Source organism: Rhizobium changzhiense (assembly GCF_013087625.1).
GTDB classification, from domain to species: domain Bacteria; phylum Pseudomonadota; class Alphaproteobacteria; order Rhizobiales; family Rhizobiaceae; genus Rhizobium; species Rhizobium sophorae.
On sequence record NZ_JABFCQ010000009.1, the window covers coordinates 1 to 56,613 of the forward strand.

Annotated in this window: 53 protein-coding genes (1 of these 53 only partly in view); 27 read left to right on the top strand and 26 right to left on the bottom strand. The window is 61.4% G+C overall.

Annotated elements, in window-relative coordinates:
* Window positions 1-169 precede the first annotated feature (169 nt).
* Both G9X68_RS29715 and G9X68_RS29720 read left to right on the top strand, forming a co-directional pair.
* On the top strand, window positions 170-838 hold the full coding sequence (locus G9X68_RS29715; protein WP_171605441.1) for a DUF1345 domain-containing protein: 669 nt from the start codon (window positions 170-172) through the stop codon (window positions 836-838).
* A gap of 82 nt (window positions 839-920) precedes the next feature.
* Complete coding sequence (locus G9X68_RS29720) at window positions 921-1,370, top strand: DoxX family protein (protein ID WP_171605442.1); 450 nt, start codon at window positions 921-923, stop codon at window positions 1,368-1,370.
* Window positions 1,371-1,545: 175 nt separating this feature from the next.
* Here G9X68_RS29720 and G9X68_RS29725 read toward each other — a convergent pair whose 3' ends face one another.
* The gene (locus G9X68_RS29725) at window positions 1,546-1,719 is read right to left on the bottom strand and encodes a DUF1328 domain-containing protein (RefSeq protein ID WP_003552965.1); all 174 of its coding nucleotides are present in this window, start codon (window positions 1,717-1,719) and stop codon (window positions 1,546-1,548) included.
* Between the two features lie 167 nt (window positions 1,720-1,886).
* Between G9X68_RS29725 and G9X68_RS29730 the strand changes: the two genes are divergently transcribed.
* A complete protein-coding gene (locus tag G9X68_RS29730) occupies window positions 1,887-2,168 on the top strand; it encodes a TerC family protein (RefSeq protein ID WP_171605443.1) in 282 nt (93 codons plus the stop codon).
* 76 nt (window positions 2,169-2,244) lie between these two features.
* On the opposite strand, the gene G9X68_RS29735 is transcribed toward G9X68_RS29730, so the two are convergent.
* From G9X68_RS29735 to G9X68_RS29765, 7 genes are all read right to left on the bottom strand, one after another.
* Window positions 2,245-3,351 (bottom strand): helix-turn-helix transcriptional regulator, encoded by a 1,107-nt coding sequence (locus tag G9X68_RS29735; protein ID WP_171605444.1) that lies wholly within the window; start codon window positions 3,349-3,351, stop codon window positions 2,245-2,247.
* 199 nt (window positions 3,352-3,550) lie between these two features.
* Complete coding sequence (locus G9X68_RS29740; RefSeq protein ID WP_171605445.1) at window positions 3,551-4,978, bottom strand: gamma-aminobutyraldehyde dehydrogenase; 1,428 nt, start codon at window positions 4,976-4,978, stop codon at window positions 3,551-3,553.
* Between the two features lie 12 nt (window positions 4,979-4,990).
* Window positions 4,991-5,803: an ABC transporter permease gene (locus G9X68_RS29745; protein WP_171605446.1), complete on the bottom strand. Its 813-nt coding sequence runs from the start codon at window positions 5,801-5,803 to the stop codon at window positions 4,991-4,993.
* Window positions 5,793-6,755 (bottom strand): ABC transporter permease, encoded by a 963-nt coding sequence (locus G9X68_RS29750; protein WP_171605447.1) that lies wholly within the window; start codon window positions 6,753-6,755, stop codon window positions 5,793-5,795. Before G9X68_RS29750 ends, G9X68_RS29745 begins: the two co-directional genes overlap by 11 nt.
* Window positions 6,752-7,738 carry an ABC transporter ATP-binding protein gene (locus G9X68_RS29755; RefSeq protein WP_171605448.1) on the bottom strand — a complete coding sequence of 329 codons (987 nt, stop codon included), beginning with the start codon at window positions 7,736-7,738 and terminating at the stop codon, window positions 6,752-6,754. Before G9X68_RS29755 ends, G9X68_RS29750 begins: the two co-directional genes overlap by 4 nt.
* Window positions 7,739-7,920: 182 nt before the next feature.
* The gene (locus tag G9X68_RS29760; protein WP_171605449.1) at window positions 7,921-9,081 is read right to left on the bottom strand and encodes an ABC transporter substrate-binding protein; all 1,161 of its coding nucleotides are present in this window, start codon (window positions 9,079-9,081) and stop codon (window positions 7,921-7,923) included.
* 116 nt (window positions 9,082-9,197) lie between these two features.
* Window positions 9,198-10,106, bottom strand: coding sequence for a LysR family transcriptional regulator (locus G9X68_RS29765; protein WP_003566676.1), 909 nt, complete (start codon window positions 10,104-10,106; stop codon window positions 9,198-9,200).
* A gap of 179 nt (window positions 10,107-10,285) precedes the next feature.
* On the opposite strand from G9X68_RS29765, the gene G9X68_RS29770 reads away from it, so the two are divergent.
* Window positions 10,286-11,032 (top strand): hypothetical protein, encoded by a 747-nt coding sequence (locus G9X68_RS29770; RefSeq protein ID WP_171605450.1) that lies wholly within the window; start codon window positions 10,286-10,288, stop codon window positions 11,030-11,032.
* A gap of 165 nt (window positions 11,033-11,197) precedes the next feature.
* Here G9X68_RS29770 and lysS read toward each other — a convergent pair whose 3' ends face one another.
* The 5 genes from lysS to G9X68_RS29795 all read right to left on the bottom strand — a co-directional run bounded on the left by lysS (window position 11,198) and on the right by G9X68_RS29795 (window position 17,079).
* Entirely contained in the window at window positions 11,198-12,694 is a 1,497-nt protein-coding gene (lysS, locus tag G9X68_RS29775; protein ID WP_171605451.1) for a lysine--tRNA ligase, read from the bottom strand.
* A 22-nt stretch (window positions 12,695-12,716) separates the two neighbouring features.
* On the bottom strand, window positions 12,717-14,183 hold the full coding sequence (gltX, locus tag G9X68_RS29780) for a glutamate--tRNA ligase (protein WP_171605452.1): 1,467 nt from the start codon (window positions 14,181-14,183) through the stop codon (window positions 12,717-12,719).
* Window positions 14,184-14,428: 245 nt separating this feature from the next.
* Window positions 14,429-15,184, bottom strand: coding sequence for a TerC family protein (locus G9X68_RS29785; RefSeq protein WP_171605453.1), 756 nt, complete (start codon window positions 15,182-15,184; stop codon window positions 14,429-14,431).
* Between the two features lie 212 nt (window positions 15,185-15,396).
* Complete coding sequence (locus G9X68_RS29790; RefSeq protein ID WP_171605454.1) at window positions 15,397-16,236, bottom strand: AraC family transcriptional regulator; 840 nt, start codon at window positions 16,234-16,236, stop codon at window positions 15,397-15,399.
* Between the two features lie 147 nt (window positions 16,237-16,383).
* Entirely contained in the window at window positions 16,384-17,079 is a 696-nt protein-coding gene (locus G9X68_RS29795; RefSeq protein ID WP_171605455.1) for a TetR/AcrR family transcriptional regulator, read from the bottom strand.
* 150 nt (window positions 17,080-17,229) lie between these two features.
* Between G9X68_RS29795 and G9X68_RS29800 the strand changes: the two genes are divergently transcribed.
* From G9X68_RS29800 to xylA, 5 genes are all read left to right on the top strand, one after another.
* Window positions 17,230-18,444, top strand: a complete 1,215-nt coding sequence (locus G9X68_RS29800) for an HlyD family secretion protein (protein ID WP_171605456.1) — start codon at window positions 17,230-17,232, stop codon at window positions 18,442-18,444.
* 128 nt (window positions 18,445-18,572) lie between these two features.
* Complete coding sequence (locus tag G9X68_RS29805) at window positions 18,573-20,171, top strand: DHA2 family efflux MFS transporter permease subunit (protein WP_171605457.1); 1,599 nt, start codon at window positions 18,573-18,575, stop codon at window positions 20,169-20,171.
* A gap of 205 nt (window positions 20,172-20,376) precedes the next feature.
* Window positions 20,377-21,402, top strand: a complete 1,026-nt coding sequence (locus G9X68_RS29810; protein WP_171605458.1) for a LacI family DNA-binding transcriptional regulator — start codon at window positions 20,377-20,379, stop codon at window positions 21,400-21,402.
* Between the two features lie 21 nt (window positions 21,403-21,423).
* The gene (gene xylB / locus G9X68_RS29815; protein WP_171605459.1) at window positions 21,424-22,878 is read left to right on the top strand and encodes a xylulokinase; all 1,455 of its coding nucleotides are present in this window, start codon (window positions 21,424-21,426) and stop codon (window positions 22,876-22,878) included.
* 189 nt (window positions 22,879-23,067) lie between these two features.
* Window positions 23,068-24,378 (top strand): xylose isomerase, encoded by a 1,311-nt coding sequence (gene xylA, locus G9X68_RS29820; RefSeq protein WP_138390603.1) that lies wholly within the window; start codon window positions 23,068-23,070, stop codon window positions 24,376-24,378.
* Window positions 24,379-24,459: 81 nt separating this feature from the next.
* Here xylA and G9X68_RS29825 read toward each other — a convergent pair whose 3' ends face one another.
* Window positions 24,460-25,491 carry a LacI family DNA-binding transcriptional regulator gene (locus G9X68_RS29825; protein WP_138333254.1) on the bottom strand — a complete coding sequence of 344 codons (1,032 nt, stop codon included), beginning with the start codon at window positions 25,489-25,491 and terminating at the stop codon, window positions 24,460-24,462.
* A gap of 170 nt (window positions 25,492-25,661) precedes the next feature.
* Here G9X68_RS29825 and G9X68_RS29830 point away from each other — a divergent pair, with 170 nt between their 5' ends.
* The 5 genes from G9X68_RS29830 to G9X68_RS29850 all read left to right on the top strand — a co-directional run bounded on the left by G9X68_RS29830 (window position 25,662) and on the right by G9X68_RS29850 (window position 32,027).
* Window positions 25,662-27,188 (top strand): sugar ABC transporter ATP-binding protein, encoded by a 1,527-nt coding sequence (locus G9X68_RS29830; protein ID WP_171605460.1) that lies wholly within the window; start codon window positions 25,662-25,664, stop codon window positions 27,186-27,188.
* A 75-nt stretch (window positions 27,189-27,263) separates the two neighbouring features.
* Window positions 27,264-28,268: an ABC transporter permease gene (locus G9X68_RS29835; protein WP_171605461.1), complete on the top strand. Its 1,005-nt coding sequence runs from the start codon at window positions 27,264-27,266 to the stop codon at window positions 28,266-28,268.
* Window positions 28,269-28,383: 115 nt separating this feature from the next.
* Window positions 28,384-29,331 carry a substrate-binding domain-containing protein gene (locus G9X68_RS29840; protein WP_171605462.1) on the top strand — a complete coding sequence of 316 codons (948 nt, stop codon included), beginning with the start codon at window positions 28,384-28,386 and terminating at the stop codon, window positions 29,329-29,331.
* A 251-nt stretch (window positions 29,332-29,582) separates the two neighbouring features.
* The gene (locus tag G9X68_RS29845; protein ID WP_029871833.1) at window positions 29,583-30,638 is read left to right on the top strand and encodes a sugar phosphate isomerase/epimerase family protein; all 1,056 of its coding nucleotides are present in this window, start codon (window positions 29,583-29,585) and stop codon (window positions 30,636-30,638) included.
* A gap of 201 nt (window positions 30,639-30,839) precedes the next feature.
* The gene (locus G9X68_RS29850) at window positions 30,840-32,027 is read left to right on the top strand and encodes a Gfo/Idh/MocA family protein (protein ID WP_171605463.1); all 1,188 of its coding nucleotides are present in this window, start codon (window positions 30,840-30,842) and stop codon (window positions 32,025-32,027) included.
* Window positions 32,028-32,118: 91 nt separating this feature from the next.
* On the opposite strand, the gene G9X68_RS29855 is transcribed toward G9X68_RS29850, so the two are convergent.
* A complete protein-coding gene (locus G9X68_RS29855) occupies window positions 32,119-32,523 on the bottom strand; it encodes a DoxX family protein (protein WP_171605464.1) in 405 nt (134 codons plus the stop codon).
* 318 nt (window positions 32,524-32,841) lie between these two features.
* On the opposite strand from G9X68_RS29855, the gene G9X68_RS29860 reads away from it, so the two are divergent.
* Both G9X68_RS29860 and G9X68_RS29865 read left to right on the top strand, forming a co-directional pair.
* The gene (locus G9X68_RS29860) at window positions 32,842-34,215 is read left to right on the top strand and encodes a GH1 family beta-glucosidase (protein WP_171605465.1); all 1,374 of its coding nucleotides are present in this window, start codon (window positions 32,842-32,844) and stop codon (window positions 34,213-34,215) included.
* Window positions 34,216-34,432: 217 nt separating this feature from the next.
* The gene (locus G9X68_RS29865) at window positions 34,433-36,646 is read left to right on the top strand and encodes a putative bifunctional diguanylate cyclase/phosphodiesterase (RefSeq protein WP_171605466.1); all 2,214 of its coding nucleotides are present in this window, start codon (window positions 34,433-34,435) and stop codon (window positions 36,644-36,646) included.
* Between the two features lie 18 nt (window positions 36,647-36,664).
* On the opposite strand, the gene trhO is transcribed toward G9X68_RS29865, so the two are convergent.
* The 3 genes from trhO to G9X68_RS29880 all read right to left on the bottom strand — a co-directional run bounded on the left by trhO (window position 36,665) and on the right by G9X68_RS29880 (window position 39,030).
* Window positions 36,665-37,594 carry an oxygen-dependent tRNA uridine(34) hydroxylase TrhO gene (gene trhO, locus G9X68_RS29870; protein WP_171605467.1) on the bottom strand — a complete coding sequence of 310 codons (930 nt, stop codon included), beginning with the start codon at window positions 37,592-37,594 and terminating at the stop codon, window positions 36,665-36,667.
* A 61-nt stretch (window positions 37,595-37,655) separates the two neighbouring features.
* A complete protein-coding gene (locus G9X68_RS29875; RefSeq protein WP_171605468.1) occupies window positions 37,656-38,564 on the bottom strand; it encodes a CHAD domain-containing protein in 909 nt (302 codons plus the stop codon).
* Window positions 38,542-39,030 carry a CYTH domain-containing protein gene (locus tag G9X68_RS29880; RefSeq protein ID WP_003543008.1) on the bottom strand — a complete coding sequence of 163 codons (489 nt, stop codon included), beginning with the start codon at window positions 39,028-39,030 and terminating at the stop codon, window positions 38,542-38,544. Before G9X68_RS29880 ends, G9X68_RS29875 begins: the two co-directional genes overlap by 23 nt.
* Window positions 39,031-39,184: 154 nt before the next feature.
* Between G9X68_RS29880 and G9X68_RS29885 the strand changes: the two genes are divergently transcribed.
* The 4 genes from G9X68_RS29885 to G9X68_RS29900 all read left to right on the top strand — a co-directional run bounded on the left by G9X68_RS29885 (window position 39,185) and on the right by G9X68_RS29900 (window position 41,617).
* Window positions 39,185-39,823, top strand: coding sequence for a 2-dehydro-3-deoxy-phosphogluconate aldolase (locus tag G9X68_RS29885; protein WP_171605469.1), 639 nt, complete (start codon window positions 39,185-39,187; stop codon window positions 39,821-39,823).
* A gap of 111 nt (window positions 39,824-39,934) precedes the next feature.
* Complete coding sequence (locus G9X68_RS29890) at window positions 39,935-40,654, top strand: tellurite resistance TerB family protein (protein WP_171377087.1); 720 nt, start codon at window positions 39,935-39,937, stop codon at window positions 40,652-40,654.
* 64 nt (window positions 40,655-40,718) lie between these two features.
* Window positions 40,719-41,414, top strand: a complete 696-nt coding sequence (locus G9X68_RS29895; RefSeq protein ID WP_171605470.1) for a GNAT family N-acetyltransferase — start codon at window positions 40,719-40,721, stop codon at window positions 41,412-41,414.
* On the top strand, window positions 41,411-41,617 hold the full coding sequence (locus tag G9X68_RS29900) for a hypothetical protein (RefSeq protein ID WP_017962148.1): 207 nt from the start codon (window positions 41,411-41,413) through the stop codon (window positions 41,615-41,617). Before G9X68_RS29895 ends, G9X68_RS29900 begins: the two co-directional genes overlap by 4 nt.
* Window positions 41,618-41,619: 2 nt before the next feature.
* On the opposite strand, the gene G9X68_RS29905 is transcribed toward G9X68_RS29900, so the two are convergent.
* The 3 genes from G9X68_RS29905 to G9X68_RS29915 form a co-directional block, all read right to left on the bottom strand.
* On the bottom strand, window positions 41,620-42,696 hold the full coding sequence (locus G9X68_RS29905; RefSeq protein WP_171605471.1) for a nickel/cobalt transporter: 1,077 nt from the start codon (window positions 42,694-42,696) through the stop codon (window positions 41,620-41,622).
* A complete protein-coding gene (locus tag G9X68_RS29910; protein WP_171605472.1) occupies window positions 42,690-43,331 on the bottom strand; it encodes a DUF1007 family protein in 642 nt (213 codons plus the stop codon). Before G9X68_RS29910 ends, G9X68_RS29905 begins: the two co-directional genes overlap by 7 nt.
* Before the next feature lie 240 nt (window positions 43,332-43,571).
* A complete protein-coding gene (locus G9X68_RS29915; protein WP_171605473.1) occupies window positions 43,572-44,465 on the bottom strand; it encodes a LysR family transcriptional regulator in 894 nt (297 codons plus the stop codon).
* Between the two features lie 528 nt (window positions 44,466-44,993).
* Between G9X68_RS29915 and odc2 the strand changes: the two genes are divergently transcribed.
* The 4 genes from odc2 (at window position 44,994) to G9X68_RS29935 (ending at window position 49,409) form a co-directional block, all read left to right on the top strand.
* Window positions 44,994-46,127, top strand: coding sequence for an ornithine/lysine decarboxylase (odc2, locus tag G9X68_RS29920; protein WP_025396064.1), 1,134 nt, complete (start codon window positions 44,994-44,996; stop codon window positions 46,125-46,127).
* A gap of 94 nt (window positions 46,128-46,221) precedes the next feature.
* Window positions 46,222-46,812, top strand: coding sequence for a GNAT family N-acetyltransferase (locus tag G9X68_RS29925; RefSeq protein WP_171605474.1), 591 nt, complete (start codon window positions 46,222-46,224; stop codon window positions 46,810-46,812).
* 256 nt (window positions 46,813-47,068) lie between these two features.
* A complete protein-coding gene (locus tag G9X68_RS29930) occupies window positions 47,069-48,097 on the top strand; it encodes a serine hydrolase domain-containing protein (RefSeq protein ID WP_171605533.1) in 1,029 nt (342 codons plus the stop codon).
* Between the two features lie 154 nt (window positions 48,098-48,251).
* Window positions 48,252-49,409, top strand: coding sequence for a GGDEF domain-containing protein (locus G9X68_RS29935; protein ID WP_171605475.1), 1,158 nt, complete (start codon window positions 48,252-48,254; stop codon window positions 49,407-49,409).
* A 33-nt stretch (window positions 49,410-49,442) separates the two neighbouring features.
* Here G9X68_RS29935 and cysE read toward each other — a convergent pair whose 3' ends face one another.
* The 5 genes from cysE to G9X68_RS29960 form a co-directional block, all read right to left on the bottom strand.
* On the bottom strand, window positions 49,443-50,261 hold the full coding sequence (cysE, locus tag G9X68_RS29940) for a serine O-acetyltransferase (RefSeq protein WP_171605476.1): 819 nt from the start codon (window positions 50,259-50,261) through the stop codon (window positions 49,443-49,445).
* A gap of 96 nt (window positions 50,262-50,357) precedes the next feature.
* Entirely contained in the window at window positions 50,358-50,855 is a 498-nt protein-coding gene (locus G9X68_RS29945; protein WP_171605477.1) for a GNAT family N-acetyltransferase, read from the bottom strand.
* 15 nt (window positions 50,856-50,870) lie between these two features.
* Window positions 50,871-51,860, bottom strand: a complete 990-nt coding sequence (locus G9X68_RS29950) for a WD40 repeat domain-containing protein (protein WP_171605478.1) — start codon at window positions 51,858-51,860, stop codon at window positions 50,871-50,873.
* On the bottom strand, window positions 51,860-52,951 hold the full coding sequence (locus G9X68_RS29955) for a CobW family GTP-binding protein (RefSeq protein ID WP_171605479.1): 1,092 nt from the start codon (window positions 52,949-52,951) through the stop codon (window positions 51,860-51,862). The genes G9X68_RS29950 and G9X68_RS29955 overlap by 1 nt, the downstream gene beginning before the upstream one ends.
* 148 nt (window positions 52,952-53,099) lie before the next feature.
* Window positions 53,100-53,888: a creatininase family protein gene (locus G9X68_RS29960; protein WP_171605480.1), complete on the bottom strand. Its 789-nt coding sequence runs from the start codon at window positions 53,886-53,888 to the stop codon at window positions 53,100-53,102.
* A gap of 85 nt (window positions 53,889-53,973) precedes the next feature.
* Here G9X68_RS29960 and G9X68_RS29965 point away from each other — a divergent pair, with 85 nt between their 5' ends.
* The 3 genes from G9X68_RS29965 to G9X68_RS29975 form a co-directional block, all read left to right on the top strand.
* Window positions 53,974-54,486 (top strand): MarR family winged helix-turn-helix transcriptional regulator, encoded by a 513-nt coding sequence (locus tag G9X68_RS29965; RefSeq protein ID WP_025396056.1) that lies wholly within the window; start codon window positions 53,974-53,976, stop codon window positions 54,484-54,486.
* Window positions 54,487-54,605: 119 nt separating this feature from the next.
* Window positions 54,606-55,628, top strand: coding sequence for a LacI family DNA-binding transcriptional regulator (locus G9X68_RS29970; RefSeq protein ID WP_129418993.1), 1,023 nt, complete (start codon window positions 54,606-54,608; stop codon window positions 55,626-55,628).
* 29 nt (window positions 55,629-55,657) lie between these two features.
* Window positions 55,658-56,613 carry the 5' portion of a 2-hydroxyacid dehydrogenase gene (locus G9X68_RS29975; RefSeq protein ID WP_171605481.1) on the top strand. Its footprint extends 1 nt past the window's final position, so the window shows 956 of its 957 coding nt (coding positions 1-956); it begins with the start codon at window positions 55,658-55,660; the stop codon is cut by the window's right edge — 2 of its three bases fall inside, at window positions 56,612-56,613.

The window sequence follows — 56,613 nt, forward strand, 5'->3', positions numbered from 1 at the left end:
TCGGACGTACCTTGTGGTATGCCCTTCGCCAATCGCCTTTGCCCTGACGAAAACCTGCTCCGGCAGAATGCTGCAATCTAACCCGGAAAGGCTCTAAAGGCGCGGCTGCCGGCTGGCAGGCGCGCCTTTTTCATGCTGTTATCAAGGGCATATGCTGTCGGAGACCGATATGGCGGGTGAGGAACGGGCAAATTCGCTTGCGGCATTTGCCTACAAGCATGCGAGCTTCATCATCGCCGTTGTTGCCGGACTGGTAGTCTTCTTGGCTCTCACCTCCCGCGAAGTCAGCGCCGGCAATATCTTGTTCGGCTGGAATGTCAGCGCCGGCGTTTTTGTCGCGCTCAGTTGGCGCAAAATGCTGCGGGCGACGGTTGAAAGCATCCGGAAACGCTCGGCGGATCTCGACTTCTCCGACACCGTCCTGCTGGCTCTGTCGATCGGTGCCGCACTTGCCAGCATTGCCGGTATCGGCCTCGAGCTTCATTCGATCAAGGAGGCCGCACCTGACGTCGCGCTGGCGCGGGCAGGTGTTGCGGTTCTGACGATCCTGATCTCCTGGATCTTCCTGCATACGCTCTTCACCATCCACTATGCCCATTATTTCTATGGCGGGGCGGACGAGGAGGGCGGGCTGAAGTTTCCCGACGGGATCGAAGAGCCCGGCTACTGGGATTTCCTCTATTTCTCCTTCACCATCGGTGTTGCCGCACAGACGGCGGATGTCGCGGTCAGTTCGACCAGCATGCGCAAGCTGACGCTGTTGCATGCCGTGCTGTCGTTCCTGTTCAATACGACGATCCTGGCGCTTGCGATCAATGTCGGGGCGAGCCTGCTATAATATGCGGTGCTCGCGGAGCTGCGAGGATCTGAGGAGCTGATTGCATGAGCGGGCCGAACCGCCTGCTCTTCAAACGGAGGGTATGATGGTAAGCGCCTCTAGCCGGCCCCGACTGGCCGATCTCGTTCTTCTCCTCGGCAGGCTTCTGCTGTCGCTGATCTTCCTGCACGAAGCTTGGACGCTCGCGGTAGATATCCCGGCGACCATCGACATTTTCGCAAAACTGGGGCTGTCGGCGCCGATGGCACTTGCCACCATCGCCCTACAGATCGGCGCCGGCCTTTCCGTCGCGGCAGGTTTCTTCACCCGGCTTGGCGCATTGGCACTGGCACTCTTCTGCCTGGCGACCGCCTTGCTCTTTCACACGAATTTTGCAAGCCAGAACGAACTGCTGCATTTCGAGAAGGACCTGGCGATTGCCGGCGGCATGTTCGTCCTGGCGGCTTCGGGTGCGGGATCGATATCGATCGACAAGCTGCTGAGAAAGCGAACAAACAGAATGCATCCCTGGCTCAGGGCGGTATTGTCGTGAATGCCCCCGAAATCGGAAGGTCTTCGGATGAAGAGGCAGCCTGCGCGGCCAGGGGCGTGAACTGACCGCAAGCTAGAATGATGCCGCTGCGGTAGCGGAGCGACCACGGCAACGACGATATTGTCGCCAAACAGTCTGTTATCGGCGGCTTTGCTGAGCGCCCCCCAACAACCGCTCACAAGATCGCCTGGCCGGCCATCAGTGCGAGGACGAGGAAGATCAGGAAGATTACCAGCGCAATGCCGAAGAGAACGCGGGCGATCGTCGCGGTGGCGGCGGAGACGCCCGAGAAACCGAAGAAGCCGGCGATGATCGAAATTACGAAAAATATCAGGGCCCATTTCAGCATGACGTCATCCTTTGCGGTTGCCTGGGAAAGACGCGGCAACCGGGAAATTGTTCCAGTTCGGTTGCGATGGGATGGCGTACTCTTGGAGAAAGGCGGGTCATTTCAAAGCCCGTACGATCCGTTTCAAGGGACTATCGATTTGCCCCATCGATGAAAGCTCCGCCATCATGCGAGCTTTTCTGGACCAGCATACAATCTCCGCTTATTTCGAAGTCATCATGATCAATCTCCTGCTGTCGGGAGACAACGTCATCGGCTTGGCTGCTGCCGGCCTTGTCAGCGAGCTGCGCGGCAAGGCGATCGCCGTCGCGTCGAATTTCGTCGCCAAACTGCTCCACCGCTTCAGGTGGATCGGCTGGATCGGCCTTGTGGTCATCGTCTATGTCGCGCTCGACATGGTCTGGAGCGGCGGCGGGCAATTGCTGGCGCTTTACGGCCACACGGCTTGAGGTCCGCTTCGCTTTATCTTTCTGTTTTTGCGGAATTCCGGAGGCAAAACCGCTGCGCACTTTTACGCGACATGCTTTAGATCTTCAGGCCGAAGAGAAGCGAGATCAGCTGCGACTGGCGCTGCGTTCCGGTCTTGGAGAGCACTTTCTTGACGTAGCCGCGCGCCGTTTCGTAGGTCAGGCCACAGATCTCGGCGATCTGGCGAGGGGAGGAGCCTTCCATCAGCAGGCGTGCGACGGTCGCCTCCTGCGGCGTCAGGGCGAAGAGCCGACGGAGAAGATCGCCGTCCGCTCTTGCGCGTTCGGAAAGGTCGGTAACGATTGCAACGGCGTGAGAATGGGCGAAGAGATCCGCCGGCAGGCCTCGCAGGAGCTGGGCACGAATGACGAGCGGTGCCTTGCCGGGGCGTGAGAAGAGCACCGGCGTCGACACGGCAGGACTGAGGAAGGTGTCGCCGCCGAGAACCGCCTTCAGATGCCGCCGCAGCAAGCCAGTCTCCTCCTGGCTGCCGGAAACGAGTTCGCGATCGACGATGCGGATATCGCCGTCGAGCAATCGTTCGGCGCGATTGTTCAGATGGCTGACGCGGCCGGTGCGGTCGAAGAAGACCGAGGCGGTGCCGCTGAGCTCGAAGGCCTCGCTCATGCCTTCGATCTTTGCGGTTTGCAGCGAGCGGATGATCTCGGCCGAGGCAGTCAGTTTCGATCGCATGGCAAGCAGGATCCGCTCCTCCTCCCGGTCGAAGGGATGATCGTCGACGCGGCGCTGCAGGTTGAGGCTGAGCAGCGTATCGCCCGAGGTAAAGCCGATCATCGCGGAATAACGCAGACCAAAGCGGGCGAGGAATTCGGTGTAGAATTCCTGGCGCCGGAACTCTTCTTCCGAGGCGATATCGTGCTCGATGATGACACCCTTGGCAAGCGCGATCGGAAGCCCGCGCTCGCGGAAATCCCGCTTGTGCCAACCTTCGGCGAAATAGACGTCGAAGGTTTCAAGCAGGTTGGGTGTTGTCAGGAAACCTGGAGAAAACTTGCCGACCGCCGGCATGATGTGGGCGCCTGCAGAGCCAGTCGCCCGAGAGATCGCTTCCAGCGTGCCGGCCCATCTTTCCGGGACGAGGGCGGATTCCAGCAATCCGTCCATGGCCTTTTCGAGCTCGGAGATATCGATGCGCGTCGCCATGAACAAAGACTGCCTTAACCGAAGCTACTGCCGACCCGGCTTTCGAGCCGGAGGTCGACTATGGAGTGCCCGTATTGCCGCAACAATAAAATAAGACAATAGCAGGCGATATTTATCAGCTGAATGTTCCGTTTCAACAACAGTCGCCTGGTTGCTATCCGCGCGCCTTATACCCACGGAATATCTGCCTTTTCGTCTATCAGCCGTGATTGATCATCACGTGGCGTACGGCGGTATAGTCCTCCAGCGCGTAGACCGACATGTCCTTGCCATAACCCGACTGTTTGAGGCCGCCATGCGGCATCTCGTTGACCAGCATGAAATGTGTGTTGATCCAGGTGCAGCCATATTGCAGGCGGGCGGCTGTCTTCATGCCGCGGCCGATATCTTTGGTCCAGACGGAGGAGGCCAGGCCGTAGTCGCTATCGTTTGCCCAGGCAACGGCTTCGTCGGCATCGGTAAAGCGGGTGACCGAGACGACCGGGCCGAAGACCTCGCGGCGGACGATCTCGTCATCTTGCAAAGCGCCCGCGATGACAGTCGGCGTGAAGAAGAAGCCCTTGTCGCCGGAAACCTTGCCGCCGGCAGTGATCTCCATGTGCTTGTGTTCGGAAGCGCGGGCGACGAAGCTTTCGACGCGGTCGCGCTGGCGCTTGGAGATCAGCGGCCCGATCTCGTTTTCGGTATCGTCGGCCTGGTTGAAGCGGATGCTCGAGACGGCCGAGGAGAGATCGGCGACGAAATTGTCGTAGACCCTGGCATCGGCATAGATGCGGCAGGCGGCCGTGCAGTCCTGGCCGGCATTGTAATAGCCGAAGGTGCGGATGCCTGCGACGACCGCATCAATATCGGCATCGTCGAACACGATGACCGGGGCCTTGCCGCCGAGTTCCAAGTGGGTGCGCTTGACCGTCTTGGCAGCGGCCTGTAGCACCTTCTTGCCGGTGGCGATATCGCCGGTGATCGAGACCATCCCGACCTTGGCATTGTTGATCAGGGCGTTGCCGACACTTTCACCACGGCCGAGGATGACGTTGACGACGCCTTCGGGAAGGATTTCGGAGAGCAGCTTCGCCATCTTCAGCGACGTCAGCGGCGTCTGCTCCGAAGGCTTGAAGACGACGGTATTGCCGCCGGCGATCGCCGGCGCCAGCTTCCAGGCCATCATCATCAGCGGATAGTTCCACGGTGCGATCGAGCCGACGATGCCGATCGGATCGCGGCGGATCATCGAGGTGTGGCCGGGCAGATATTCGCCCGCCGCCGGTGCGTGCAGGTTGCGCACGGCGCCGGCGAAGAAGCGATAACAATCGACGATCGCCGGGATCTCGTCGTTCAGCACGGCATTGATAGGCTTGCCGCAGTTCAAAGCCTCCAATGTGGCGAAGCCTGTGGCGTCCTTCTCGATCGCATCGGCGATCTTCAATAGGTAGCCGGAACGTTCGCCCGGCGTCGTCTGCGACCAGCTTGTGAAAGCTTTTTCGGCGGCATCGACGGCGGCGTCGACCTGGGTGAGGGAGGCTTCGGCAAGGTCGATCACCGTCTCGCCCGTCTTCGGGTTCAAGATGTGCTCTTCCGTCTCCGTGCCTTTTTCGAAGCGGGAACCGATTAGCATTTGGATATCCATGATGTTCTCCCTTTATTTGCCGGTGCCGGCGATCTGGTCGCCGTCGCGGGTGAGGTAATACGCTGCCAGGATTGGCAGGAAGGTGACGAGCACCACGACCATGGCGACCACATTGGTGACCGGGCGCTGGCGCGGGCGGATGAGTTCTTCGAGCATCCAGATCGGCAAGGTCGATTGTTGGCCACCAGTGAAGGTGGTGACGATGACCTCGTCGAAGGACAGCGCGAAGGCAAGCATGCCGCCGGCAAGAAGGGCGGTACCGATATTCGGCAGGATGACATGACGGAAGGTCTGGAAACCGTCGGCGCCGAGATCCATCGAAGCCTCGATCAGCGAGCCGGAGGTGCGGCGGAAGCGGGCGACCGCATTGTTGTAGACGACGACCACGCAGAACGTGGCGTGGCCGAGCACGATCGTCCAGACCGAAAACGGAATGTCGAACAGGCTGAAGGCGGAGCGGAGCGCAATGCCGGTGATGATGCCGGGAAGGGCGATCGGCAGGATGACCAGCAGCGAGATCGCCTCGCGGCCGAAGAACTTCGTCTGGCTGACGGCTGCCGCACAGAGCGTGCCGAGGACCAGCGCGATCGCCGTGGCGATAACGGCGACCTGCACGGAAAGGCTGAGCGCCGACCAGACGTCCGGCCGGTTCCACGCGACGGTAAACCACTGCAGGGTCAGCCCGGGCGGCGGCCATTGATAGCTCTTCTCCTCTGTCGTGAAGGCATAGACGAAGATCAGCAGGATCGGCAGATGCAGGAAGAGCAGTCCGGCGGCTGCGGCGATCTTCAGGGGCAGTGGCGATCTCTTGAGGTCAGAGCGCATCGAAAGCTCCCAATTTTCTAGCGAGCGACAGATAAAGCGCCATGATGACGATCGGCACGACGGAGAAGGCGGCGGCGAGCGGCACATTGCCGGCCGTTCCCTGCTGGGCATAGACGGCCTGGCCTATGAAGAGCCTGGATGAGCCGATGATCTGCGGGATGATGTAATCACCCAATGTCAGCGAGAAGGTGAAGATCGAACCAGCGACGATGCCGGGGAGCGCCAAGGGCAGGAGCACGGTGCGGAAGGTCTGGCGCGGTGTGGCGCCGAGATCCGCCGAGGCCTCGATCAGGTTGCCGGGCACCCGTTCGAGGGCCGCCTGCGTCGGCAGGATCATATAGGGCAGCCAGATATAGACGAAGACGATGAAGGTGCCGAGGTAGCTGACCGACAGTGAGTTGCCGCCGATGACGGGCAGGTTCAGGATGGCATCGAGCAGCCAGGAGAGATGGAGCTTCTCGAAGATCCAGGTGAGGATGCCCTCCTTGGCGAGGATCAGCTTCCAGGCGTAGATCTTGACGAGATAGCTCGACCAGAGCGGCAGCATGACGCCGAGATAGAAGAGCGCCTTCCATTTGCCTTGCGCATAACGCGCTGCGTAGTAAGCGATCGGAAAGGCGATGAAAGCTGCAGCGATAGTGACCAGCGCCGACATGACGACGGTGCGGATGATGATGTCGAAATTCGCCGGGCTGAGAAGCTGGGCGTAGGTCGAGAGGGTGAATTCGGTATTCACCAGCCCGGAAAAATCGTCGATCGAGAAGAAGCTTTGCAGAAGCAGGGCGATCAGCGAGCCGATATAGATAATGCCGAGCCAGAGCAGCGGCGGCGTCAGCATCAGGAAAAGCAGCAGCTTCGGGTGTCGCCAGAAGGCATCCGATAGCTGACCGAAGAAACCGCTGCGGCCCGGAAGGATCGATGTCTTGCCGCCTGTGATGGTGAGCGTCGTCATGCCGCATCATCCATGTAGTGGATATCCGCCGGCTGCCAGGCGAGGCGGATACCGGCGCCGACATCCGGCACCGGCGCGCCCGCCGGCAGCATGACATGCAGCCGGCTGCCCTTGAGGTCGACGCTGAGACGGGTGGCGGCGCCGAGGAAGCTTGCATTTTCAACTTTCGCCTCGACGCCATCGCTTGCCAGCCGGATCGCTTCGGGGCGCAGGCTTGCCCAGCGTTTCTCGCCGCCGAGCGAAGCCATCAGATCAGGCGCGATGACGTTCGACGAGCCGACGAAATCGGCGACGAAGCGGGTCTTCGGGCAGCGGTAGATATCCTGCGGCGTGCCTTGCTGGACGATATTGCCATCGTTGAAAACGGCGACGCGGTCGGCCATGGACAGCGCCTCGCCCTGATCGTGGGTGACGAAGACGAAGGTGATGCCGAGCGCGCGCTGCAGGCTCTTCAATTCTTCCTGCATTTGCTCGCGCAGCTTCAGGTCAAGCGCGCCAAGCGGCTCGTCGAGCAGCAGCACTTTCGGTTTGTTGACGAGCGCGCGGGCGAGCGCCACGCGCTGCCGCTGGCCGCCGGACAGCTGGCCGGGGCGGCGGGCGCCGTAGCCCGGCAGCTTGACGAGCTCGAGGGCATCGCCTGCCGCCTTCATCCGCTCCACCTTGCCGACGCCCTTGACCATCAGCCCATAGGCAACATTGTCGAGGATATTCAGATGCGGAAAGAGCGCGTAGTCCTGGAACACGGTGTTGACGTTGCGGCGATAGGGCGGAACGCCGTCGGCCGTCTCGCCGAAGATCTGGATATGGCCCGCGGTCGGCTGTTCGAAGCCGGCGATCAATCGCAGGCATGTCGTCTTGCCGGAGCCGGACGGCCCGAGCATGGCGAAGAATTCGCCGGGCGCGATCTCGAGATCGACGCCGTCGACGGCGCGAACCTGGCCGAAATGGCGCGATACCTGCTGGAAACGGACGGCGGGGGTCATTGGGGGCTCCAGAATAACTATGTTCTGCCGTGTCAGCCCCTCATCCGCCCTGCCGGGCACCTTCTCCCCGCGCGCGGGGAGAAGGGGACATGCGGCGCTGCTTTTGCTCACCAACTCGTCGCGGGGCAAGTCCCCTCTCCCCGCAGGCGGGGAGAGGGTTAGGGTGAGGGGCTGTAACGCGATTACCTTCCGCCGATCACGCCGATATAATCCGACACCCAGCGATGATAGGGCACGCATTCGCTCTGCGTCGTGCATTTGGCGACCGGGGTCTTCCAGAACTTGATCTTGTCGAAGTGATCGAAGCCGTTGTTGGCGCAGCCGCTATCGCCCATCAGCTCATTGCCCTTGCAGGCGGCGGGAACGGAGGGCACGGCGCCGAACCAGGCGGCGGCGTCGCCCTGAACCTTGGCCTTCAGCGAATGCTCCATCCACATATAGGCGCAGTTCGGATGTTCGCTGTCAGCGTGCAGCATGGTGGTGTCGGCCCAGCCGGTGACGCCTTCATCCGGGAAAGTGGAGGCGATCTTCTGCTTGTCGGCCTGCAGCAGGTTCACCTGAAAGGGCCAGGAGCCGGAGGCGACGACGCCTTCGTTTTTGAAGTCGTCGATCTGGATCATCGCATCGTGCCAGTAGCGGGAGACGAGCTTGCGCTGGCCGCGCAACAGGTCGAGGGCAGCCTTGTACTGGTCCTCGGTCAATTCGTAGGGATCCTTGATGCCGAGATCCGGCTTGTGGGCCATCAGATACATGGCGGCATCGGCGATGTAGATCGCGCCGTCATAGGCCTGGACGCGGCCCTTGTTCGACTTGCCGTCGGGCAGCGTCTGCTCCTCGAAGACGACGTTCCAGCTGGTCGGCGCCTTGTCCTTGAAGGCATCGGTATTGTACATCAGCACGTTCGGCCCCCAGAGATAGGGCACGCCGTAATGCACGCCGCCGACCGTATACCACGGTCCGTTCTGCAGACGCTCGTCGACGGTCTTGAAGCTCGGGATCAGATCGGTGTTGATCGGCTGGACACGCTTGCCGGCGATGAGACGGAGCGAGGCGTCGCCCGATGCCGTGACAAGATCGAAGCCGCCCTCGTTCATCAGCGACACCATTTCATCCGAGGTGGCGGCGGTCTTGACGGAAACCTTGCAGCCGCTTTCCTTTTCGAAATCGGTGACCCAGTCGTAGTTCTTGTCGGTTTCGCCGCGTTCGATATAACCGGCCCAGGCGACGATGCTGACCGCACCTTCGCCTTTGCCTAAGGCCGTCAGCGGTTCGGCGGCGATTCCCTGCGTCGCGAAGCTCAGGCAGGCGAGCGCTGCCGTGCAGGATTTCAACAGATTCGTCATCATCCGTCTCCCGGTTTGCCACTTCTGTGGCGGTTTGTTCCCGGACGAAAAGGTGACGCGAAAAAGCCGCTTTCGCAAATTCATTTATCAGAAAGACGATATCGGAAATTCCGATATCAGCGGATGCGGCCGGATCTTAAGCTCTCGGCGATACCGACGAAATCGCGCGCCGCCTGCGGCAGGCTGGAGCCCTTGCGCCAGACCATGCCGACCTGGACGACCGGCAGCGATCCTGAGACGTCACGGCTCTCGATGCGGTCACCTTCGAGCGACCATGGTCGGTAGACGAGATCGGGAAGCAGGGCCACGCCGGCGCCTGTTGCAACCAGGCTGCGCACCGCCTCCACCGAGCGGGTGCGGAAGGCGACATGCGGGCGGGCGCCGAGTGCCGAGAGCAGCTTGCCGGTATTCTCCTCGATTTCGTCGACCGTCAGCATGATCAGCGGTTCGCGGGCGATGTCGGCGACCGAGATGATGTCGGCCGACACCAGCGGATGGCCCATCGGCAGCCATAGTCGATAGGGCGAGGTTTCCAAGATCTCCGCCTGCAGCGCCATGCGGTCGCGCAGGTTGGATATCACCATGACGGCGACATCCAATTCGCCGCCAACCAGGAGATGTTCGAGGTAACCACCATTGTCCTCGATGGCGCTGACCTCGATGCCCGGACAGGCGCGCCGGTATCGCGCCAGGAGGTCGGAGAGCACGTAGCCGGCGACAAGCGAGGTGACGCCGATGTTCAGCGTGCCGGAGAGGGCGCTTTGCTGGCCGGAAAAGCTGGTCCGTGCATCGGAGACGGAGGCCAGGATCTTCGTCGCGTGACGCAGGAACTGGTGGCCGTTATGGGTGATCGTCAGGCCGCGCGGATGGCGCTCGAAGAGTTCGACGCCGAGGTCGGTTTCGAGCTCCTTCAGCGCTTCCGTCACCGAGGATTGCGAGATCGAAAGGTTCTGTGCGGCTCGCGTCACCGAACCCTGTTCGGCGACGGCGACAAAATATTGAACCTGGCGAAGCGTGAAGGCCATGGGGTTTTAGAGCATGGCGGAGCGGGCCGTGGCAAGCGGTCGGAAAAAGCGGACCTTTTTTGGTATTTTCCTAAAATGGAGCGGGCTTAGCATGCCCACTTAAACTTTCGGAAACGTCATTTCCTTAGCGTTCTCAGCACTTGTCCTGCGTTGGAGTTTCAGATGGCGGAGCAGTTGGCGTGAAGGCCTTACTGCGCATATTCCGGCCTTCCCGGAAATTGGCAATCATCATTGGCGGAGTCGCTCTTCTGGCGGGCGTGTCCGGCGGTGCGGCTGTCTATGTCGGCAAGGACAGGCTGATCGATGCAACTGGTGGTGGCTACGGGCTCGAATGCAGTGACGTCAACCTGGTGACGATCCGCAAGCAGGATCGCGTCTGGGTGCGCAAATACATCAAGACCGAACCGACCGACGGGATGACGCGGGTCAAGACCGCGCTTCGTGTCGCTCAGGCGGTTTATGACGCGCAGAAGCCGGATCTGGTGCAGGTGGTGGTGCTCGACGAAAACGGACCGACGATGCGCGCCGATATTCGCGGCCGGGCGATCGGCGCCGATGTCGTCTATATCCCGCATCCCGACAAGACCGTTCCGGGCCTCGACGACAAGCCCTATACAGCGCGCTACTACGACGGAAAGGCCAGCGAAAACGGGCTATTCTTCGGCGAGCGAATAGAGATGCCGTCCGACGAGATCGCCATGATCAGCGCCGCTTTCAAGGATCCCGAGGATTGCGTCGACCCGGTCGCGGTTGCCTCGACCAAGAACGAGGAAAAGGGCAAGAAGGCTGCGGGTAGCGGGCATGGTGCAGCGCCGGCGGCCGAAAGCGAAGCCGCGCCTGCTGCCGAGGGCCACGGTGCCGAGGTGGTAGCGGAGGCGCCGGCCGAAGAGCCGCCGGCAGAAGCTGCGCCATCCAAAGCCCATTGAACGAACAGCATGAAAAAAGCGGAGCGCCGACGACAGCGCTGCGCGTCTTTCAGACGCGCATGGGACGCTGTCGCACTTTGAGTTGCTGCATAATTTATCCTGAAATCGATCCCGATTTAAAGAATTGTGCAGTCGCACTCCGCTTGTTTTTCACGCTTCTTCCTGTCAGTCGGCCTTGCTGCGGCGGGCCGGGAAGAGGATGACGTCGCGGATCGACGGCGCATTGGTCAGAAGCATGATGAGACGGTCGACGCCGATGCCGAGGCCACCTGCCGGCGGCATGCCCTGGTCGATCGCGTCGAGGAATTCCTCGTCCAGCTGCTTTTCCTTTTCACCGCGGGCATGCGCTTGTTCGAGCTGCTCGACCATGCGGCGGCGCTGCTCTTCGGGATCGTTGAGTTCCGAGAAGGCGTTGCCGAGTTCCCAGGCGTTGCAATAGGTCTCGAAGCGCTCGACGAGGCGCGGCTCGCCCGGCACCTCCTTGGCGAAGGGCGAAATGTCCTTCGGGAAATGCGTGACATGCGACGGCTGGATCAGTGTGGATTCAACCTTCTCCTCGAAGATGAAAGCGAGGCATTCGCCCCAGGTCCAATCCTTCTCGACTGCGAAGCCGGCAGCCTTGGCGGCGGCGCGGGCCTCTTCATCGGTCTTGATGGCGCGGAAATCGATTCCGGTCACTTCCTTGACGGCGTCGGGCATCGGTACGCGCTTGAACGGACCCTTAAAGGACATGGTCTTGTCGCCGAAGGGGAATTCCGTCGTACCGTGAATGGAAAGCGCCAAGCTTTCGAACAGCCGCTCGACGAGGTCCATGATGTCCTCGTAGTCGGCATAGGCCCAGTAACACTCCATCATGGTGAATTCGGGATTGTGCCGAGTGGAAACGCCTTCGTTACGGAAGTTGCGGTTGATCTCGAAGACCTTGTCGGTCAGCCCCGAGACCAGCGTGCGCTTCAAGAACAGTTCCGGCGCGATGCGCAGGTACATGTCGAGCTTCAGCGTGTTGTGATGCGTCTTGAACGGCTCGGCGGTGGCGCCGCCATAGACCGAATGCAGCATCGGCGTCTCGACTTCCATGAAGCCGTCATTTTCCATGAAGCGGCGGATGCCGGAGAGGATCTTCGAGCGCTGCTGGAAGCGCAGCTTCGAATCCTCGTTGGTCATAATGTCGAGATGGCGCTTGCGGTAGCGCAGTTCGATATCGGAGAGACCGTGCCACTTCTCCGGCATCGGCAGCAGCGACTTCGTCAGGATGGTGATGGTCTGTGCGTTGATCGTCAGCTCGCCACGCTTGGTGCGGCGCACGATGCCGGTGACGCCGATGATGTCGCCGATGTCGATCATCGGCAGCAGCGCGCGGGCTTCTTCCGGGGTCGTGTCCTTGTGACTGAAAATCTGGATCTTGCCGCCGGCATCGTGGATGTCCATGAACATGCCGGAGTTGCGCGACGAGTAGACGCGGCCGGCGACGGTGACGACATCCTGCGTCTCGACGTCAGGTTCCAGGTTCTCATATTTCGCGATGAGTTCGGCATTGGTCATCGTGCGGTGGAAATGCGCCGGATAGACCTCGCCGATCTGCTCACGCAGCAGCTTCAGCTTCTGGGCGCGCACTTCCGTCGCGTCGGAGGAAAGGGTGTTTTCGGTCTTGTTGTCAGCCACTGTCGAAATCCTCTGACTTTTCTTACTTCGAGCCGACGAGGGCGGCGACGGCCTGCGAGGCGAGCTTCAGGCGCTGGCGTACGACCGAGCGGCCGAGGATCGCCATGGAATCGAAGAGCGGCAGCGAGCGCGACGAGCCGGACACGGCGACGAAGAGCGGCGAGACCACGACCTTCAGCTTCTTGCCCATGCGGTCGGCGATCGCGCGCAGCTCGGCCTCGATCGTCTCGACATTCCATTCCAGGATCTTTTCGAGATCCGGCTGAACGGTGTTGAGGATCTCCAGGATCTCTTCCGGCGGCGACTTGATCTTGGCGAAGTCGGAAGGCTGCAAGCCAAGATCGGACTTCAGCAGGAAGCCGGCAAGGTCGGGCAGTTCGCCGAGCTTGGAAATGCGCGTCTGCGACAGGCGCAGCCCTTCCTTCAAGCGGTCGTTTTCCATCGCCCAGGTCAGCACACGTGCCTGGAATTCTTCTTCGGACAGCTTCTCGCGGATCCAGCGGCCGTTCAACCAGTCGAGCTTTTGAATGTCGAAGATCGCACCTGCCTTGGAGAGGTTTGCCGGGTCGAACTTCTCGGAGAGCTCGTCCATCGTCAGGAGCTCTTCGCCCTCGGCGATCTGGATGAAGAACAGGCCGAGAAAGTTCATCAGCGCTTCCGGGATATAGCCGAGCGCGGAGTAATAGGAGATCGAGGTCGGGTTCTTGCGCTTCGACAGCTTCGACTTGTCGGCGTTGCGCATCAGCGACAGATGCATGAAGACCGGCTGATCCCAGCCGAAATAGCGATAAAGCAGGATGTGCTTCGGCACCGAAGCCAGCCATTCCTCGCCGCGCGCCACATGGGTGATCTTCATCAGATGGTCGTCGATGACGTTGGCCATGTGATAGGTCGGCATGCCATCGGCCTTGACGAGCACCTGCATGTCGACGGAATCCCATGGGATCGACACATCGCCATAAACGCCGTCGGTGAAGTCGCATGAGCCTTCGGTCGGGATCTTCATGCGGATGACGGTGGTCTCGCCGGCGGCCATGCGCGAGGTAACCTCCTCGGCCGCAAGATTCAGGCAGAGACCATCATATTTCGGCGGCTTGCCGGCGGCGCGCTGGGCTTCGCGCATCTGCTCCAGCCGCGCGGGCGTGCAGAAACAGCGGAAGGCATGGCCCTTGTCCAGCAATTCCTGTCCGTAAGGCTGGTACATGTCCTTGCGGTCGGACTGGCGATAGGGGCCGTAGGGGCCGCCGATATCAGGGCCTTCCTTCCATTCCAGCCCGCACCATTTCAGTGCGTCCAACACCTTCGTCTCGAATTCCGGGGTCGAGCGCGTCGCATCGGTATCTTCGATGCGCAGGATGAACTCGCCGCCGTGCTTCTTGGCGAAAAGGTAGTTGAAGAGAGCGATGTAAGCGGTGCCGACATGCGGCTCGCCGGTCGGCGAGGGAGCGATGCGGACGCGGACGCCGGTGGCTGTCCCGGAAACTGTCATTGTGTGTGCCCGTCAATGAATGCCGGACGGCTTTCATGGGAAAGCGACGTTCGGCCGGAAGGATGCAGATAGCTTCATCGGCCAACCGGCCGGAAAAGGGCATGCGCCCGCACTATCCGCCGATCGTCCGTTCGGCTGGCCTTAGGCCATATTCAACCGGGCGCGTCAAGAAAAACCACGCCTGCAAGGGCTTGATGGCGATGAGGGAGGACGCGCCGTTGCGACGCGCCCTCTCAACCCCAGCCTCAATGAGCGCCGCCTCGTTTCCGCTTGCGGGCGTTGCGCGCGAACATGTTCAGCACCTCGACCAGCGCCGAGAAGGCCATGGCGGCGTAGACGTAGCCCTTCGGCACGTGGAAGCCCATGCCATCGGCGATCAGTGTCGTACCGATCATCAGCAGGAAGGCGAGCGCAAGCATGACGATCGTCGGATTCCGCTCGATGAAGTTGGCGAGGGGCGTCGCGGCGACCAGCATGACGGTGACGGCGGCGACGACGGCGACTACCATGATCGGCAGATGCGGCGTCATGCCGACGGCGGTGATGATGCTGTCGACGGAGAAGACGAGATCGAGCAGCAGGATCTGGCCGATGGCCGATGCAAAGCCTGTCGTGGCCGAACTTGCGATGAAGTCCTCGCCGTGATCTTCCGGATCGACGCTGTGGTGGATTTCCTTAGTGGCCTTCCAGACGAGGAACAGACCGCCGGCAATCAGGATCAGATCCTTCCAGGAGAAGCCGTGGCCGAAGGCTTCAAACAGCGGTTCGGTCAGTTGCACGATCCAGGCGATGGTGCCGAGCAGGACGAGGCGCATGACGAGCGCAAGACCGATACCGATCTTGCGGGCCTTCTCCCGGTGCTCGGGCGGCAGTTTGTTGGTGAGAATGGAAATGAAGATCAGGTTGTCGATCCCGAGCACGACTTCCATCACCACCAGCGTGATGAGCGCCACCCAGGCGGCCGGATCCTGAATGAGCGTCATGATTTCCTGCATCAGCATATATCCCTTTTGCGTCACGTGGGTATTGACGCTCGCAATGTAATGTTGCCGGCCTCTCAGGCAAGCGCCGCAAGGGGGTATACGAAACCGATGTGACTTTTATTCCCTAGAACAGGATGATTTAAGGCCGGGTCGGCCTTAAATTTGAATCCTGTTCTAAATTAAAGAGTTAGAGCATGATGTCGTCCGAAAACCGCTCGCACTTTTCGGCATCATGCTCTGATCGGCAACCAGATTTCGGTGATGCCCATGCCGGTATAGGGGTCGAAGCGCTCGTCGTAGCGTTCGAACATGTCGGGTGTCTCGCCGTGCTCCAGGCCTGAGGTTGGCCACCATGCGCCAAATATCCGGTTCATCGTTGCTGGAATGCCGGAGACATGGCCGCGATGGGTAAAGACGACGTAACGCTGGCCCGGAAGCTTGAGCGTTGCAAAATCCGCCGGCAGATCGCCGGCATCGGAAATTTCGACCGCGGCCATATAGCGGAATTTCTCTGCTTCACCATCGATATGGGTACAGATGCCGTAGGCGACGTTGCCTTTCTGGCCGGAGATATGACCGAAATGGGCATTGAATTTCTGCCAGAGAGAGGGAATGCCGGCATTGCCGCCATAGGGGTAGATCTCCCGCAAGCCGGCAAACAGCATCGGTTGAAGAGTTTCGAAGCGGGGCGGTTCGAGGTCGTCGAGGTGGGCGGGGTCCATTCTGATCGGCTCCAGCAAGACAAGGTTACGGGCGTGCCCCTGTCTGCGCACCGCATCCGGCGTCATGCCGAACTGGTCGCGGAAGGCACGGGTGAAGGCTTCGTGCGAGCCGTAGCCGGCGCAAAGCGCAACCTCGAGAATGGTGGATGAACCGCCGACCAACGCCGGCACGGCGCGGCTGAGGCGGCGCCCTCTTATATAGCCGCTGATCGAGTGACCGGTGACGAACCCGAAGACGCGCGACAGATGGTAGCGCGACAATCCGGCTGCTTCCGATATCTCTTCCAGCGATATATCGCTTTCGAAATGGCTCTCTATGAACCAGATCGCCCGTCCGACGGCGCTCATTCTCACTCTCCTACAGCGCCGCGCCTCTTTTTGAGAGGCGCAAAGGACGCTGTAACACTTTGCAGTGGTTGCGGCTTCTTCCTTAAAGAAAAGCCGGCAACCGGATTTGATCGCTATTGCGGAATTTTGGCCGATGGAACGTGGCGGTCAAGGATGCGGTCGGACGGTCTCGTGCCGGCGTGCGCCGTAGGCGGCCATGAAGACCCGGATCGCGCCGCGGATGACGCGCTCGATTTCGTCACGCGGCGGCGGCTCTTCCATGCTTCCGAAGAGGCGGAGCTTGAAGAAACTACCGCTGGCGAGATCGAGAAATTGGCCGGCGGCCAGATCGATGTCGTCGATTTCCAGCCTGCCTTCGGCGATGTGCCGCTCCAGGAAATCGCGCATGATGGTGCGCAGGTTTACCGGACCCTTGAAGAAGCGTTGACAGAGCACCGGCATGCGGTCGCGAACGCCGAGAACGGTGCGCATCGCGCTGATGACCTTTTCATCGGTCATATGGGTGACGAAGCTTATCCCGAACTCGTACAGACCGGCTTCGGGATCGTCATGTTCGGCGAGCGCCGTGCGCACGGCCGCCACGAAGGCGGCGCGCTCGGCCTCGATCATCGCCGAAAACAGTTCTTCCTTGTTGGTAAAATAGACGTAGAGCGTTCCCTTGGAGACTCCGGCCTCGCGCGTCACGTCATTCATGCTGGCGGCGTCGAAACCCATCTTCATGAAGACGCGCTTGGCACCGGCGAGAATCTGCTGGCGCTTGGCCGGATCTTCGCCTGCTGCAAATCGGCCTCCCGCTGCGGGAGGGCTGAAGACGGCGGCGGCGTGGTCGGGTTTCAGCGTCATGTCCTCTTAACTGTGTTGACGGTTTCGCATGTTCCTTAAAAGAAATCGAACCGCTTGGTTCTATACGTCTTGATATGACGATAAAACAGGTTTAAGTCAACTGAACCGAACCGTTCAGTTCGATTATCACTCCAGATCGGTAAAGTGGCCATGTCGAGCAATCAGAAGAGCAACGTCGCGCGGATCGTCAGCGAAAACGCCAAGACCGAAGAGGTCAAGGCCGAGGTCGCGGCTGTTGCAGAAGCTCCGACGGCGGAAGCCCGCGAAGTCCCTTCCGCGCCCGCGCAGTCGGCACCGGCTTCGGTCGCCGCACCCGCGGCTGCGAAGAAGCGCCGCAGCCCGGTGCTGCCGATCGTCGTGCTCGCCCTGCTCGCCGGTGGCGGCTGGTATGGTTACGAATGGTGGACGAACGGCCGCTTCATGGTGTCGACCGACGACGCCTATATCGAAGGCGATATCGCAACGATTTCGCCGAAGGTCACGGGCTACGTCGCGAAGGTGAACGTTGTCGCCAACCAGGAAGTCAAAGCGGGCGACGTGCTTGCCACGCTTGATAATGGCGACTATCAGAACGCCCTCGACTTGGCCCAGGCCCAGATCGTCACCGAACAGCTTTCGCTGCAGCGTATCGACGCGCAGATCGAAGGGGCGAATGCTAGCCTCGTGCAGGCGCAGGCGCAGAAGGTGGCACTCGAAGCGGCCGTTCGCGGTGCCGAGATCACCCAGAAGCGCCAGAGCGACCTTCAGGCGAAGTCGGTCGGTACCGCTGCCGATCTCGACAACGCCAATATCGCCCTCGACCAGGCCAAGGCCAATCTTGCCGGCGGCGACGCCAACATCACCGCCGCACAGGCCAATATCACCATCCTCCAGGCCCAGCGCAAGGAAGCCGAAGGCTCGGTGCGTTCGCTGGAAATCTCGCGCGACAAGGCGGCCCGCGACCTTTCCTTCACCGTACTCAAGGCGCCTTATGACGGCATTGTCGGCAACCGCTCCGTCCAGGAAGGCGACCTCGTCTCTCCCGGTCAGCGCCTGATGGCGCTGGTTCCGGTGCGCCAGCTCTATATCGACGCCAATTTCAAGGAAACGCAGATCCAGCATCTGGTGCCGGGCTCGAAGGTCAACGTCCAGGTCGACGCCTATAGCGATCATCCGATCGTCGGCACCGTCGAATCGATCTCGCCGGCTTCCGGCTCGGTCTTTTCGCTGCTGCCGCCGGAAAACGCCACCGGCAACTTCACCAAGGTGATCCAGCGCGTGCCGGTGCGCATCGCGCTGCCGCAGGATGCGCTGGACAGCGGCCGTCTGCGCGCCGGCCTGAGCGTCGTCGTCGACGTCGACACACGTACGGCGCCGAGCAAGTAAGCCTTCAGAGCAATTCCAGCAAAAGTGTGCAGCGGTTTTGCGCCCGGAATTGCGTGAAAACAAAGAGATAGAGCAATTCCGTGATTCGAAGAAAAACGGAACTGCTCTAGAAAGGCAGAGGTGATCTGATGGCCGGGAGCGCGACAGCAACGGCGGGAACGATGCCGGCGGCACCCGCGCATGCCGACGAGCGCATGGATCCGAAGAAGCTCATCGCCTTCTTTGCGATGGTGCTCGGCATGTTCATGTCGATCCTCGACATCCAGATCGTCTCGGCCTCGCTTGCGGAGATCCAGGCCGGCCTTTCGGCCGGCAGCGACGAGATCGGCTGGGTGCAGACGTCCTATCTGATCGCCGAAGTGATCATGATCCCGCTGTCCGGTACGCTGGCGCGGATCATCTCGACGCGTTATCTCTTCGCGATCTCGGCCGCCGGCTTCACCATGGCGAGTGCGCTGGCGGCGACGGCGACGAATATCGACCAAATGATCGTCTACCGGGTCATCCAGGGCTTCATCGGCGGCGGCATGATCCCGTCGGTCTTCGCGGCCGCCTTCACCATCTTCCCGCCGTCGAAGCGCAGCATCGTCTCGCCGATCATCGGCTTGATTGCGACGCTGGCGCCGACCATCGGCCCGACCGTCGGCGGTTATCTCAGCCATGCCTTTTCCTGGCACTGGCTGTTCCTCGTCAACATCGTGCCTGGCATCATCGTCACGATCGTCACCTGGAACTTCATCGATTTCGACAAGCCGGAACTGTCGCTCTTCAAGAAGTTCGACTGGTGGGGGCTGATCTCGATGGGCGTCTTCCTCGGCGGCCTTGAATATGTGCTCGAAGAGGGCAATTCCAACGACTGGTTCAACGACAGCTACATCACCATAGCGGCCGTCGCTTCCGGCGCTGCAGCGATCGTCTTCTTCTATCGCGCCTTCACGGTGGATTTCCCCGTCGTCGACCTCAAGGCGTTTGCGAACCGAAATTTCTCCTTCGGGTCGGTGTTTTCCTTTGTCATGGGCATCGGCCTCTATGGTCTCACCTATATCTATCCGGTCTATCTCGGGCGCATCCGCGGCTATGATTCACTGATGATCGGCGAGACGATGTTCGTCTCCGGGCTGGCGATGTTCCTCACCGCGCCCATCGCCGGACGGCTGTCGACCAAGATGGACCTGCGCCTGATGATGGTGATCGGCTTCGTCAGCTTCGCCGCCGGCACCTTCATCATGATGCATCTGACGGCGGATTGGGATTTCTACGAGCTTTTCATCCCGCAGATCCTGCGCGGCTTCGGGCTGATGATGTGCATGGTGCCGATCAACAATATCGCGCTCGGCACGATGCCGCCCTCGCGCATTCGCGGTGCGTCCGGCCTGTTCAACCTGACCAGAAACCTCGGCGGCGCCGTCGGCCTTGCCGTCATCAATACCGTGCTGACCAACCGGCAGGACGTGCACTACGAGCGGCTGCGGGAGAATATGGACTGGGGCAATCCGGCGGCGATCGACCAGATGAACAACATGGCCGCCAATTTCAACAGTTACGGCATGGATGGCGCCTCGGTTGCGATTAAGCAGATGGTCGGCCTTGCCACCAAGCAGGCGATCATTCTTTCCTTCAGTGACGTGTTCCTGATCCTGACCGTGCTTTTCCTGGCGATGATCCTCGGTGTCGCCATGATCAAGAAACCCGCGCCGCAAGGCGGGGGAGGCGGTGGCGGCCACTGACCTCCGGCCTGCCGCCCCTTGAAAAGGCCCTCTTCGGAGGGCCTTTTTGTTTGCCGTTTCCAGGCCGCTATGTCATCAGGTCGTTCATCGCCACCGGATCGGTCCGAAGCGAACATGCCGGGAAAACGATGCGGAAACCCGCCCGGTCGATTTTTTGATTTACGTACATCAAAATTGGCGCTAATGGTCTCGTCAGGAGGAAATGATGAGGCCAACCGTTCACGATATAGCCGCTGCGGCCGGTGTCAGTTTGGCGACCGTTGACCGGGTTCTCAACCAGCGTCCCGGTGTGCGCCACGTCACGCGGGAAAAGGTCGAGACCGCGATCCGCGAGCTCGGTTATGTCAGAGATGTCGCCGCCGCCAATCTCGCCAAGGGGCGCACCTATCCGCTGGTCTTCATCCTCCCGGCCAGCGACAATTCCTTCATGCACGGGCTCAATGCCGAGATCCGCCAGGCAGTCCTCCGTTCGTCGGCCGAGCGCACCGATATCCGCACCATAGAGGTGCCGGCTTTCGATCCGGCCGCCCTCGTCTCCGTGCTCGAAGGGCTTGCCCGCGAAAAGCCTTGCGGCATCGCGCTGGTTGCGACCGATGCGCCTGACGTGCGCGCCGCCGTCGACAGGCTGGTGCGCGAGCGCTTTCCCATCGTCACCCTGGTTTCCGATCTCACGGGGTCGCTACGCCATCACTATGCCGGTGTCGACAATATCGCCGCCGGCCGGACCGCCGCCCGCCTGCTCGGGCGATTCCTTGGGCCGCGAAAGGGCGAAATCGCCGTGCTCGCCGGCTCCATGCTGGTGCGCGACCATCGCGAGCGGCTGGAGGGTTTTAGCGCAGTCATGGCCGAGGAGTTTCCCGATCTGGCGATCCTGCCGGTTCTCGAAGGCCGCGACGACCCGGAGGTCGCCCATATGCTCGTCGCCGACGCGCTTTCGAGGAATGCCGGGATCGTTGGCGTTTACAGCCTCGGCGCCGGCAATCGCGGCTTGATCCGGGCGCTGAAGGAGAAGGCCGTCGACCGCGTGCTGACCGTAATTGCCCACGAACTGACCGCTCATACGCGCGCAGCACTCATCGGCAATACGATCGATGCGATCCTCAACCAGGATGCCGGCCATGAGGTGCGCAGCGCCATCCGCGTGCTGAAAGCCAAGGCGGACGGGCTTGCCGTCATCGAAGCGCAGGAGCGCATCCGCCTCGACATATTCCTGAAAGACAATCTGCCGTAACGGCAAAGGGAGAAACACCACATGTATCTGGGTCTGGATCTCGGAACCTCCGGCGTCAAGGCGATGCTGATCGACGGTGATCAGAAGATCGTCGGCTCGGCCAATGGTGCGCTCGACGTCTCGCGTCCACATTCCGGCTGGTCGGAGCAGGAGCCGGCCCACTGGGTGCGCGCCACGGAGGAGGCCGTTGCCGGCCTCAAGGCAAAACATCCGAAGGAGCTTGCCGCGGTCAAGGGCATCGGCCTTTCCGGCCAGATGCATGGCGCAACGCTTATCGACGCCACCGACAAGGTGCTGCGCCCCTGCATCCTCTGGAACGACACACGCAGCTACGTCGAGGCCGCTGCACTCGATGCCGATCCGCGCTTTCGCGCACTCACCGGCAACATCGTCTTTCCCGGTTTCACGGCGCCGAAGCTCGCCTGGGTCGAGAAGCATGAGCCCGATGTCTTCGCCAAGATCGCCAAGGTGCTCCTGCCGAAGGACTATCTGCGTCTCTGGCTGACCGGCGAATATATCTCGGAAATGTCGGATTCGGCCGGTACCTCCTGGCTCGACACCGGCAAACGCGCCTGGTCCTCCGAACTGCTCGCCGCCACCAATCTGTCCGAGGAGCAGATGCCGGCGCTCGTCGAAGGCACCGAACAGGCCGGCAAGCTGCGGTCCGAACTGGCGGCGCAATGGGGCATAGCAGGTGATGTCGTCGTTGCCGGCGGTGCCGGCGACAATGCGGCCTCGGCCTGCGGCATGGGCACGGTCAGCGATGGTGCTGCCTTCGTCTCGCTCGGCACCTCGGGCGTGCTTTTTGCCGCCAACGCTTCCTATTTGCCGAAGCCGGAAAGCGCCGTGCATGCCTTCTGCCACGCGTTGCCGAACACCTGGCACCAGATGGGCGTCATCCTGTCGGCCACCGATGCGCTCAACTGGCATTCCGGCGTGACCGGCAAGTCGGCCGCCGATCTCACCGGCGAACTCGGCGAGACGCTGAAGGCGCCCACCGGTGTCACTTTCCTGCCCTATCTCTCCGGCGAGCGCACGCCGCACAATGATGCCGTCATCCGCGGCGCCTTCATCGGCCTTGAACATGAAAGCAGCCGTGTCGTTCTTACCCAGGCGGTGCTCGAAGGTGTCGCCTTCGCCATCCGCGACAATCTCGAAGCGCTGCGTTCGGCCGGCACCGGCATATCCCGCGTCACGGCAATCGGCGGCGGTTCGCGCTCGCGTTACTGGCTGGCGTCGATCGCGACCGCCCTCGGCGTTCCGGTCGATCTGCCGGCCGACGGCGATTTCGGCGCGGCCTTCGGCGCCGCCCGCCTCGGCCTGATCGCGGCAACGGGCGCGGATCCGATTGCGGTTTGCACGCCGCCGGTGACGGCCGGCACGATCGAGCCGGTGGCGTCGTTGAGCGGCGCTTATGAGGAGGCGTATACGCGCTACCGCGCACTTTATCCGGCGATCAAATCGCTGGCGCACTGAGAACTGGAGCCAGCGGCCCCCTCATCCGACCCTTCGGGCCACCTTCTCCCCGAGGGGAGAAGGGGAAAGAAGCGCCGCAGCGAGTCTCTTCTCCCGGTCGGGGAGAAGGTGCCGGCAGGCGGATGAGGGGGCCTCTGGCGCAGACAAGAATTCGGACTGCAAACAGATACAAACCCAAGGAGAACCAACATGAGCACCGGATTTTTCGGCGATATCCAGAAAGTGAAATACGAAGGCCCCGACAGCACCAATCCGCTGGCCTTCCGCCATTACCAGCCGGACGAGATCGTCATGGGCAAGCGCATGGAAGACCATCTGCGCTTTGCCGTGGCCTATTGGCACACCTTCACCTGGCCGGGCGGCGATCCCTTCGGCGGTCAGACTTTCCTGCGTCCCTGGTTCGAAGACACGATGAAGGCCGCCAAGCTCAAGGCTGACGTCGCCTTCGAATTCTTCTCGCTGCTCGGCTCGCCCTATTACTGCTTCCATGACGCCGACGTGCGTCCGGAAGGCAAGAACTTTGCCGAAAACACCAAAAACCTCAACGAGATCGTCGATTATTTCGCCGAGAAGCAGGCCGCAACCGGCACCAAGCTGCTCTGGGGCACGGCGAACCTCTTCTCGCATCGCCGCTATATGTCGGGTGCAGCCACCAATCCGGATCCGGATGTCTTTGCTTTCGCTGCTGCGACGGTCAAGACCTGCATAGACGCGACGCAGAAGCTCGGCGGCGAGAACTACGTGCTTTGGGGCGGCCGCGAAGGTTACGAGACGTTGCTCAACACCGATATCGGCCGTGAGCTCGACCAGCTCGGCCGCTTCCTCAACCTCGTTGTCGAATACAAGCACAAGATCGGCTACAAGGGCACGATCCTGATCGAGCCGAAGCCGCAGGAGCCGACCAAGCACCAGTATGATTACGACGTCGCGACCGTCTATGGTTTCCTCAAGAAGCACGGTCTTGAAAACGAGGTGAAGCTCAATATCGAGCAGGGCCACGCGATCCTTGCTGGCCACTCCTTCGAGCACGAGCTGGCGCTTGCCAATGCGCTCGGCATCTTCGGCTCGATCGACATGAACCGCAACGACTACCAGTCCGGCTGGGATACCGACCAGTTCCCGAACAATGTTCCCGAAATGGCGCTCGCCTACTACCATGTTCTGGCTGGTGGCGGCTTCAAGACCGGCGGCACCAACTTCGACTCGAAGCTGCGCCGCCAGTCTCTCGACCCGGCGGATCTGCTGATCGGCCATATCGGCGGCATGGATTGCTGCGCTCGCGGCCTGAAGGCCGCCGCCAAGATGATCGAGGACAAGGCTCTGTCGCAGCCGCTCGCCGATCGTTATGCCGGCTGGGATTCGGCTGAAAGTCAGAAGCTCTTCCGCGGCGAATATTCGCTGGACGAGATCGCCCATTGGGTCGAGAGCAAGGACGTCAACCCGCAGCCAAGATCGGGCAAGCAGGAACTGCTCGAGAACGTCGTCAACCGCTACGTCTGACGATCAGCGCCGGCGGCCATTGGTCGCCGGCGCAACCCTCTCCGGCCGGGCGACGGCGCAAAACCTTCAGCCTCTATTGGTTTACCGTTTCGACCAGTTGCGCGACGGCGCCGAGACGGAGTTTCGAACCACCAGATCCGGCCGCAGCAGGATTTCCGTTTCGGTTGGCCGGCCATCGGACAGAAGTTCCAGCAGCAGCGCCATTGCCTGCTTGCCGATCGCCGTTCTCGGCTGGCGGATCGTGGTCAGCGGTGGGGATATAAAGACGGCCTGCGGCACGTCGTCGAAACCGGTCACCGAGAAATCCCGCGGAATGTCGTAGCCTCGCGCGCCGAGCCCGACCATGACGCCGATCGCCGTCTGGTCGTTGACGCACATGAAGGCGGTTGGAAGCGTGTCGCGCATGAAAAGCTGTTCGACCGCATGCCGCCCGCTTTCGATCGTCCCGTCGCCTTCCAGCACGATCCTGTTGTCGGGCGGGATGCCGGCAGCATCGAGACCGGCATCGTAACCCATACGGCGCCTGGTATAGGCAAGCCGGGTGCGCGAATCGCCGATGAAGGCGATCTTGCGATGCCCTTCGGCCAGCAGCAGGTCCACCGCTTTGCGAGCGCCCTCGGTATCGTCGACGCCGACATAGGGAATGCCGCCGTTGAAGACGGGCTCGAAAACGCCGACGCTCGGCGGCAGCCGCGCGGTCATCGTCTGATGCCCGAAGGGCAGGATGCCGGTGAAGAGGATCAGCCCGGCAGCCTGGTTGGAATTTAGGAATTTCAGATATTCGAGACCGCGCTGGGCGTCGTTCTGCGTGTGGCCGATCAGGATGCCGTAGCCGTGCGCGCGCGCTTCGTTCTCCAGCCCGACGAGAATGTTGGAGAAATTGGGATCGCCGATATCGGGCGCCACGACAAGGATCATGTTGGAGCGGCCGAGCCTCAGGCTGCGCGCCATGGCATTGGTCGTATAGCCGGTGATGGCGATCGCCTGGTTGACCTTAAGGCGCGTGGAGTTGGCGACCTTTTCCGGCATGTGGATTGCCCGGGAAACCGTCGCGATGGAGACCTCGGCGATCCGGGCGACGTCTTCGATGGTTGCGGGCGTGGAATTCGACACTGAGCTCTGCCTTGGGCTGTCTTCGCCGCGACACTACACAGACTTGTCGAGAGGTCAAAGGCGGGCTTCAACTGATCTGTGTAAATCAACGATGTAAACCTTTACATGATGTATGTAAAGGTTTACATAAGGCGCCAGAGCGGACGGGGAGCCGCTTTGGGGAGGGCCAGATGACCGTGGAAACCGCCGACACCGCACCCGTGGTGCTGTCCGCCAGGCGCATATGCAAATCCTTCAGTGGCGTGCAGGTCCTCTTCAGCGTGAACTTCGATCTCCGCGCCGGCGAAATCCATGCGCTCATGGGTGAAAATGGCGCCGGCAAATCCACGCTTGTCAAAGTTTTGTCCGGGTTCGAACAGCCGAGCTCCGGCGAGATCCTGCTCGACGGCAAGCCGGTCGTGCTGCCGCCCAACGGCGCCGCCGAGGCGCTCGGCATCGTCATCATTCACCAGGAATTCAACCTCGCCGAACATTTGACCGTGACGGAGAGCCTCTTTCTCGGGCGCGAAGTCACGCGTTTCGGCGTGCTCGATCGCAAATATATGCGGTCGGAGACACGCAAGGTTCTCGATGTGCTCGGTTCGCATGTCGATGAGAATGCGCTGATCAGCACGCTTTCCATCGCCGACAAGCAGATGGTCGAAATCGCCAAGGCAATCAGCCGCGACGCGCGGGTGGTGTTCATGGACGAGCCGACCGCCGTGTTGTCGCGGGAAGAGACCAGTATGCTCTTCAAGCAGGTTCGCAAGCTGCGCGACCAGGGTACCAGCTTCGTCTTCGTGTCCCACAAGCTCGACGAGGTGATGGAGTTGACCGACCGCGTCACCGTGCTGCGTGATGGCCAGTGGATCAAGACATCACCGACATCCATTCTGGACGGGGAATCGATCGCGCAGTTGATGGTCGGTCGCGAACTTTCCAGCCTCTATCCCGCCAAGGTCGAGCCTGATGTCGACGAGGAAATCGTCCTCAGCGTCGCCTCGGTGTCGACGGGCTATGTGAAGGATGCCAGCTTCGAGGTGCGCAAGGGCGAGATCATCGGTTTTTCAGGCATGATCGGCTCTGGTCGCACCGAGCTGATGGAAGCGATCGCCGGGTTGCGGACCCGTCTCGAGGGCGAGGTGATCATCAAGGGGGAAACGGTTCCCTCCGGCGACGTGCATGCCGCCAATCGCTGCGGGCTCGCCTATATGACCAAGGACCGCAAGTCGAAAGGCCTGCTGCTGCGTTCCGGCATGGTGACCAATCTGACACTGCAATCGCTCGGAAGGCATGCTCGTCACGGCTATCTCAGCCCGGGCAGCGAGGCGGCCGCAATGGCAAAGGCCAAGCGCCGCTTCGACATCAGGGTTCGTGACGGCAATATCGTCGCCGGCCGTATGTCGGGCGGGAACCAGCAGAAGCTGCTGCTTGCCAAGGTCATGGAGACCGAGCCGCAGATCATCATCATCGACGAGCCGACGCGCGGCATCGATGTCGGCACCAAGCAGCAGATCTATCATTTCATCTCGGCACTCGCCCGAGACGGCCGGTCGATCATCGTCGTGTCGTCGGAGATGCCGGAGGTCATCGGCCTCTGCACCAGAGTGGCGGTGATGCGCGAAGGGCGCATCGTCGGCGTGCTCGAGGGCGACGAGATTTCCGAGCAGGAGATCATGCGTTACGCCGCCGGGCTCAAGAAGAAGGCGGCCGCCTGAGGGCTGAAGCAGGCTTCGCCGATCAGGCGACACATAGATGCCCAGAAAATATGGGGCGGGAGGTTGATTTTGGAAATGAGTGTCAACGAGGAGACCAGGGAAATCCGGCGCCGATCTTGGCGGGATGTCGACCTGCGTGCGGTCGCGCCTTTTGTCGCCCTGGCACTGCTCCTGATCGTCGGAGCCCTGGTCAATCCTAATTTCATCGGCATCACCAACCTTGCCAATGTCGCGACACGCAGCGCCTTCATCGCCATCATCGCGGTCGGTGCGACCTTCGTGATATCTGCAGGCGATCTCGACCTGTCGGTGGGCTCGATGGTGGCCTTCGTCGCCAGCCTGATGATCCTGCTGATGAATTCGGGCGCCATCGAAAACCCGGCCCTGATGCTGACGGTCGCGGTCGTCTTCACCATGGTCGCTGGTGCACTCTGCGGCTTGGCGAACGGCCTGATCACGACAGTCGGCAGGATCGAGCCCTTCATTGCGACGCTCGGCACGATGGGCATCTATCGCGGCCTGACGACATGGCTGTCGCAAGGCGGCGCGATCACGCTTCGCTCCGCCGATATCCAGACGCTCTATCGTCCGGCTTATTTCGGCAATATCGCTGGCGTGCCGGTGCCGATCGCGGTGATTTTGGCGGTGACGGCGGCTGCGGCCTTCATCCTCTATCGCACCCGCTACGGGCGCCATGTCGTCGCGGTCGGATCGAACAGCGATGTCGCCCGCTATTCGGGCATCGCGGTCAATCGCGTTAGGACGATCGCCTTCGTCATCCAGGGGCTGTGCGTCGCCATTGCCGTGCTGCTCTATGTTCCCCGTCTCGGCTCGACGTCGGCGACGACGGGCATCCTGTGGGAGCTGCAGGCGATCACGGCCGTCGTCGTCGGCGGTACGGCGCTGAAGGGCGGCGCGGGCAGGGTCTGGGGCACGATCTGCGGCGCCTTCATTCTCGAACTGGTCGGCAACATCATGCTGCTTTCGAATATCATCAGCGAGTATCTGATCGGCGCCATCCAGGGTGCGATCATCATCATCGCCATGTTCGTCCAGCGCTCGCTGGTACGCAAATCATGAGTTGGCAAATCATGAGTTGACCGGGCTTGCAATCGGTCGGGGTTACAATTGATCGGGCTTACAGGGCGTCCGGTCCCGATATGGAAAGTCCCTGAATTTATTGGGAGGAAATAGAATGCGTAAATTGATGTTTGGCCTGGCGGTTGCGGCGGTGACGTTCGCCGGCGCCGCTCACGCCGAGGACAAGAAATTCACGATCGGCGTATCCATTCCGGCCGCCGACCACGGGTGGACTTCGGGCGTGGTGTTCCATGCCGAACGTGTCGCCAAGCTGTTGATGGCCGAACATCCCGGTCTCAACGTCATCGTCAAGACCTCGCCGGACGCTGCAAGCCAGGCCAACGCGGTGCAGGATCTCGATACGCAGGGTATCGACGCCCTCGTCATCCTGCCGTCGGATCCTGATCCGCTCGTCAATGCCATCAAGGAAGTCAAGGGTAAGGGCAAGTTCGTCGCCCTCGTCGACCGTGCGCCGAGCAACAACGACAATTCCGTGCGTGACCTCTATGTCGCCGGCAACAACCCGGCTCTCGGCGAAGTCGCCGGCAAGTACATCAAGGACACGACGCCGGACGCCGAGGTGGTCATCATCCGCGGTCTGCCGATCCCGATCGACCAGCAGCGCCAGGACGGCTTCGACAAGGGCATTGCCGGCTCGAACGTCAAGGTTCTCGACCGCCAGTACGGCAACTGGAACCGCGACGACGCCTTCAAGGTCATGCAGGACTACCTGACCAAGTACCAAAAGATCGACGTCGTATGGTGCCAGGATGACGACATGGCCGTCGGCGTTCTGCAGGCGATCGAGCAGGCCAAGCGCACCGACATCAAATATGTCGTCGCCGGTGCCGGCTCCAAGGACATGGTCAAGAAGGTCATGGACGGCGACAAGCTGATCCCGGTCGACGTTCTCTATCCGCCGGCAATGGTCGGCACGGCGATGGAGCTGACAGCGGCGGCACTTTACGATCAGGTCCCGGTTCATGGCAGCTACATTCTCGATGCGACGCTCGTCACCAAGGAGAATGCCAAGGACTTCTATTTCCCGGATTCGCCGTTCTGATCCATCGACTTGAGACATGCGCCCATTCGAAAGGATGGGCGCATTTTTTATGCTTCCATACAGTGGCTGGCCGAAAATGCTGCACGTACCTCTTGCCCGCCAGAGCCCATCATGATTAGCTCGCAGCCATATCGCATCTGGCCTCGCGCCAAATCATGAGCCAAGGGCGGAGGAGGCGCCTTGCTCCCGCCCAACAGCGTGCTACAACATCTCAGAAACGTTTACGGTCGATATTCAGGGAGGAATCTGACATGAAGACGATCAAGGGCCCCGGCCTTTTCCTTGGCCAGTTCGCGGGCGATACTGCTCCTTTCAACTCTTGGGACGCGATCACCAAATGGGCGGCCGACATCGGCTACAAGGGCGTCCAGGTGCCGACCTGGGCCAGCCAGCTGATCGATCTGAAGAAGGCTGCCACGTCCAAGGCCTATTGCGACGAATTCGCCGGCAAGGCTCGCGAAAACGGCATCGAGATCACCGAACTCTCCACTCACTTGCAAGGCCAGCTCGTCGCCGTTCACCCGGCCTATGACGAAGCCTTCGACGGGTTTGCTGCACCGGAGGTGCGCGGCAATCCGAAGGCGCGTCAGGAATGGGCGGTCGAGCAGGTCAAGATGGCGCTGACGGCATCCAAAAACCTCGGGCTTACGGCGCATGCGACCTTCTCCGGCGCGCTTGCCTGGCCCTTCATCTATCCCTGGCCGCAGCGTCCTGCCGGCTTGGTCGAGACTGCCTTCGACGAACTCGCCCGTCGCTGGACGCCGATCCTCAATCATGCGGACGAGAACGGCATCGATGTCTGCTACGAGATCCACCCGGGCGAGGACCTGCATGACGGCATCACCTTCGAGATGTTCCTGGAGCGCGTGAAGAACCATCCGCGCGCCAACATGCTCTACGATCCCTCGCACTACGTCCTGCAGTGCCTCGATTATCTCGACAACATCGACATTTACAAGGACCGCATCAAGATGTTCCACGTCAAGGATGCGGAGTTCAATCCGACCGGGCGCCAGGGCGTATACGGTGGCTATCAGGGCTGGGTGGAACGCGCCGGCCGGTTCCGTTCGCTCGGCGACGGCCAGGTCGATTTCGGCGCGGTGTTCTCGAAGATGACGGCGAATAATTTCGACGGCTGGGCCGTGGTGGAATGGGAATGCGCGCTGAAGCATCCGGAAGACGGCGCCCGCGAAGGGGCCGAATTCGTTGCCGCCCATATCATCCGCGTCACCGAGAAAGCCTTCGACGATTTCGCCGGCAGCGGCACGGACCAGGCGGCGAACCGGCGGATGCTGGGGCTTTCTTAACAGCACACACCGGTTGGTGGCTCTTGCCCCTCACCCTAACCCTCTCCCCGTAAAAGACGGGGAAAGGGGACGTGCCTTGCGAGAGCGAGCGGGGAACGGAGAGGGTGCGACACAGTCCCTTCGCCCCGTTTACGGGGAGAAGGTGGCGGCAGCCGGATGAGGGGCATGCGTCCGCACCAAGTTTAATTTCAGGAGGAATCAATGGCAATCGAAGCATCATCCGAACAGACCCGCGAGCCGCGCATCCGGCTCGGCATGGTGGGCGGCGGCGCGGGCGCTTTTATCGGCGCGGTGCACCGTATCGCGGCCCGCATCGACGATCAGTACGATCTCATCGCCGGCGCACTGTCGGCTTCGCCCGAAAAGGCGATCGCATCCGGCCGCGACCTCGGCCTCGATCCGTCGCGGACCTATTCCAGCTATCGCGAGATGGCAATCCGCGAGGCGAAGCTGAAGAACGGCATCGAAGCGGTGGCGATCGTCACGCCGAACCATGTTCACTACGATGCAGCCAAGGAATTCCTGAAGCGCGGCATCCATGTCATCTGCGACAAGCCGCTGACATCCAACCTTGCCGATGCGAAGAAGCTGAAGAAGATCGCCGACGAGGGCGGCGCGCTCTTCGTGCTGACGCATAATTACACCGGTTATCCGATGGTCCGCCAGGCGCGGGAGATGATCGCGAACGGCGAACTCGGCGACATTCGCGTCGTCCAGGCCGAATATCCGCAGGACTGGCTGACGGAAGCGGTCGAACAAACCGGCCAGAAACAGGCCGCCTGGCGCACCGATCCGGCGCAGTCCGGCGTCGGCGGCTCGACCGGCGATATCGGCACGCATGCCTATAATCTCGCTGCCTTTATCACCGGTCTCGAGCTCGATAGCCTCGCCGCCGACCTCGACAGTTTCGTTCCGGGCCGCCGGCTGGACGACAACGCGCATGTCATGCTGCGCTTCAAGGCGAAGGGCTCGGAGAAGCCGGCCAAGGGCATGCTCTGGTGCAGCCAGGTGGCACCCGGCCATGAAAACGGCCTGATGGTCCGCGTCTACGGCACCAAGGGCGGGCTGGAATGGACCCAGAAGGACCCGAACTACTTGTGGTACACGCCTTTCGGTGAGCCGAAGCGGCTGATCACCCGGGGCGGCGCCGGTTCAGGGGCGGCTGCCGGCCGTGTCACGCGCGTGCCATCAGGGCACCCGGAAGGGTATCTCGAAGCCTTTGCGACGATCTATACGGAAGCTGCGCATGCGATCAATGCGCGCAAGAAGGGCAAGGCCGTCGACAAGGCAGTGGTCTACCCCACCGTCGATGACGGCGTGAAGGGTGTGGCTTTCGTCGAAGCCTGCGTCGCGTCTTCGAAGAAGAATGGCGCCTGGGTCAAGCCCTGAATTTAATGATCCGCGTCATTGGCGTCGCCCAATGAAAAACGCCGAGGCGGCCTCGTCTGCAGTCGCCTCGGCTTTTTTGTTTTATTTCTGATCAGGCCGCTGCAGTGCGGCCACGCTTCAGAAAGTTATCGACGCTCAACGGTCCGGCACCTGCCGCCACCAGATAAAGAAACACGAAGCAGAACAGGATCGCCGCAACGCCGCCGTTCTGGGCGGGATAGATGCCCTTCGACGCATGCCCGATGAAATAGGCGAAGGCCATCAGGCCCGAGAGCACGAAGGCTGCGATACGGGTCTGGAATCCCACCAGGACGAGGAAGCCGAGCGTGAGTTCGATAAGCCCAGCAACCCAGGAAAGCGAGCCGACGGGCGGCACGCTTGCCGCAACCGGAAAATGCAAAATCTTCTGCGTTCCGTAGCTGAAAAGCACAAGCGACGAGACAATGCGCAGCAAGCTCAGCAGATGGGGCTGCAGCAGATGGATCGAAGACAGCATTGGATTCCTTTCATATTTGTGATGCCATTTCCCGTGTAAAGGTCGTGGTCCCAACAGCAAGTCACGACTGCTGACATTGCCGTTATGAGTGGGGGAGGGTGGAGAAGCAGGCGTTTCCTGCAACGTTGCAGTTTTTCTCGACGCCGACCTGTACTTTGCCTTCACGCTTGGCTAAATCCCGGCAAACGGCCTCAACCTAGAGCGTTTCCTTTTTTTCTTCGAATCACGGAAATGCTCTATCTCTTTGTTTTCACGCAATTCCGGACGGAAAACCGCTTCGCACTTTTCCTGGAATTGCTCTAGAGATAGGATTTACAGATGATCGATCCGAAAAAACTGGCAGAGCGCTTTCCCGGCGACTTCACCTTCGGCGTCGCCACCGCCGCCTTCCAGATCGAGGGCGCCAGCAAGGCCGATGGCCGCAAGCCATCCATCTGGGATGCTTTCTGCAATATGCCCGGCCGTGTCCATAATCGCGATAACGGCGATATCGCCTGCGATCACTACAATCGGCTGGAGCAGGACCTCGATCTCATCAAGGAGATGGGTGTCGAAGCCTACCGGTTCTCAATTGCCTGGCCGCGCATCATCCCCGACGGTACCGGTCCGGTGAACGAGGCCGGCCTCGATTTCTACGACCGGCTCGTCGACGGCTGCAAGGCGCGCGGCATCAAGACCTTCGCAACGCTCTACCACTGGGACCTGCCTCTGCTGCTCGCCGGCGAGGGTGGCTGGACCGCGCGTTCGACTGCCTATGCGTTTCAGCGCTATGCCAAGACGGTGATGAACCGCCTTGGCGATCGCCTCGACCGGGTCGCGACCTTCAACGAACCCTGGTGCATTGTCTGGCTCAGCCACCTCTATGGCATCCATGCTCCGGGCGAGCGCAACATGCAGGCCGCCCTTCATGCCATGCATTACATGAACCTTGCCCACGGCCTCGGCGTCGAGGCGATCCGCTCGGAAGCCCCCAACGTGCCGGTCGGGCTTGTGCTCAACGCCGCCTCGATCATTCCCGGCTCCGACAGCCCGGCCGATCTTGCCGCCGGCGAGCGGGCGCATCAGTTCCACAACGGCGCCTTCTTCGATCCGGTCTTCAAGGGTGAATATCCGAAGGAATTCATCGCGGCGCTCGGCGACCGCATGCCCGTCGTCGAAGATGGCGACCTGAAACTCATCAGCCAGAAACTCGATTGGTGGGGCCTGAACTATTATAAGCCCGAGCGTGTCATCGACGATGCCGAACGCAAAGGCGATTTCCCCTGGGCGGTGGAAGCGCCGCCGGCAAGCGACGTCAAGACCGATATCGGTTGGGAAATCTATGCGCCGGGCCTGAAGCTCTCGGTCGAGGACCTCTACCGCCGCTACGAGCTGCCGGAATGCTACATCACCGAGAACGGCGCCTGCGACAACACCGATGCCGTCGACGGCGAGGTGGACGATACGATGCGTCTCGATTATATCGGCGATCACCTCGATGTCGTGGCCAACCTCATCAAGGACGGCTATCCCTTGCGCGGCTATTTCGCCTGGAGCCTGATGGACAATTTCGAATGGGCGGAAGGCTACCGCATGCGCTTCGGTCTCGTCCATGTCGATTATGAAACCCAGCTGCGCACGGTGAAGAAGAGCGGCAAGTGGTATCGCCAACTCGCGGCGCAATTTCCGAAGGGCAATCACAAGGCGGTTTAGCGCAGCTGCCCCGGCCACTTGAGAGAGGCACGACGCTTATTCGCGCGCCATCCGGGCGCGGACTTCCGGGCGGCATGGCAAGCCGACGCTGCTTGCCATCATTTTCGCGACGACCGGCGACAGGCACAAAAAATAGATGACGAGAGGCCTGCAACAGGCGGTTGCTTAAACGTTTTTGAACCCTTGACTGGCAAAGTCCAACGGTCAGGGAGTCGTAATGCGGACAGCCGGAAAGTCGCAGAGCAAGGGATCGGGAATAGGCCGTCACATCACCGTCACGGGCGTGCTTTTCTCCTTCGCGGTCATCGTCGCAGTCGCCACCATCATGGTGCTGACGGCGCTCGAACGCGTGGCCGAAAATTCCAATGTTCTCGATGACGAGCGCTCGCGCGAAACGACGATCGGCGCGTTGAAGACCTTCGAGGACCAGCTCGGCGCGACGCTCGACGATTACGCCGCCTGGGACGACGCCGCCGTCAACGTCTACGCAGCCGACGGTATGGCCTGGACGGTGAGCAACTACGGCGAGATGTCGGTCAACAGTTCGCTTTTCGACATGGCAATCGTCATCGATGGCGAGAAGAAGGCGATCATGGCCTATCGCGACGGCAAACCGATGGAGGAGCCGCTTACGGATTTCTTCGCGCCTTCGCTCTGGACCCTCTTCGACACGGTGAAGGCGGCCGGCCCGGCCGATCGTCCTCAGGCGATCGGTTTCGTCACCACCAAACGGGGCATTGCCGCCGTCGGTGTGGCATTGGTGCGGAAAAAGTCCGGGGCGCTGGATGTGCCCGCCGGCCAGCAACGCTATCTCGTTTTCGCCCGCCATCTCGACGACGACAGGGTGACCGCTCTCGGCCAGACCTATGTCATCGGCGGGCTGAGGCTGGCGCCGCCGAGCTTTGCGGCCGACTATCTCGTACCGATCGTCGATCCGACAGGGGCAACGCTTGGCAAGCTCGTGTGGATCTCGCGTTCACCCGGCGATATCGGCTATGCACAGGTGCGGCCGATGGTCATCCAGGCGCTCGGCCTCGTCGGATTGTTCTTCGTGGTGCTGCTGGTCATCGGCTGGCTTGCCGGACGCCGCCTGAAGGCGGAGGAAAACAGCGCCCGCGAGGAGGCGCTACGCGACAGGCTGAGCGGTCTTTCCAATCGCGACGGTCTCGGGCTCGCCGTCGATCGTTTTGTCGCCGAGGCACGCCAGACCAAGCGCAACGTGCTGCTCCTCTATCTCGATCTCGATGGCTTCAAGGAAGTCAATGACAGCTATGGCCACGGCACCGGCGACCAGCTGATCCGTGCAGTCGCAGCTGGGCTCGATGTGCTCATTCCGCAGGGTGCCGTTCTCGCCCGCATCGGCGGCGATGAATTTGCGATCGCCTTTCTCTCCGACAGCGAGAATGCCGCCGCCCTGCAGCTTGCCGAGCAGATTCTCGATTTTCTTGTCGAACCGCTGGAGATCGGCCGCCGCGTCGTCGTCGTCGGGGCCAGCATCGGCATCGCCATGTCGTCTCTCGGTACGATCGGGCGGGAAGAACTGGTGCGCCGCTCCGACCTTGCCATGTACAAGGCGAAGGAGGCCGGCCGCGCGCGCATGATGCTTTACGATCCGTCGATGGATGCGGATCGAGAGCAGCGCAATGCGCTGGAGCTCGATCTCCGGATCGCCATCGAAAGCGGCGACCTGACGCTTGCCTACCAGCCGCTGATCGACGCGGCGACGCATGCGATGACCGGCGTCGAGGCGCTGGTGCGCTGGAACCGTCCGGGCCATGGCCCTGTTTCGCCCGAGCTGTTCATCCCGATCGCCGAAACCAGCGGCCTCATCGAATCGCTCGGCCTGTTCGTGCTGCGCAAGGCCTGTGAGACGGCCAAGCAATGGCCGGAACTCAATGTCTCGGTCAACGTCTCGCCCGGCCAGTTCCGCAATCCCGCCTTTACCGACTATGTGCGCTACGTGCTAAAGCAGACGGAGATCGAGGCCGGCCGCATCACGCTCGAGATCACCGAAGGCTACATGATACAGAATCCGCAGCGCACCCGCCAGTCGATCGAACGGTTGAAGGCGCTGGGGGTCAAGGTGGCGCTCGACGATTTCGGTTCCGGCTTCTCCTCGATCGGTTACCTCAGGCAGTTCGGCTTCGACCGCATCAAGATCGACCGCTCGCTGGTCATGGGTGTCAACGACAAACGCCAGCGCGAGATGCTGCAGGCGACGGTGGCGCTTGCCCGCTCGCTCGACATTCCGGTGACGGCCGAAGGCATCGAGACCGAGGAGCAGGCGACAGCCATGCGCCTCTTCGGCTGCGACTGCCTGCAGGGCTATTTGTTCGGAAAGCCTGTGGCATCAGACCTTATCACCGAGATGTTGAACGAGCGACGTGCAGCGGAGCCGGAAGCTCGGCGCCGCATCCAGGCGGCAGGCTGATCCAATCAGAATCCCGGCTCAGCTGCCGATATGTCGCTGACCGCGCTTCTTCGCCAGTGCGATCTGGTGCTGACGCTGACGGTAGCGCAGCCGGTCTTTCTCCGTGCGCGTGTGGTAGCAGTGGCTACAGGAAACGCCTTCCTCGTAGAGCGGTGACGTAATTTCCTCGGCAGTGATCGGGTTGCGGCAGGCGTGGCAGAGCCGGTGTTCGCCTTCCTTCAAACCGTGCTCGACGGACACGCGCTCGTCGAAGACGAAGCAGGCGCCATCCCAGAGGCTTTCCTCCTGCGGCACTTCCTCCAGATATTTCAGGATGCCGCCCTTCAGATGATAGACCTCATCGAAGCCCTCAGCCTTCATGAAGGCGGTGGCCTTCTCGCAGCGTATGCCGCCGGTGCAGTACATGGCGATCTTCGGCTTGTTGTGCAGACCGGGATTCTGACGCACCCATTCCGGAAACTCTCGGAAGCTCTTGGTCTTCGGGTCGAGCGCGCCGCGAAAGGTTCCGATCGCCGTCTCGTAGTCGTTGCGGGTGTCGATGACGATGGTGTCGGGATCGGAAACCAGAGTGTTCCAGTCCTTGGCCGCCACATAGGTGCCGACCACCTTGTTGGGGTCGATATCTTCGACACCCATAGTGACGATTTCCTTCTTCAGCTTCACCTTCATGCGCAGGAAGGGCATTTTCGAGGCGCGGCTTTCCTTGTGCTCCAGGCTCGAAAATTCCGGCTGGGCGCGCAGGAAGGAAAGCACGGCGTGAATGCCGGCATCCGGGCCTGCAATCGTGCCGTTGATGCCTTCATGCGCCAGAAGCAGCGTGCCCTTGACGCCGTTCTCCTCGCAAAGCGTCTGCAGCGGCGCCTGCAGGTCGGCAAAGCGCGGCACGGAAACGAAATGGTAGAGTGCGGCCACGAGGAACGGGCTGGTGTGTGTCAGGCTGTCGGTCATAGGCCGGAAATACAGAAAATCGGCGAGCCGCGCAATTGCCTTCGCCAGCGGCGACCTTCTCTCAGTTTCCAGCCATCAACCAGAGAAGCTCGATGCGCTCCGCTTCCTCGTCGGCATCATCAGCGAAGACGGCTTCGGCTTTGACCAACGCTTGCCGCCGGTCTTCCTGCTGGCGGAAGATGATGATGTCGAGCAGATGCGCCAGGTCGTCATTGCGGGTGAAGAGCTGCGGTTCGGCTTCGACCAGTTCGGAGAGCACGGTGAGATCGTGGATGTGGCCGAGATCCTCAACGAGTTCCTTGGCGGCATCGCGCTTCGCCTTCATTGCGCCCGGCCAGACGTCGCGCAAAAGGGCATGGTAGAGCCGATAGTCGTAGGTGCGTTTGCGCAGATCGTGGAAATCGTCGGCCGATGCCTCGCCATGGCAAGCCGCAAGCGCGGTCTTGGCCTTCCGCGCCGTGCGTCGCCAGCTCTTCGCCAGCATGCGGGCATTCTTGCGGTGGCCGCCATCAAAGGAAACGGCATCCAGGGCGGCGATCGCCTCCTTCAGAACGTCGGAGGTTTCCGTCAGCCGCTGTTCCAAGCCGCTTTCGGCTTCCGCCATCCAGTCACGACGCCCTTCGAGAATGGTGACGATGCGGCCGAGCGCTTCGCTCTCCTCTTTCCCGCGAGCTGCATGCTGCAGATATTGGGCGGTGCCGATGAGGGCGGCAGCGTCGCGGATCGCCGAAAGCGAGCGTGCGGCATCGCGCAGCCTTGTATTTTCCTGGGCCCGAAAATCCGGCACGTCGCGGGCCACGAGGCGGTAGAGCGAGCGCAGTCGTTTCAGGTTCTTGCGGAAGGAATGGATCGCCTCATGGGCGCCGTCCGGGCGCTCCTCGAGAACTGTGACGGCGCGTTCCAGCTGCTCCGTCGCGACACTGCGGAATGACTCGGTGAAATCGGCGTCAGGCCGAATGCGATAGGCCATGCCTGTCGTGCCCGTATTCTGTAGCAAGGGCCTGGTTGGAATAGCGGAAATCGCCGGTCACTTCGCGGCCGAGCCAGGTAGGCAAGGCCGGATCATCGGTTTCCGCCGTCATTTCCACCTCGGCAATCACCAGTCCGCGATGTTCGCCGGTAAAGACGTCGACTTCCCAGACAAAATCCTCATGCGGAACGCGATAGCGCGTCTTCTCGATGACGACGCCGATCGCGTTCTGCAACAGCTCTTCGGCATCGGCGATCGGGATGTCGTATTCGAATTCGTCACGGGTGATGGTGCTGCGGCCGATCTTGATCGTCAGTTTCGCCTTCCTGCCGTCGAGGATGCGCACCCGGACGGAACGGTCGTCCATCGAGGCAATGTAACCCTGCCTGAAGACAGACTTCGTCTCGACGGCGGAACGCCATCCATCGCTGCGTACCAGAAACTTCCGCTCGATCTCTTTCGCCATATCGGTGAACCTTTTGTGACGATTGCGGCACGGTAGCCCAATTTCCACGCATTTCATACCCTTCTCGGCATGCGGTCCGGTTTTATCTCGACAAGGTTCCGCGGGGGCGTTATTCGGGGTCCGAATTCAATCGTTTCAAGGAGGTCGCGCGACCATGGGCGAGAAAACAGAGAAGCTCCTTTCCATCCTGAAACTCCAGCCTGTCGTTCCGGTCTTGATCGTCGACGATGCGAAGACGGCGGTGCCTCTGGCCCGCGCGCTCGTCGCGGGCGGCCTGAAGGCGATCGAGATCACCATGCGCACGCCGGCGGCGCTCGAGGCCGTGCGCGCCGTCGCCGCAGAGGTCGAGGGCGCCGAAGTCGGCGCCGGCACGATCCTCAATGTCGCCCATTGGGCAGCCGCCGTCGAGGCCGGTTCGAAGTTCATCGTCAGCCCGGGCACGACGCAGGAACTGCTCGATGCCGCCGCCGATTCCGACGTGCCGTTGCTTCCGGGGGCTGCGACCGCCAGCGAAGTCATGGCGCTGCGCGAAGAAGGCTACCAGGTGCTGAAATTCTTCCCGGCCGAGCAGGCTGGCGGCGCCGCCTTTCTCAAGGCGCTGTCCTCGCCGCTTGCCGGCACGTTGTTCTGCCCGACCGGCAGTATTTCGCTGAAGAATGCCAATGATTACCTCTCGCTGCCGAACGTCGTCTGCGTCGGCGGCTCGTGGGTGGCGCCCAAGGAACTGGTCGCGGCCGGCGACTGGGCGGGCATTACCAAGCTCGCGGCAGAGGCGGCGGCGCTGAAGGCCTGAATTTCGGCAGGGGTGTGTCGGCCTTCGGCCACAATCCCCACCCCTCAATTTGTATTTCACCCGTCGCAAACCTATGTACTCCTCCAGCTTCAAACAGGGAGATGACGAGGAATGTTCGACGCAAAGAAGCTTCTCGACCAGTTCTTGGGTTCGCAGGTGCCGGGTCTCGGCGGTTCGGTCCGCGACAGGGCGGGCGATGCCGTTCAAACGGCGAAGAACAATCCGATGAAGACCGGTGCGATCGCGGCCGCGCTTCTCGGCACCAAGACGGGCCGCAGTATTGCCGGCAATGCGCTGGCGATCGGCGGTCTTGCCGCCATCGCGGGTCTCGGCTACCAAGCCTACAAGAATTACCAGGCCGGGCAGGCGCCAGCGGCTCCCTCGGACGCGCCCTCGGCCAACAATCCAGTTCTCCTGCCGCCGCCTGTCGAATCCGGTTTCGGGCCGACCTCACCTGCCGGCAGCAATGAATTCGTGCTGGTGCTGATCCGCGCGATGATCGCCGCCGCCAAGGCCGACGGCCATATCGACGATGCCGAACGCGCCCTCATCATGGAAAAGGTCAAGGCCGCCGACGTCAGCGGCGAGGCTGCGGCCTTCATCGAGCGTGAACTCGCCTCACCGACGGATATCGATGCGCTCGTCAAAGCGGCGGTGACGGAAGAACAGCGCGTCGAGCTCTACACCGCCTCGCGGCTCACCATCGAGCCGGATTCGCGCGCCGAGCGTGGTTATCTCGACCTGCTTGCCGGCCGCCTCGGCCTTGCCGACCAGTTGGTCGACCATATCGAGGCGACGGTGTCCTCCGCCAAGGTGACCTTGTCACAGTGACATCTAGGCCGGTTGCCTTTGTCGGGCGGCTGGCCTATCCACTCTTCCGAAAAGGGGAGTGAACATGCGCGATCTTGCAAATTTCAAGGGCTGCCCGGCGCCGAAGCCGGTCACGCTGAAGGGCCGTTTCGTCACCGTCGAGCCCTATCGGCGCGCGGAACATCTCGAGGGGCTGTGGGACGGGCTCGGCGGCATGGGCATCAACCCGCTGCTTCTCTATTTCGCGCAGGATGATTTCTCCGGTATCGACGATTTCGCCAACTGGCTGGAAACCGTCAATACCAAGTCCGGCTGGCTCACCCATATCTTCCGTGACAACGCCACCGGCAAGATTGTCGGCATGGCGAATTACATGCGCGCCGACCCGACAAACGGCGTCGTCGAGATCGGCGGGGTGGCGCACGGGGCCGAGATGAAGCGGTCGCCGCTTTCGACCGAGGCGCATTACCTGATGGCCAAGCACGTCTTCGAGGATCTCGGCTACCGCCGCTACGAATGGAAATGCGACAATAAGAACGAGGCGAGCAAGACGACGGCCGCGCGTTACGGCTTCAGCTTCGAAGGGGTCTTCCGCCAGCACATGATCTCCAAGCATCGCAACCGCGACACCGCCTGGTTCTCGATGATCGATGCCGAATGGCCGGTGATCAACGATGCCTTCGAAGCATGGCTTTCCCCCGCGAATTTCGACGCCGAGGGCAATCAGATCCGCCGCCTGCAGGATATCCGCGCCGATCTCGAAAAGGAAAGGCTCGTATGAGCCCGGAAAGCCGCTCGCAGGCGACCGCCGCCGGCATCATCCTGCTTAGCGCTGCCCTCGTCATCTATTTCCTGCCGACCATCGTTCTGTGGATCGGCAACTTCTCGCCGACGTTGGCGATCGTCGTCGGCGTCTGCCTGATCATGGCGTTCTTCGCTGTCTTCTGGTTGCGGGCGCGTTACCAGCGCAGCCGGGGGAAATAGGTTTAAACCTGCAGCGAGGCCCCAAGCAGCAGGGCGCCCATCAGCATGACGAGCACGGCGCCGAGGATTTCGATGGCATTGCCGACCCAGATTGAGGCGGCCGAGCCGCGTCCGGAGAGGCGGACGGCCGCGCTCTTGGCAGTGACGGCAAGTGTGGCAAGCAGGGAAACGGTAATTGCCGTGCCGAGCGACATGGCGACGACCGACAGCACGCCGCCGAGATAGAGCCCGTTCAGCAGTGAGAAGGTCATGACCAGCAAGGCACCGGAACAGGGGCGCAGACCGACGGCAACGATCGCCGACCAGGCCTCGCGGACGCTGAACTTATCGCCGCCGAGCAGGGCCGGGTCGGGCACATGGGCATTGCCGCAGGTCTCGCAGACCATGCCGGGAACAAAGGTGTGGCCGGCATCGACAGCCTGCGCCTTGCCGTTGAAGGCATAGGCTTGGCGTTCGGCCGCATTGTCCTTCCAGTCGAGCATCATGCTGACCGGGCCGGCAGGCGTCGCCATCAGCCGGCGCCGCGGCATATTGCCCGCCATCGAGCGCAGTTTTCGAAACAGCAGCCAGCCGCCGAACAGGATGACCATGACGAAGCTTGCGATCTCCATTACGTGGGTCGCCTCCGTCAGCGTGATGCCGGTGCCGCGCAACACCAGCCAGGCGCCGCCGACCAGCGCCACTGCCATCACGCCCTGGACGAAGGCCGAAATGAAGGAAATCACCACGCCGCGCTTCAGTTCGACCTCGTTGGCGATCATGTAGGAGGAGATGACCGCCTTGCCGTGGCCTGGGCCGGCGGCATGGAAGACGCCGTAGGCGAAGGACAGGCCGATCAGCGATGCCAGCTGCCACGGGTCTTGGCGCATCGCCTTCAAGGCGCCGGTCAACGCCCGATAGAAGGCCTGCTGCTCATAGTTCACATAGAGCAAAAGCGGAGCGAACGGCCCGCCGGTCGGCTGGAAGCTCGGCTCCGCCGTGCCGATGCCGAGCGGAGATTGCGCATGGGCCAGACTTGCCGCCGCCAGGAGCGCAAGGACGACAGCGGAAAGGATGAGGGGCAGGCGTTTCGTCAGCATGTGACCTCCAGCCGGGTGGCGAAGAGTTTGGACATGTTGGTGCCGGTGGGATCGTTAAAGAAGGCGTCCGTCAGCGACTGTTTGTTTTCCGATATCACCTGGTCGGCATCGGGCCGCACCACCTGATGTTTGCAGGCCTTGAAGCCGTCTCCGACGATCGCAAGCTCACCATCCGTGGGAAAGTCGATCGAGGTATAGAGCGTCGGGTCATAGACGCCGAAGCTGAGCCTGCCCTTGAGTGGCATCTTCTCCACCGGCTTCACCGCAAAGAACATCAGCAGTTGACCTTCCTTGTAGTCGACATGGATGATGTCAGGCTTCTGGACGGTGATGTTCTTCCCGTTGATCGTCAGGTTCATGTAGTAATCGTAGTCGGCGAGCGATTGCTTCACCGTTTTTCCGACCTCGGCGAGCTCGTTCGGCTCCAGCTTCAGATCGGTGTTCTTGTCGAAATCCATGACCACGGAGGACGAAAAGACCTCGTCGAAGCGCCAGACATTGCGCAGCTCCTCGACACTGCCGTCCTTGCCGGCGACGACTTCGAGGCGCGCCTCCACGAAGATGTGCGGATGGGCAAAGGCGGCGGCCGGCACCAGCCAAAGAAGCGCGGCCATCAGTATCGTCGAATGTTTCATCTATTCCGCTGCCCTGTTCGGTGACCCTGACTCTTTGCCAGAAATTGGGACGGAATTGGGACCGGGCTCGGCATCGGCTTCGCGGGGCAGGATGCCACTGCATAATTCCTTAAATCGGAATCGATTTAAGGATAAAATTATGCAGCATTCAAAGTGCTACAGCGTCCTTTGCGCGTCTGAAAAGACGCGCGGCGCTGTAGAGCGGGGCGGAATGTCGGATCGTTTCGCAAGGGCGCTGGCCTACGGATGCTTCTTGAACCAGTTGTGCAGGTAATCGACGAAGATTCTTACCTTGGCCGGCAGGTAGCGCCGGTGCGGATAGACGGCATAGATGCCGCGGTCGGTCGGGATGTAGTCGTTGAACAGGGTTACCAGTTCGCCGCTCTCGATCGGCTTGCGGGCGATGAAATCCGGGATGAAGGCTACACCGATGCCGGCAAGTGCCGCGCGCAATGTCGCATGCGGACTGTTGACCTCTATCGGTCCGGCAACGGCAACGGCGAACGAGGTGTTGTCGGGATTGTGGAAGCGGATGCTCGCCTGGGTGCGCGCATTGGTATCGACGATGAAGGGGACGTTGGAAAGCGCCGTCGGGTGATCGAGATCGGGATAACGCTCGAGAAAATCGGGGGTGGCGCAAATATGGATGCGGAAATCCGAGATCTTGCGGGCGATCATGCCGGAATCCTCGAGCTTGGTGATGCGGATCGCCACGTCGAAGCCTTCCTCGATCAGATCGACGAACCGGTCGTCGGCGGCGATCTCCAGCGAAAGGTCAGGGTTCTCCTTGGCGAAATCGATCAGCGATTGGCCGACATCGGCATCGACGAAGGTGCGCGGCACCGAGATGCGCAGCCGTCCTTTGAGCTGTGCATTGTTCTCACGCACGAGATCGGCAAGGTTGTCGATCTCCTTCAAGATATCGGAGGCGGTGCGGTAATAGGTATGGCCGGCTTCGGTCATGGAGAACTGCCGGGTGGTGCGGTTGAGCAGCAGGGCGCCGAGCTCGTCTTCCAATTCGCGGACATATTTGGAGAGCAGCGCCTTCGAGCGGCCGGTGCGTCGTGCCGCGGCGGAGAAGCCTTCGGCCTCGACGACATCGATGAAGGCGCGTATGCGGGTCAAGGTATCCATGGCACCCCTCGGGCTGTTTCGGAATGTTGAACAAATTGGCTCGTCTTGTTCAATAATTTTTTTAGCCCCGAGATCAAAAAATCGCTTGATTATGAAGGCGAATATTCTTATTTCCCACTCAGCCCAAAGTCGCACGTGCCCATGGGTGTCCGCCGAACCCTCGAATTGGTGAGGAAATCGGTAAGGTACCTGGAATTAACCCCTCCAGTCGCTATTCCGGCCAACCGGAAAATGCGAGGACGCCTGAAGCAACGACGGTGCGGGCCTTTTTGTTCTCTCCCTGCTTTCCATCAGCGGGGGTTACTGAAGAGGCACACCATCATTGCCGGAAGTGCGGTTGGGATTCTCCCTCCAATCCATGGCAGACAAAGCCGAACTTACACCGCACCGCGGCGTTGGTTCACTATCTGCGCATCGAGCGCTTGCTATGGTTCCGGGGTCTCCACCGGCTGGTTCCAATGCGAGCTATCGTATGCCCTTTGTCCTCCGGTTCATGCCGGAGCTCTGGAATTGGAAGAGGGAATCGATATGACCACCCAGCGCATCCGCGACTTTCTCGCAACCCGACGTCCCGACGGTCCCTGCCTCGTGGTTGACCTCGATGTCGTTCGCGACAATTTTCACGCCTTTCGTCACGCCATGCCGGACAGCGCCATCTACTACGCCGTCAAGGCCAACCCGGCTCCTGAAGTGCTGAAGCTGCTTGCAGGCCTCGGCTCCAATTTCGATTGCGCATCCGTTGCCGAAATCGAAATGGCGCTCGAAGCCGGTGCGACCGCCGCCCGCATCTCCTATGGCAACACGATCAAGAAGGAACGTGACGTTGCCCGCGCCCATGCGCTCGGCGTCAGCCTCTTTGCCGTCGATAGCCACGAGGAAGTCGAGAAGATTTCGCGCGCCGCTCCCGGCGCCCGTGTCTTCTGCCGCGTGCTGACCGATGGCGAAGGCGCCGAATGGCCGCTGTCGCGCAAGTTCGGCTGCGTTCCGCAGATGGCCGTCGACGTTCTCGTCTACGCCCATCAGCTTGGCCTGCAGTCCTATGGCGTCTCGTTCCATGTCGGTTCGCAGATGACTAAGGTCGATGCCTGGGATTCGGCGCTCGCCGATGCCAAGCGCGTCTTCGTATCACTTGCCAAGCAGGGCATCCACCTGCAGATGGTCAACATGGGCGGCGGCTTCCCGACCAAGTACCTGCGTGACGTCCCGTCCGCAGAAGCTTATGGCAAGTCGATCTACCAGGCGCTGCGCACGCATTTCGGCAATCAGATCCCGCAGACGATCATCGAGCCGGGCCGCGGCATGGTCGGCAATGCCGGTGTCATCAAGGCGGAAGTCGTTCTGATTTCGAAGAAGTCGGACAATGACGATGCCCGCTGGGTCTTCCTCGACATCGGCAAGTTCGGCGGTCTCGCCGAGACGATGGACGAAGCCATCCGCTATCCGATCCGCACGGAACACGACGGCGACGAGATGGAGCCCTGCGTCATTGCCGGTCCGACCTGCGATTCGGCCGACGTGCTCTACGAGAAGAACCTCTATCCGCTGCCGATCTCCCTTTCGATCGGCGACGAGGTCCTAATCGAAGGCACCGGCGCCTATACGACGACCTATTCGGCGGTCGCTTTCAACGGTTTCGACCCGTTGAAGTCCTACGTCATCTAAGGTCGTTTCCGCCGGCCCCGTAACCAGCCGGGGCGGCAACTTCACAATTTTCCTTCATCGCCGCTGATAACGGTATTGGGTACGGGAGGCCAAGATGGCCGCTGTTCTTGATTCTGTCCGCGCATTCTTTGCGCCTACCACTTTCGCCATCGACGCCGAAAATCCCTCGGATGTCGTTGCGCGTGAAAACCTGCTCGACCGCGTCATGGGTCCGGATCGCCGCAAGAAGTCGTCGGAGAAGATCCGCCGCAACCGCTTCCCGGCCGAGGGCCTTGCGCTCGTCGCGCGCGATCGCGACGGCCATGTCATCGGCTCGGTGCGGCTCTGGAACATCGAGGCCGGCGTCAATGACGAAGGCACGCCGATCAATGCGCTGCTGCTTGGACCGCTCGCCGTTGCGCCGCATTGCGGCGGCAAGGGCATCGGCTCGGCGCTGATGCGCGCGGCGATCCTCGAAGCGAAGAAGCGCGGGCACGGTGCCGTTTTGCTCGTCGGTGATGCTGCCTATTACGAGCGTTTCGGCTTCTTTGCCGAAAAGGCTCGCCATCTTGTCATGCCGGGTCCGTTCGAACGTTCGCGCTTTCTTGCGCTCGAGCTCACGGAAGGCTGGCTTGACGGCGCGGCCGGCATGATCGTGCCCTCGGGACGCATGCTGGCCAGCGCGCCGGTTCGCCGCGCTGCCTAGCGCATCGGCCTAAAAAGGCGCGCGGCGCTGTAAGGCTGCGCCGACCGGCCGGCCAGGTTGGGAATTCTTCCCCCGGCTGGTAATATCCGCGCCGTTTGATCACGCAGGCAGGCGGGCCTGGTGTGGTTGCGGCGCGGATTGTCTTTCTGGCGGGTGAAGCGGCGCGGTCGCTAGCTCCCGACACGCGGAAACACAATCGCGTGAAATGGGTCGCCGGCACGCGAACATATCGCAGCGATATCCTATTTTGCGTCGCATGATCCGCCTTCTTTCCCTTCTGCTGTTCTTCTGCCTGCCGCTTGCCGCAACGGGGCCGGCGACTGCTCAGAGCACGGCTTCCGGCGTCGGCGGGCTTGGTCCGCGTCTCGATCGCGCGGCGAGCGACCCCGCGATGAGGCCTCTCAAGACGGTGATTGTCGCTCGCGACGGACGCGTGCTCAGCGAACGTGGGTTCCATGGTCATTCGCCCTCGGAATCGACCAATATCAAATCCGCTTCGAAGTCGATCATTTCGGCGCTGGTCGGTATCGCCATCGACAAAGGCCTGCTCGAGGGGCCGGATCAGAAGATCGCGCCGATCCTGAAGGCCGATCTCCCTGTAACGCCCGATCCGCGTATCAACGACATCACGATCGGCAATCTTCTCTCCATGCAGGCCGGGCTTGATCGCATGTCGGGGGCGAACTACGGCCGCTGGGTCTCCTCGCGCAATTGGGTGCGTTTTGCGCTCTCGCAGCCCTTCGTCGATCAGCCCGGTGGGGAAATGCTCTATTCCACCGCCTCCACGCATCTGCTGTCGGCCATTCTCACCAGGGTCGGCCGGCGGTCGACGCTGGCGCTGGCGCGCGAATGGCTGGGTCCTGTCGAAGGTTTCCGCATTGGTGCATGGGAGCGCGATCCGCAGGGCATCTATCTCGGCGGCAATCAGATGGCGATGAGTGCGCGGTCCCTGCTTGCCTTCGGCGAACTCTATCGCAACGGCGGCAAGACTGCCGACGGCCGCCAGATCGTACCTGCCGACTGGATCTCCCAGTCATGGCAGCAGCGCACCAACTCGCGCTTCTCGGGCGATGAATATGGCTACGGCTGGTTCACGCGGCAGATCGGCGGCGAGCAGGTGCATTTCGCCTGGGGATATGGCGGGCAGATGCTCTATATCGTGCCGTCGCTCGATCTGACCGTCGTCATGACCTCGGAAGAGAGCGGTCCGTCTGCCCGAAGCGGCTACAGGGACTTGCTGCACGGTCTGTTGGCGGACATCATCGGCTCGGTGCGGGCCGCTTGACGACAGCGCCGTGCGTCTTTCACACGCGCCAAGGGTGCTGTAGGATTTGAATTATGCAGCAGGGAAAACCTGCGATCGTTAAATTCTTAGCGAAGGCTCCAATCAAACCGCAAAACGCTTCCTGTAAGTTCCGCGAGAATTTCGGGAAAGCGCCATGCTGCTGGATCTCAGGACAATCTATTTCATTGTTGCCGTGAGCTGTTTCGTGCTGGGCATTCTCCAGCTTGCAGCCTACGCGACGGGTCGCTTCGAGAGGTGGCCGTTGTGGTGGGGCTTGAGCAACCTTCTTGTCGGCGTCGGCTCGTTTCTCGTCGCGCTGCGTAATCTCGTTCCCTACTCCGTCTCGGTCGACGGCGGCAATATCGTCACCATCGCTGGCTACATGCTGATGTTCTTTGCCGTGCGCGTGTTTTCGGGACGAGCGCTCGACCAGCGCACTTTCTGGCTTGCCATCTTTCTCGTCAGCGTTCCTGTCGTCCTCATCGTCAGCGATCCATCGGCAGTCTCGGCAAGGCTCCTCTACGTCTCCGTCATCTGCTGCCTCTGCGATCTTGCCGTCGCAAGGGAGGCGATCAGCATTGTTCGGCGCGAGAGGCTTTATTCGGCAGCCTTGCTTGTCGGCCTCTACGCCTGCACTGCCGCGATCTTTGCGGTTCGCAGCATTCTCGCGGCGACCGGTGAGATCGGTGGGCCGGATCCTTTCGGCGGCAGTGCAATTCACAGCTGGATGGCGGTATCGGCGGTCGCGTTCATCATGCTGCGCAGCATGGCGATGGTGCTGATGGCCGCCGAGCGCAGCCGAAATCAGCTGACCGAACTCGCTCACCACGATCCGCTGACCGGCGCGCTCAATCGCGGCGGCCTTGCGCAGCGTCTGGCGGGTCTCGGTTCCCAGCCGGTATCGCTGCTGATCATCGATATCGACCATTTCAAGCAGCTGAACGACAGGCATGGGCATGCCGCCGGTGACGACATGCTGCGGCTTTTCGCCAGTGTTTCGAGCGGCATCATGCGCTCCGACGACCTGCTTGCCCGTCAAGGTGGGGATGAGTTCCTGGCGGTGCTGAAAAACGTTTCCCGGGAAGATGCCGTGGCCATTGCCGAGCGCATCCGTCTCGCCTTCGCCGCTGCCGTCATGCAGCAGCCGGATCTGGCCGTCTTTCCGACGCTGAGCATCGGCGTTGCCGCGCGTGCGGAAAGCGGCGGAGACTTTGAACGGCTGATGCAGAAGGCCGATGAGGCGCTCTATCGTTCGAAGCGCGAAGGCCGCAACCGGGTCGAAGTCTTTGGAGAAAATCAACAAGCTGCGTAGAAACGGGGCAAACTCGTCTATCTCAGAATGATCCTAGATATTCTGGTCCATCGTCTCGGCCGGGATTTCGTCGGCGCGGTGGACGCGCACGAGCGTTGCCGGCACGCCGGCGACCGTGCAATGCTCGGGGACCGGCTTCAGCACGACGCTGCCGGCCGCGACTTTGCTGAAGGCGCCGATTTCGATATTGCCGAGGATTTTGGCGCCCGCGCCGATCATCACGCCGTGGCGGATCTTCGGGTGGCGGTCGCCGGTCTCCTTGCCGGTGCCGCCGAGCGTGACGTTCTGCAGGATCGACACTTCATCCTCAATGACAGCCGTTTCGCCGATGACGATGCCCGAACCGTGGTCGAGCATGATGGACGCGCCGATCCGGGCCGCCGGATGGATATCCGGGCCGAAGACCAGCGAAACGAGATTGGCGAGCCAGCTGGCGATCTCAGGGCGGTTGGCGATCCAGAGCGCATGGGCGATGCGATGCGTCTCAAGCGCATGAAAGCCCTTGAGATTGAGAAGTGCGTGCAGAAATGTCGTGCAGGCCGGATCGCGCTCGCGCACGGCGATGAGATCGGCCTCGACCTTCCGCATGATATCGTCATCAAGTGTGGACAGGATGAGATCGAAGAGATCACCCGTTTCCACCTGCGCTACGGAGAGCCGCGCGGCCAGCACGTGGGCGATGATCTCATCGTTGCCGGCAGTGTCCGTTACCTGAGCGGCAAGCAGCTGCCGCAATATCGGCTCGCGTGCGGCAAGCTCGGCCGCCTCGGTGCGGATCACGGCCCAAACGGATGCGTCGCCCAAAGGCTGCGGCTGTTGCTCGGCCAAACCGAGGCCGGTCGATTTCGACATTTCCGTTTCCTCTGTCAGCCAACGCAGCGAAAAGCGCTTCCTGCTCGTGGCTCATGTTTCGCCTGGGCATGGCATTTGGCAAGCCCTGAGCATATTCTAGCCGCCAGACGGTTGCGGGCGAAGTGTCAGCTCCGGAAGCCGGCGCCAATGATAGAGCACATCAGGCTCCCGTTCTTCGTTGTCGGCGCCATCGGTCTCCTCCTCGGCGATAAAACCGTGCTGTTCGTAGAAGCTGCGAGCGCCCGTATTACGCTGAAACGTCCAGAGCCTGATCTCGTTCATCTCCTCCTTGGCGCAGCCGAGGAGTGCAGAGCCGATGCCCATGCCCTGGAAACCGGGGAGAACGTAAAGCTGCTCTATCCAGTTGTCGCCATAGGCGATGACGCCGACCAGCCGGTTGCCCATGGGAGCGCCAAGGATGGTGCAGTTCGGCAGCAGATGCATGCGCCAGTACTGCTCCTCTTCCTCGGGCGTATGCACATCCGGCAGCCAGGGCAGCCTTTGCCACAGGGCGACACGTCTGATTCCGGCCGCGGCTTGCATGTGATCGGCGGTGAGCGCCATGATTTCGGGTTTCGTCATGGCGTCGTCCATTGCCGGCAATGGGTCTCAAGCCGAAATATCGATGACGCCGCAATCGCCGGCTTCTGAGGCGAAGGCGAGCAGCTTGCCGTTTTTGCTCCAGCTCATCGCCGTGATCGCACCCTTGCCGGGTCGGCGCAGCAACGCCTCCTTGCTGTCGGCGATGCGCACGGCCAGGATCATGCCGTCGATGAAGCCGATGGCGAGGATGTCCTCGAGCGGATGGAATTTCACCGCGGTTGCCATGATATTGGCGCGGGTGCCGAGCTCCAGCGGCGCCTTGCCCATCGGCCCATCCTTGCCCTGGAAGGGCCAGACGATTGCCGCGGGCGCGCCTGAAGACGCGAGCCACTTGCCCTTGACCGACCAGGAGAGCGATTTCACCTTGGAGGGGTAGCCGGTCATGCGCATGTGGCGGGCTTCGGTGCCGGGCTTGATATCGAGCTTCCAGCCGTGCAATGCGTTTTCCTGCATCGAGGTGACGAGGAAATTACCATCAGGCGAGAAGGTGACGCCGGTATGCGCACCCTTCCATTCCAGATCGATCGGCTTGGTATTCATGCCGATCCAGTGCAGCGACACGCCGTTATAGCGCGCGGCCGCGATGCGCAGGCCTTTCGGCGCAAAAGCAAGGCCTTCGACCGTGCGCTCTTCGGGGAATTCCTTGGTCGTGCCGTCGGCAAGGCGCACGAGCGAACTCTTGCCGTAGGAATAGGCAACGGCGCCCTGCGGGCCGGCTGCCACCTGCGAAATCCACTTGCGCGGCGCGGCCGCGATCTCGCTGACGCTGCCGTCGGCGGCAATGCGCAGCACCTTGCCGTCCTCGCCGCCCGAAATCAGGCTCTCGCTGTAGGGATCGCGGATGGCGGTGAGCATGCCCTGATGGGCTTCGGAAACCCTGTCGCCGCCGTCCAGCCGGTGGAATGTACCGTTTGCGCTTGCGAAGAAGGGAACATCACCTAAAAATTCGACGGCCAGAACGTGGCCGTCGAGATCAAGCGGTGCAACTGTCGGCATCAGGCGGCTGCCTCGCAGGCCTTGAAGGAGGTTTCGAGCTTCTCGCGGTCGAGTTCGCGGCCGATGAAGACGAGACGGCTCTCATGCTTTTCGCCTTCCTTCCACGGCCGCTGATGATCGCCCTCGATGATCATGTGCACACCCTGAACGACGTAACGCGCGGGATCGTCCTTGAAGGCGATGATGCCCTTGAGACGCAGAATATTCGGCCCCTGCGTCTGGGTGATCTTCTGGATCCAGGGGAAGAAGCGCTCCGGGTTCATCTGGCCGCCGCGCAGCGACACCGACTGCACCGTCACATCGTGGATCGCCGACATCGCGCCATGATGATGGGCGCCATGGTGGTGATCGTGGTGATGATCATGACCATGGTCATGATGGTGGTGGTCATGATCGCAATCGGGGCCGCAGACATGGTCGTCATGGCCGTGCTCGAGAAAATGCGGGTCGTTTTCGAGCGCGCGCTCCAGGTTGAAGGCGCCCTGATCAAGCACGCGGGCGAGGTCGACGCCGGAGCGGCTGGTTTTGTAGACGCGGGCGGCCGGGTTGATGGCGCGGACGATATCCTCGATCACATCAAGTTCTTCCGGGGTCACCAGGTCGCTCTTGTTGATGATGACGACGTCGGCGAAGGCGATCTGGTCTTCGGCCTCGCGGCTGTCCTTCAGGCGCAGCGGCAGGTGCTTGGCATCGACGAGGGCGACGACGGCGTCGAGCTCGGTCTTGGCGCGCACATCGTCATCCATGAAGAAGGTCTGGGCGACCGGCACCGGGTCGGCAAGGCCGGTCGTTTCGACGATTATGCCGTCAAAGCGGCCGGGGCGGCGCATCAGGCCCTCGACGACGCGGATCAGGTCGCCGCGCACCGTGCAACAGACGCAGCCATTGTTCATCTCGTAGATTTCCTCGTCCGACTCGACGATCAGGTCGTTATCGATGCCGATTTCGCCGAATTCATTGACGATGACCGCATATTTCTTGCCGTGATTTTCGGAGAGGATGCGGTTGAGCAATGTCGTCTTGCCGGCACCGAGATAACCGGTGAGCACGGTAACGGGAATAGGCTTCTGGGTGGAGATCGCGTCGGTCATGAGAACCTCTAGGATTAGGCGTGCGGCCGAGCGGCTTGGGATCGGCTGCTTGAACGGTTGGTCTCATATAATGGCTTGAGCGTGGCAGTTCAAAGGGTTTTATAATGTTATAAGATCACATCGTCTGGCCGGTGCAGATGACCCATATTCACCTGAGTTGCGCGACATCGAATGCATCGACATCGCTCAGCAATTCCACCAGTCCTTTTACCGCATGGGCAATCAGCGCCTCGCCTTTCTCTGCCGTGGCAGCTGCGGCATTGCCCGCCACGCCTTCGGCATTGAGGTCCGACATCTTCCAGCCGAAGGCGTGTGGCCCGTAGGCGCGCAGATGTTTGAAACGCTCAGCGAATTCCGTCTGTCGCGAGGAAAACTCCGCCGCCTTCGCCATATCCACCTTATCGGGATGAAGCGCCAGCATCACCGAGGTCTCGATATCGCCGCCATGGATGCCGATCGCCTTTTCCTCCGGCGTGACCACGCCATCCGGCGCGCCGAAACGGGTCCAGCTGGTCGCCACCGCCAGCATGGCAAAGCGGACCCGCGCCTCGGTCGCAACGATTGATATGACGGGCGAATTGCCGCCATGGGCGTTCAGCATCACGAATTTGCGGATGCCCTGCTTTGCCAGCCCCTCGGCGATGCCGAGCCAGCGGTTTACCGCTTCGTCGAAGGCAAGCGTCTTCGTTCCTTCAACATCCATATGCTCTATGGAATAGCCGACAGATTCGGCGGGCAGGAAGGTGACCGGCAGCTCGGCGGGCAAGGCTATTTTCAATCGCCCGGCGATGCCTTCGGCAATCAGGGTGTCGGTTTCGAAGGGCAGGTGAGGGCCATGCTGTTCGTGGGCGCCGAGCGGCAGCACGGCGATCAGATGGCGCCCGTCAGGTGCAAAGGCCGGGTTGCTGTCCTCGAAGCGCGGCGAAGGCGTCATCATCCGGTCGTTGCCTCTTGTTTATGACGAGATCCTGAGCAATGTCATATCGCAGCGGCGTCGGGGCTTAAAGATCAAAGGGATGGCTATGGGAAAGAAGCACAAGGACGGCAAAAAGAACAAGTCCAAGAAGAAGGACCAGACCGAGTATACGCTCGTCGATCTCTCTCCGGCGCTCACCCAGGCGGCGCGTTCCATGCGGACGGTGCTTTCGCGCAACCTGCTCGAAAGCGGCCTCTATGCTGGCCAGGACGGCGTCATTCTCTCGCTTGCCGAGAGCGACGGCATGACGGCTGGTGGTCTTGCCCAGAAGCTTGGGGTCAAGGCGCCGACAATGACGCGCACGATCGGCCGCATGGAGGCGCAGGGCTTTCTCGAGCGCAAGCCCGATGCCGAGGATGCGCGCCTCACCAAGGTCTATCTCACCGAACTCGGCCGCGGCAGCGTTCAGGGGATCGAGATGGCGGCCTCGGCCTGCGACAGGCTGGCGACGCAGGAGTTCTCCGAGAAGGAAATTCGCAATCTCGTCCGCCTGCTGAAGGCGATCGATGCCAATCTGCAGGCCGAAGCCATTCATATCGAAGAACCGGACGAAGACTGAAATTTCCCTGAAAGACGAATTGCTTCCACCGATTAAATCTTTTAATTAAACATTTTAAGGGCCGCGCCGGTTTCCTGGCGGGGTCTTGACTGTCTTGCGTGCTGCCTGGAGGAGGACACGTGGTCCAGAAGATCAAGCTTTCGACAATCGCCGAAACGCTCGGCATTTCAACGGCGACCGTATCGCTTGCCTTACGCGACAGTCCGCTCGTCGCCGGCAACACCCGGGAGAAGATCAAGGAACAGGCGCGCGCGCTCGGCTATATCTACAATCGCCGCGCCGCCAGCCTTCGGACCTCGCGCTCCGGCATCATCGGCGTCGTCGTGCACGACATCATGAACCCCTTCTACGGCGAGATCCTGAAAGCGATCGAAAGCGAGCTCGACCGCAGCCGCCACACCTTCATTCTTTCCAACCATTACGATAATGTCGAAAAGCAGCGCACCTTCATCGAAACGCTGCTGCAGCTCGGCGGCGACGGCGTCATCATGTCGCCGGCGATCGGTACGCCGCCGGAAGATGTGCAACTGGCGGAAGACAACGGTATGCCGGCGATCCTGGTCGCGCGCTCGATGGATGGGCAGGACCTGCCGACCTATCGCGGCGACGACAGCTACGGCATCTCGCTTGCCACCAACCACCTGATCGGTCTCGGTCATCGCTCGATCGCCATGATCGGCGGCACCGACCAGACATCCACCGGCCGCGATCGCTACCAGGGATATGTCAATTCGCTGCGCAAGGCCGGCATCGAGGTCGATCCGAACCTGCGCATTCCCGGTCCGCGCTCGAAACAGGGCGGTTTCGAGGCTGCAGTGCATTTCCTTTCGCTGCCGCAGAAGCCGACCGCAGCCGTTTGCTGGAACGATCTCGTGGCGATCGGCCTGATGAACGGCATTGCGCGCGCCGGCCTGGTGCCGGGACGCGATATTTCCGTCACCGGCTACGACGATCTCGAGGAGGCGTCGATCGCTACGCCTGCGCTAACGACCGTCTGGAACGGTCAGGCCGAGGTCGGGCGCCTGGCCGCCCGAGCGCTGCTCGATCGCCTGGCCGGCAGCCATGAGCCTGACGGCATGCATCTGATCAAGCCGGAAATGCGCATTCGCCAGTCCACCAGTCCCCATCGGCCGCGCGCCTGAACCACGACCGCCATCCAAGAGGAAAAGCCATGTCCCGCATCGCCATTCTCGTTCCTGGGAAGATACACGAGCGTGTTCTCGAAAGGTTGAAGGATCGTTTTGAGATTATCGCCGTTCCGCGCGAGGAGAAGCTTGCGCTCGACGGCGAGATTGCCGGCCGCATCCGCGGCGTCGCCGTGTCCGGTTCCTTCCCGGGCGCCTGGATGGACCAGCTTCCGCATGCCGAAGTGATCGCCAATTTCGGTGTCGGTTATGACGGTATCGATGTGAAACATGCTGCCGAAAAAGGCATTGTCATCACCAATACGCCGGAGGTACTGAACGATGAGGTCGCCGACACGGCGATCGGCCTGCTGCTGAACACGGTCCGCGAGTTGCCGCGGGCCGAAGCCTGGCTGCGTGCCGGCAACTGGAAGCCGGGCACGGCCTATCCGCTGTCGCGCTTCTCGCTCAAGGGCCGCCATGTCGGGCTTTACGGCCTTGGCCGCATCGGGCTCGAAATCGCCAAGCGGCTAGAGCCGTTCAAGGTGAAGATCAGTTATCACACGCGTTCGCGCCATGCCGATGTATCCTACGATTATTACCCGACGCTGAAGCGGCTGGCGAATGCTGTGGATACGCTGATCGCCATCGTTCCGAAGACGCCGCAGACCCACAAGACGATCGATGCCGATATTCTGGCAGCACTCGGCCCTGACGGCATTCTCGTCAATGTCGGCCGCGGCTGGACGGTGGACGAGGAGGCGTTGAGTGCCGCACTTGCTTCCGGCGCGCTCGGGGCTGCCGGTCTCGACGTCTTCTATGAAGAGCCGACCGTGCCGGCCGGCCTGCTGGAACCGTCCAATGCCGTGCTGCTGCCGCACGTCGCCTCCGCGTCCGTGCCGACACGCAATGCGATGGCCGATCTCGTTGCCGACAATCTCATCGCCTGGTTCGAGAAGGGTGCGGCTTTGACGCCGGTGCCGGAGACGCCGCAGAAGGCTTA

Coding starts and splice junctions, on each gene's coding strand:
- G9X68_RS29715 (WP_171605441.1), top strand. CDS start 170: ATGGCGGGTGAGGAACGGGCAAATTCGCTTGCGGCATTTGCCTACAAG.
- G9X68_RS29720 (WP_171605442.1), top strand. CDS start 921: ATGATGGTAAGCGCCTCTAGCCGGCCCCGACTGGCCGATCTCGTTCTT.
- G9X68_RS29725 (WP_003552965.1), bottom strand. CDS start 1,719: ATGCTGAAATGGGCCCTGATATTTTTCGTAATTTCGATCATCGCCGGC.
- G9X68_RS29730 (WP_171605443.1), top strand. CDS start 1,887: ATGCGAGCTTTTCTGGACCAGCATACAATCTCCGCTTATTTCGAAGTC.
- G9X68_RS29735 (WP_171605444.1), bottom strand. CDS start 3,351: ATGGCGACGCGCATCGATATCTCCGAGCTCGAAAAGGCCATGGACGGA.
- G9X68_RS29740 (WP_171605445.1), bottom strand. CDS start 4,978: ATGGATATCCAAATGCTAATCGGTTCCCGCTTCGAAAAAGGCACGGAG.
- G9X68_RS29745 (WP_171605446.1), bottom strand. CDS start 5,803: ATGCGCTCTGACCTCAAGAGATCGCCACTGCCCCTGAAGATCGCCGCA.
- G9X68_RS29750 (WP_171605447.1), bottom strand. CDS start 6,755: ATGACGACGCTCACCATCACAGGCGGCAAGACATCGATCCTTCCGGGC.
- G9X68_RS29755 (WP_171605448.1), bottom strand. CDS start 7,738: ATGACCCCCGCCGTCCGTTTCCAGCAGGTATCGCGCCATTTCGGCCAG.
- G9X68_RS29760 (WP_171605449.1), bottom strand. CDS start 9,081: ATGACGAATCTGTTGAAATCCTGCACGGCAGCGCTCGCCTGCCTGAGC.
- G9X68_RS29765 (WP_003566676.1), bottom strand. CDS start 10,106: ATGGCCTTCACGCTTCGCCAGGTTCAATATTTTGTCGCCGTCGCCGAA.
- gltX (WP_171605452.1), bottom strand. CDS start 14,183: ATGACAGTTTCCGGGACAGCCACCGGCGTCCGCGTCCGCATCGCTCCC.
- G9X68_RS29785 (WP_171605453.1), bottom strand. CDS start 15,184: ATGCTGATGCAGGAAATCATGACGCTCATTCAGGATCCGGCCGCCTGG.
- G9X68_RS29790 (WP_171605454.1), bottom strand. CDS start 16,236: ATGAGCGCCGTCGGACGGGCGATCTGGTTCATAGAGAGCCATTTCGAA.
- G9X68_RS29795 (WP_171605455.1), bottom strand. CDS start 17,079: ATGACGCTGAAACCCGACCACGCCGCCGCCGTCTTCAGCCCTCCCGCA.
- G9X68_RS29800 (WP_171605456.1), top strand. CDS start 17,230: ATGTCGAGCAATCAGAAGAGCAACGTCGCGCGGATCGTCAGCGAAAAC.
- G9X68_RS29805 (WP_171605457.1), top strand. CDS start 18,573: ATGGCCGGGAGCGCGACAGCAACGGCGGGAACGATGCCGGCGGCACCC.
- G9X68_RS29810 (WP_171605458.1), top strand. CDS start 20,377: ATGAGGCCAACCGTTCACGATATAGCCGCTGCGGCCGGTGTCAGTTTG.
- xylB (WP_171605459.1), top strand. CDS start 21,424: ATGTATCTGGGTCTGGATCTCGGAACCTCCGGCGTCAAGGCGATGCTG.
- xylA (WP_138390603.1), top strand. CDS start 23,068: ATGAGCACCGGATTTTTCGGCGATATCCAGAAAGTGAAATACGAAGGC.
- G9X68_RS29830 (WP_171605460.1), top strand. CDS start 25,662: ATGACCGTGGAAACCGCCGACACCGCACCCGTGGTGCTGTCCGCCAGG.
- G9X68_RS29835 (WP_171605461.1), top strand. CDS start 27,264: ATGAGTGTCAACGAGGAGACCAGGGAAATCCGGCGCCGATCTTGGCGG.
- G9X68_RS29840 (WP_171605462.1), top strand. CDS start 28,384: ATGCGTAAATTGATGTTTGGCCTGGCGGTTGCGGCGGTGACGTTCGCC.
- G9X68_RS29845 (WP_029871833.1), top strand. CDS start 29,583: ATGAAGACGATCAAGGGCCCCGGCCTTTTCCTTGGCCAGTTCGCGGGC.
- G9X68_RS29850 (WP_171605463.1), top strand. CDS start 30,840: ATGGCAATCGAAGCATCATCCGAACAGACCCGCGAGCCGCGCATCCGG.
- G9X68_RS29855 (WP_171605464.1), bottom strand. CDS start 32,523: ATGCTGTCTTCGATCCATCTGCTGCAGCCCCATCTGCTGAGCTTGCTG.
- G9X68_RS29860 (WP_171605465.1), top strand. CDS start 32,842: ATGATCGATCCGAAAAAACTGGCAGAGCGCTTTCCCGGCGACTTCACC.
- G9X68_RS29865 (WP_171605466.1), top strand. CDS start 34,433: ATGCGGACAGCCGGAAAGTCGCAGAGCAAGGGATCGGGAATAGGCCGT.
- trhO (WP_171605467.1), bottom strand. CDS start 37,594: ATGACCGACAGCCTGACACACACCAGCCCGTTCCTCGTGGCCGCACTC.
- G9X68_RS29875 (WP_171605468.1), bottom strand. CDS start 38,564: ATGGCCTATCGCATTCGGCCTGACGCCGATTTCACCGAGTCATTCCGC.
- G9X68_RS29880 (WP_003543008.1), bottom strand. CDS start 39,030: ATGGCGAAAGAGATCGAGCGGAAGTTTCTGGTACGCAGCGATGGATGG.
- G9X68_RS29885 (WP_171605469.1), top strand. CDS start 39,185: ATGGGCGAGAAAACAGAGAAGCTCCTTTCCATCCTGAAACTCCAGCCT.
- G9X68_RS29890 (WP_171377087.1), top strand. CDS start 39,935: ATGTTCGACGCAAAGAAGCTTCTCGACCAGTTCTTGGGTTCGCAGGTG.
- G9X68_RS29895 (WP_171605470.1), top strand. CDS start 40,719: ATGCGCGATCTTGCAAATTTCAAGGGCTGCCCGGCGCCGAAGCCGGTC.
- G9X68_RS29900 (WP_017962148.1), top strand. CDS start 41,411: ATGAGCCCGGAAAGCCGCTCGCAGGCGACCGCCGCCGGCATCATCCTG.
- G9X68_RS29905 (WP_171605471.1), bottom strand. CDS start 42,696: ATGCTGACGAAACGCCTGCCCCTCATCCTTTCCGCTGTCGTCCTTGCG.
- G9X68_RS29910 (WP_171605472.1), bottom strand. CDS start 43,331: ATGAAACATTCGACGATACTGATGGCCGCGCTTCTTTGGCTGGTGCCG.
- G9X68_RS29915 (WP_171605473.1), bottom strand. CDS start 44,465: ATGGATACCTTGACCCGCATACGCGCCTTCATCGATGTCGTCGAGGCC.
- odc2 (WP_025396064.1), top strand. CDS start 44,994: ATGACCACCCAGCGCATCCGCGACTTTCTCGCAACCCGACGTCCCGAC.
- G9X68_RS29925 (WP_171605474.1), top strand. CDS start 46,222: ATGGCCGCTGTTCTTGATTCTGTCCGCGCATTCTTTGCGCCTACCACT.
- G9X68_RS29930 (WP_171605533.1), top strand. CDS start 47,069: ATGATCCGCCTTCTTTCCCTTCTGCTGTTCTTCTGCCTGCCGCTTGCC.
- G9X68_RS29935 (WP_171605475.1), top strand. CDS start 48,252: ATGCTGCTGGATCTCAGGACAATCTATTTCATTGTTGCCGTGAGCTGT.
- cysE (WP_171605476.1), bottom strand. CDS start 50,261: ATGTCGAAATCGACCGGCCTCGGTTTGGCCGAGCAACAGCCGCAGCCT.
- G9X68_RS29945 (WP_171605477.1), bottom strand. CDS start 50,855: ATGGACGACGCCATGACGAAACCCGAAATCATGGCGCTCACCGCCGAT.
- G9X68_RS29950 (WP_171605478.1), bottom strand. CDS start 51,860: ATGCCGACAGTTGCACCGCTTGATCTCGACGGCCACGTTCTGGCCGTC.
- G9X68_RS29955 (WP_171605479.1), bottom strand. CDS start 52,951: ATGACCGACGCGATCTCCACCCAGAAGCCTATTCCCGTTACCGTGCTC.
- G9X68_RS29960 (WP_171605480.1), bottom strand. CDS start 53,888: ATGATGACGCCTTCGCCGCGCTTCGAGGACAGCAACCCGGCCTTTGCA.
- G9X68_RS29965 (WP_025396056.1), top strand. CDS start 53,974: ATGGGAAAGAAGCACAAGGACGGCAAAAAGAACAAGTCCAAGAAGAAG.